Raw genomic sequence first — 53,687 nt, 5'->3', positions numbered from 1 at the left:
GGGCTCGGCCGTTTCGGGGAAGCGGCCGAGCTGGCGCGCATTCCAGCTGTGGAAATATTCATGCGCGAGCAGCCAGGCGAGACCCGAAAGCGGCGCGTCGCGATCGATCCAGGTAGCGAAGGCGTCGCTGCGGCCGGTGCCGCCATAGCTGAGCTGGCCGGGCTTGGACGCCAGCGGAATCGCGGTGATCAGGAAGGGCGTGGCCTTGGTCTCGCGCCAGAAATCGCGTTCGACCGCGACCACCTGGCCGGCGAGCTTGTCGAATGCCTGGATATCGAAGCCGAAGCGGCCGACATGCGCGACCCGCACCGGCGCGCCGTTCAGCATCGTCGTGGAGACGGCGAGATCGCGCCCGCCGATGGCGATGCTCTCGAGGATGTCGCCGACGGTTCGGGGGCGTCCGCGCAATCCGACGGCATGCTCGGTATCCGAAGCGAAGCCGATGCCGGCAGGTCCCTTCCAGACGAAGCGGGCAGGCGCATCATCGCGACCGGCGGGGCGGGCATAGAGCACCTCGCCGACCGAATAGAACCAGCCCGGCCGCACGACCGGCCGCGCCTGCTCGCTGTCATCGACCGTGGGATCGGCGTCATAGGCCGAGACGATCCGATAGCGCATCACCAGCGGCGCGCCGGGCGCCGAGGTGACGATGCGGCCGCCATGCGGGGCCGGTGCGGTGGCGCGTGCGCCGTCGATCCGAATGTCGCGCGCCCATTGGCCAAGCCTGTCCTCGCCGGCCCAGCTGTCGGCCCAGTCGAGCGTGGTCGTGCCCGACTTGTCCGCCCTGAGCCGGATGGTAACTTGCAATGCGGCGATCGTGTCGCCCTGCATCTCGGGCGCGAGCTCATAGGATATCGCGGGATCGGGCGCACCGCGGGCGGCGCCGAGCACCAGCAGAAGCGGCAATGCCGCGAGGCGCATCCGGTGGTGCATGAAATCCCCCTGTTCGAACCCTGCTCCGTTATCGACGCCGAGGCTGACCACCGGATGAACGGAGCGCAAGCGCAACGATTGCGATGGCGGCTATTGCGCGCGCGAAACCGCGCTATGCTGGCGGCAAAGGAGATCGCGATGAACAAGGGTGTGCTGCTGGCGCTGCTGGTGCTTGCGGGCTGTTCGGGCAAGACCGAGAAGCGCAACATCAGCCTGGTGCTCGACGCCGATTTCGCCACCGGCAAGCTGCTGCTCAACTGCCGCGATTCGAGCAGCGGCACCTGCCATGTGCTGGTGGCCGGATCGGGCGAGCCGGTGCGCCTCTCCGCCGCCAAGGGCGCGACCGCCACGGCCGCCAGCGGCGCGGCCGAGGGTGCACGCTTCTGCGCGGGCGAGAGCGAGCCGCAAAATGGCTGCCAACTCACGGTGCTGCGCAACGGCGAGCAGATCTATCGCTCGAGCCAGGTGAAGACCGAGAGCCGCTGACCCTTGGCGCGGCTGCCCGGGTGTATTACATAAGCCACACAGTTGGTTTGCCGTCCGGATGATCCTATGCTGGGGGCCGGACAGTTTGGAGACGTGGGAATGGCGAGCGAGACCGTGGTGGCCGAACAGGATCTGGTGCTCACGCCGCCCGAGCCGGTGAAGGTCGTCGCGCCCGAAAGGGCGGCCGGGCTGGTGCCGGTGGACGACGGCAAGAAGACCGAGCTGGAAGCTCGGGTCGACAGCTTCATCGACGATCTCGTCGCGCAGGACGTCAACTCGCCCGAGTTCGGCAAGCGCGTCGATGCGATCGCGGCGATGGGACAGAAGGAGATCCGCGACGCGGCGGGCCAGTCCAACCGCTTCCTCGACCGGCCGGTCAAGGCGATGGGCAATGACGGAGTCGGCGCCGACCTGCTCGCGCTGCGCAAGAAGGTGGAGGAGCTAGATCCCAGCCAGAACGGCAAGCTGATCGGCGGGAGCCAGGGCTTCCTCTCCAAGCTGTTCGGCGGCGGGATGCAGCAATATTTCCGCAAATATCAGAGCTCGCAGACGCACATCAACGGCATCCTCAAGAGCCTGTCCAACGGCAAGGACGAGCTGCTGATGGACAATGCCGCGATCGACACCGAGCGGACCAACCTGTGGGCGGCGATGGGCCGGCTCGAACAGATGATCTATCTGTCCAAGGCGATGGACGCGAAGATCGAGGACAAGGCCAACGAGCTCGATCACACCGATCCGGCCAAGGCCAAGGCGCTGCGCGAGACCGCGCTCTTCTATGTCCGCCAGCGCACCCAGGACCTGCTCACCCAGATGGCAGTGACGGTGCAGGGCTATCTGGCGCTCGACCTGGTCAAGAAGAACAATGTCGAGCTGGTGAAGGGCGTCGACCGCGCCTCCACCACCACCGTCTCGGCACTGCGCACCGCCGTCACCGTGGCGCAGGCGCTGACCAACCAGAAGCTGGTGCTCGACCAGATCACCGCGCTGAACAGCACCACCGCCGGGCTGATCGATTCGACCGGCGCGCTGCTCAAGAGCCAGTCGGCCGCGATCCACGAACAGGCGGCCAACTCGACGATCCCCGTCGAGACGCTGCAGCGCGCCTTCCAGAACATCTACGACACGATGGACGCGATCGACACGTTCAAGCTCAAGGCGCTCGACAGCATGAAGACCACGGTCAACACGCTTTCGAACGAAGTCGAGAAGTCGAAGGGCTATATTGCGCGGGCCGAGGGCGCCGCGCAGAACCAGGTCTCGGGCGGGGCGGAGACGTTCAAGCTGGAGGCGATGTAGGCCGTGCCCACCGATGTCGATCGCGAGCTGAACCGGATCGGATCCACGCTGGACCGGGTGCGCGCGCGCACCGATCTCGCGGTGTCCGGCCGCAACCGCCAGCACAAGGAAGCCGAAGTCGTCCGCCGGATCGGGCGGATCGCAGTGGCGGACGGCTTGATCCTGGCCGGCGCGATCGTGTTCGGGCTGGCGGTGGCGCCGCTCGGCATGATGGGCGCGATGCTGGTGGTGCTGCTGCTGGTCGCAGCCACGCTGCTGTTCGCGGTGATGCCGGCAAGCGCGCCCGTGAATGTCGAGAAGCTGGCCGAGATCCCGCTCAAGGCCCTGCCGCGCAGCACCGAGCGCTGGCTAGAGACACAGCGCCCCGCCCTGCCCTCGCCGGTGCGCGGGCTGGTCGATTCGATCGGCGTGAAGCTGGAGACGCTGACGCCCCAGCTCGCAGCGCTCGACGAACACAGCCCGGCGGCAGTCGAAGTGCGCAAACTGGTGGGCGAGCAGCTGCCCGAGCTGGTGAAGGGCTATCAACGCGTGCCCGAACCGCTGCGCCGGGTGGAGCGCAACGGCCTGTCGCCGGACCAGCAGCTGGCTCAGGGGCTGCAGCTGATCGACGACGAGATCGCCGAGATGACTTCGCAGCTGGCCCAGGGCGATCTCGACGCGCTGGCGACGCGGGGGCGCTATTTGCAGATTAAGTATCGCGACGAGGACGACCCGGGCGCTTGAACGCGACCCGGCGAGGCGGCATGACCGACATCGGCGGAAACCGGCCATCGCGAGGAGCCCGGCGCGCTGCTGCCATCGGCGCAATCTACCCGGCGGTGGGTGAGCGCGGTCGAATAGCTCGCGTGCAACGCGTGGGAAACCTGGCTGCGTCTTGAGTGGGCTTCGCTCGCGAACTTGCTAGCTGATTAAATCAAATAGACGAAAGCACACGAAAATCGATGAGGAGCCTTCCATGAGACAGACCATCGGTTCGCGCACGCTTGTATTGGCCGCCCTTTCTCTCGCTCTCGCTGCTTGCGACGGTCAAAGCGGTTCATCCGGAAGTTCCCACGCGCGCCCGAATACTCCGCCGACAATTACGTCGGCCGCGACCGTGTCGGTCGTGGAGGACCAGGATCTCAGCTATCGTCTGACGGCAACCGACGCGGAAGGCGATCCGCTGACCTATTCCATCTCCGGCGGCGCGGATGCGTCGAAATTCAGGATCGACGCTTCAGGAAATGTGACTTTTGCCGCCCGGCCGGACTTCGACGCACCCGGGGATGCCGACGGGGACAATGTCTATGTCGTGCGGCTTTCCGTGAGCGATGGACGCGAGACCGCATCAATCGATCTGAAAGTCACCGTCGAAAACAGTCGGGAAGGCATCCGTGTGCGCCGGATCGCGAGCGGGTTCGTATCGCCCGTTGGAGTCATGTACGCGGGCGGCGGGGAAATCCTTGTCGCGCAGCGCGACGGGACCATTATCGGCATCGACCCGCGCACGATGGCGCGCAGGAACGCCGGGCGGCCGCCGATGTCCAAGCTCCAGCCGAACGGCCTTCTGGCTGTGACGGCAAACAGTTCCGTCAATCCTCCCTTCCCTTACAATCTGAACTATCTTTACCTGGATACCGCCCAGCGCCTGATGCTGACCCATTACCCCTCCTTTTCATTGCTGTTTGGTCTTAAGGAATGCACTGACGTGATCGTGCCGTATGTCGATCCGGCATCGCAAATCACCGTCGCGCTGGGCGGGGGCTCTTATGTAGCGGTTGGAGACACGCAGGCCGGGCCTTCAGGCGCGCAAGACCCCGCAAGTCCATTCGGCAAGCTCATTGCGGCGGGATGCGGCAGGGTCGATCTGGCTTCTGGCCTGCATGATGTGCGTGGGATCATCAGCTACACGGATCCTGTATCCGCTCGGGTCGGGCTCATCATCGCCGATCACGGGACGGGGGTAGCCGAGGAAATAAACTATCACCCACTTTCAGCCACCCCGTTGAATTTCGGTTCTCCCGCTCGCGAAGGATTTCAGAATCTCGGAGGCGCCGTTACCAATGCCGTCGACCCGGCTCTTGCCTATTCGCAGGGATCCAACCCAAGTTTCGGTGCCCAGATCGTCGGCGGGCAAGCCTATCCGGAAGGAGGTCGGATCGCATCTCTGAGGGGACAATATGTCTTCGCGGATCGCGCTGGAGCGATCTTGACGGCTCCGCTCAGCCGTCTTCGGTCGGGGCAGCCCCTGTCGGCGTCGGATTTTGTCGTAAGAACGGCGGATTTCGTTCCGGAATCGGGAACGATCGAACACCCGCTTCTCATATCCGCCGACAATGCGAATATTTACATCATGGACAGCGATGGCGAGCTCTACATCGTGGAGTCGCTGTCCTGACCGCAGCATGTCGAGGAAGGCGCAGTAGTTGCCGAGGTGCGCCCAGAGCGGGCGCACGATCCCGCCGGTTTCCCCCATCGTGCCTGCCGCAGTAGCAAAACGCCGAGTTCTAGCGGCTTCCCACCGCGGCCTCTGCGCGGTCGCGCAGGCGCTCGACCGCAGCGGCGTGGATGCTGGGGGAGGTGGCGAGCACGCCAAAGGCCTGTGCACTGGGCGTGTTGAACGCCAGTGGGCCGCCCAGGGCATCCGTCACCGCCGCCCCTGCCTCGCGCGCGATCAGCACCGCGGCGGCGACGTCCCATTCATTGCCCCAGCGGATCGTGGCGAGCAGGTCCGCCTCGCCCGCTGCGACCATCGCGATGCGCAGCGCGATCGAATTGGGCTTGGCGACCATCACCAGGTCGCTGTCGACCTTGGGTAGCTGATCGGCGGGCACCCGCGATCCCGCGAGCGTCTCGCGAGGCGTCACGGCGAGCCGGGTGCCGTTACGGAACGCGCCCTGCCCCGCCTCGGCATTCCAGACCTCGTCACGAGCGGGCGCGTCGAGCACGCCGATCACCGGCTGGCCGTCCTCGACCAGCGCGATCGACACTGCCCAGCCCGGTCGTCCGCGCAGATAGTCGCGGGTGCCGTCGATCGGATCGACCACCCAGATGCGCCGGCGGGACAGGCGGTCGCTATTGTCGGCGGTCTCCTCGGAGAGCCAGCCGGCATCGGGCAGAAGTGCAGCGAGCCGGATGCGAAGCAGCGAATCGACCTCGAGATCGACGTCGCAGACCGGACTTCCCGGCACCTTCTCCCAGCGTTTGAAATCCGTATCCCAGCGCGCCATGGCGAGGCGGCCTGCCTCCGCGGCGATCGCCGCAACTTCGGAGGCGAGGCCGGCCTCAGGCACCGGCGATCGTCATCCCATCGATGCGGATGGTCGGTGCGTTGATCCCGTAGCGGAACTCGAGATCGTTCGCCGGCGTCATCGCCAGGAACATGTCCTTCAAATTGCTCGCGATGGTGATCTCGGAGACCGGGCGGGTGATCTCGCCCTTCTCGATCAGGAAGCCCGCCGCCCCTCGGCTGTAATCCCCGGTGACGCCGTTGACGCCCTGGCCGATCAGTTCGGTGACGAGAACGCCATATTCGATCTCGCCGACCAGCGTCGCGGCGGGGATGTGGCCAGCCTCCATGTAGAGATTGGAGGGCGCCACGCCAGGCGCGCCGCCAATGCCGCGCGCGGCATGGCCGGTCGGCTCCAGGCCGAGCTGGCGAGCCGAGGCACTGTCGAGCAGCCAGGTCTCGAGCATGCCGGCATCGACCAGCTTGACCGGCTGGACGGGCAGGCCCTCGCCGTCGAACGGGCGCGAGCGCAGGCCGCGCGGTCGGTGGGGATCGTCGCGGATCGTCACGCCCTTGGCGAAGACCTGCTGGCCGAGCCGATCGAGCAGGAAGCTGGTCTTGCGCGTGATCGCGGCGCCGCCGATCGCGCCGAGGAAATGCCCGATCAGCCCCGCCGAGACCCGGCGATCGAACACCACCGGCATCGTCCCGCTGGGGATCCTGGCCGGATCGAGCCGGGCGACCGCGCGCTCGCCGGCCAGCCGGCCGATCGCCTCGGGCGCCTCGAGCAGGGCGGCATGCCGGGCGGAATGATGCGCATAGTCGCGCTCCATGCCGCCGCCCGCGCCGGCAAGCACGCTGGCCGAGATGCCGTGGCTGGTCTGGGCATAGCCGCCGGCAAAGCCGTGGCTGGTGGCCAGCGTCATCACCGAGCGCGAAGCGCCGGCGCTGGCGCCCTCGCTGTTGGTCACGCCCGGCACGGCGCGCGCCGCTTCCTCGGCCTGGCGGGCACGCTCCCTCAGGCTGGGCGGATCGACCCGGGCGCCGTCATCGAGATCGAGCATCGGCGGGCTGCCGTGGAGCAGGCGATCCTCGGGCGCGAGGCCCGCCCATTTGTCCTCGGGCGCCTCGCGCGCCATCGCGACGACGCGCTCGACGAGCATGTCGATCGCGGCGGCGCTGAGATCGGAAGTGGAGACGCTGGCCGAACGATTCCCGACGAACACGCGCAGGCCGAGCTCCTCGCTCTCCGAGCGCTCGACATCCTCGAGCGCGCCCATGCGCACCGAGACCGATTGCGAACTGTCGGCGGCAAACACGGCATCGGCGGCGTCGGCGCCCGCGGCGCGCGCCCGTGCAACGGCATCGGCGGCGCGTTCACAGGCTTCGGAGATGGTCAGCATCGCGCCGACTTAGGTATGCGCGGGCGCAACGTCAAAGCGTCTGACCCACGACCAGGCAGGCGGCGAACATCAGCAGCCCCGCATTGCGGTTCGCGCGGAAGCGGGCGAGTGCGCTGGCGCCGTCCTGCGGATCGAGCGTCGCGACCTGCCAGAGCAGGTGGAGCGCCATCGGAAGCAGCGCCGCCAATGCCAGCGGATCCGGGCGGAGCTGCCAGAAGGCCGCGCCCCAGCAGCCGAGCGCGGCGAGATAGAAGAGCGTCACCCCGCCCCGGACATGGCCGCCCATCGCGCGGGCCGAGGAGCGGACGCCGACCAGCGCATCGTCCTCGATGTCCTGCACCGCATAGATCGTGTCATAGCCGATCACCCAGGCGATGCAGCCGGCATAGAGCCATGCGAGCGGGAGCAGCGGCTGGCTGCCGATCTCGACCCAGCCGACCAGCGCAGCCCAGGAAAAGACCAGGCCGAGCCAGGCCTGGGGCCACCAGGTGATCCGTTTCATGAAGGGATAGGCGGCGACCGGCGCGATGCTGGCAAGCGCCACCAGCCGGGCAGGCCAGTGGAGCTGGAACCAGACGAGCAGGCCGATCAGGCAGAGCGCGGCGAGCCATGCCGTGGCCGCCTGCACCGATACCGCGCCGCTTGCCACCGGGCGGCTGCGGGTCCGCGCCACTTGCCGGTCCAGGTCGCGATCGACGATGTCGTTATAGACGCAGCCCGCACCGCGCATCGCGATGCTGCCGAGCAGCAGCCAGAGGATCAGTCCCCATTGCCGGACCGCACCGCCCGAGAGCGCGACGGCCCAGGCGCCCGGCCAGAAGAGCAGCCACCAGCCGATCGGCCGGTCGAAGCGGGCGAGCAGCGCATAGGGCCGCCAGCCGGCGGGAAGCAGGCCCACCAGCCCGCGATGCTCGGTGTCGGGAACGATCTGCTGCGCTTCGGCCATGGCCCGTCCTCCGCGCAGCCGCCGCAAAGATCAAGCCCGCAACAATCTGGCACATTTCTGCGACAATCGGAGTACAGGGGGATGTCGTCGTCATTTCACGCTGGAAACATTCGATGCGCCTCCTCCTTCTCGCCGGCCTGACGCTCGCCTCCATCGCCATGCCCGCCCTGGCCGACGATACGCCCAGTTTCTTCATCAGCCCGATGGGGGAGCCGTTCCGCGGGCACGACGCGCCCAATATCTGGTTCGACCAGGCCGACACCAACCATGACGGCGTGCTCACGCTGGACGAGATGGAGGCCGATGCGGCGCGCTTCTTCGCGACGCTCGACAGGAACAAGGACGGCGAGATCGATCCGGACGAGATCGAGATATACGAGACGCAGATCGCGCCGATGATCAGCGTCGGCAATGCCCCGCCCGAAGCGTCGTCGAGCTCCGACGACTCGGACGCCCCGGCGAAGAAGCCCGTCTATGTGCCGCAGGGTGCGGCGCGCTTCGGCTATTTCAACTATCCCGAGCCGGTGATCGTCGCCGACACCAATTTCGATCGCGGCGTGGACGCGCGCGAATTCCGCATCGCTGCCGACAAGCGCTTCGCGATGCTCGACAAGAATGGCGACGGCAAGCTGGAGAAGTCCGAGCTGCCCAAGCTCTCGCCGCCCGGCTTCGGACAGGGCAAGCGCGGCGGCGGCCGGGGCGGCATGGGCAGGCATGGCGGCGGCCGGCGTGGCGGCGGCGGCATGGGCGGTATGAGCCCGGGCGGCATGGGCTCGGGCGGCATGGGCTCGGGCGGCATGGGCCCAGGCGGCATGGGCCCAGGCGGCATGGGCCCAGGCGGCATGGGGGAGTGACGGGAGCCCGACGCGGGCGCTAGAGCGGTGCCATGCCCGCTACGCCCGCCTGGCCGCCCCAATCCGCCCCGCGCCTGTTCGTCGACGCCGAACTGTCCCCCGGCGAGATCCGGATCGACGGTGCGCAGGCCCATTATCTGATCTCGGTGATGCGGATCAAACTCGGCGAGGCGATCAAGCTGTTCGACGATCGCACCGGCGAATGGGCCGGCGTGGCGCGGCAGATCGGCAAGCGCGACCTGATCCTGGAAATCACCGACCTGCTGCGCGCCCGCGAGGCGGTGCCCGACCTGTGGCTGTGCGCCGCGCCGATCAAGAAGGGGCGGATCGACTGGATCGCCGAAAAGGCCTGCGAACTGGGGGTCGACCGGCTGGTGCCGGTGCTGACGCGGCGCAGCGTGGTCGACAAGCTCAATCTCGAGCGGCTCCGCACGCACATGATCGAAGCGGCCGAGCAATGCGGGCGCACTGCGCTGCCCCGGCTCGATGAAATGGTGAAGCTGTCCGCGCTGCTGCGCGACTGGCCCGCGGCGCGGACGCTGTTCTTCGCCGACGAGGCGGGCGGCGTGAACGCGATCGAGGCGATGCGCGACCATCCGGGGCCGGCCGCGATCCTGATCGGGCCCGAGGGCGGGTTCGACGATGCCGAACGCGAAGCGATCAGGGCGCATCCCCGGGCGATCGGGATCGCGCTAGGACCGCGCATCCTGCGCGCCGAGACCGCGGCCGCGGCGGCCGTCACGCTATGGATGGGCGCGGCGGGGGACTGGTGAGCTAGGCCGGGCGGACCAGCCGGCCCGCCCAGGCGAAGAAGCGCGGCACCGGGGCGTTGCGCTGCATCCAGGCGCTATATTCCCGATAGTCCGGATCGGCGCCCAGATGCTCTTCCTCGGTGCGCGCGCGCCAATAATAGATGCCGCTCACCACTGCCATGATCGCGGCGTTGCGCAGCCCCTCGATCCAGCCGGTGGTGGCGAGGAAGGGCAGGCCCGAGAGCCACCAGAACAGGTTCTTCGAAAGATAGGCCGGATGGCGGCTCCACGCATAGGGCCCGTGCGTGAGGATGCCGCGATGCGTCAGGTTCGAGAAGCGCAGGCCGAAGGCGATCGTCGCCCAGGCATAGATGCCGGTCAGCACCACCAGCACCGCGCCGAGCCCGCCCAGGATCCAGGGATGGCCGCCGAACCACCAGGTCCAGTCGGCGCTGCCGGTATGATAGTCGAGCACGCCGCCCTCATTCATCAGCACGAACGGCGGATAGCAGATCAGCGCCGCGGTCCAGCCCGCTGCGTGGGGATTGGCCGTCCGGATGTGCGAATCGAGCGGCCGCATCGTCAGGATGTAGCCGGCGGTGGCGAAGGCCACGTCGATCACGAACATGAACGCGATGCAGTAATTGGCGATCACCGCTGGGCTCTCGAACATCCGGTCGAAGTTCCAGCCGACGAAATCGGCGAAATTGGGCGGCACGATCGAGAGCATGAAGGCCAGGAAGAAACCCTTCACCGCCCAGCTGCGCAGATGGTTCTGGATCGCGCCATGGTCGATCGGCTCGTTCAGTCCCATCAGCCAGGCGCCGAGATGCCAGGCGCCGTCCCTGGGCTGCACCAGCTTGCGATCGAGCCACAGCACATAGGGAATGGAAAGCAGGAACAGCGCCGGCGCCGCCATTTCGATGCACCAGATCGAGAAGGCGAAATTGGCGTGGCGACCCGTCCACCAGAAGCGGAAGACGGCATAGATCAGCGCGATCCCGCCCCAGGTGAGCCACAGGCCGGTGAGCTTGGTGACCGAGACGTCGAGCGTGTCGCGCAGCGTCCGCTGCGACGACCAGTCGATGCCGGTCGAGGGGTTCAGATGCACCTTGTCGACCAGCACCGACCAGAGGATCATCGGAATGGCGCAGGCCAGGACGTTGACCAGCGAGGAATAGGGCCCGTCGAGCCGATAGATCGTCGCAAGGGCCGTCCACGCCGCCATGCCGGCCAGCCCCGCCAGGCCGACGCCGGTGCTCACCGCCGAGCGCGGGCGTGGATCGGCCTTGGCCTCGGCCGCCAGCTTGGGATCGTGATACATGGCCGAAACAGCTAGCGTGCAATGGTTAGCGTCCCGTTAGCATCTTCTCCCACTCCCACCGCCCGCCCCGGAGCGAAGAGGGAGAATTGCATTGTCCGCATCGACGGTCCTATGACCCGTTACGTCCAGAAGAGAGGTCGCTCCTGAAAATGATCCGCGCGCTCGCCGCAGTCGCCCTGCTCGCTTCCGTCTCCGCTCCCGCGCTCGCCCAAAGTTCTGCCGTGCAGAATTCGGCTCCGCAGCCGGTGGCGCACGTCAACACCATCCCCGATGCGCGCGACATCGCCTATCCGGGCACGCTGACGCTCGACATCGACGCGACCGACGTGGCGCGCGGCATCTTCAACGTGAAGGAGACCATCCCGGTCGCGAAGAGCGGGCACATGGTGCTGCTCTATCCGAAATGGATCCCCGGCAAGCACGGCCCGCGCGGCGAGATCGAGAAGCTGGGCGGCCTGGTGATCCGCGGCAACGGCAAGGTGATCCCGTGGAAGCGCGATCCGGTGGACGTGTTCGCCTTTCACATCGACGTGCCGGCGGGGGTGAAGAAGCTCGAGTTGAGCTTCAACTTCGTCTCGGCCACGGTGTCGGACCAGGGCCGCATCGTGATGACGCCCAATCTGATGAGCCTGCAATTCTTCTCGCTCAGCCTCTATCCGGCCGGCTATTTCGTCCGCCGCATCCCGATCGAGGCCAAGGTGACCTATCCCGAAGGCTGGACCGCCAGCTCGGCGGTGGACGCCAAGGTGGCGGGTCCGGTCTACACCTATGACAAGACCAATTATGACGTGCTGATGGATTCGCCGGTGCTCGCCGGCCGCTATTACCGCCAGCTCAAGCTCAGCGACCGCGTCTCGGTCGAGACCTATGCCGACACGCCCGAGGAACTGGCGGCCAAGCCCGAGCAGGTCGATGCGCTCAAGCGCCTGGTCGACCAGGCCGTGAAGACCTTCGGCGTCGAGCATTACGACCATTACCGCTTCCTGTTCTCGATCAGCGACGAACTGGGCGGGATCGGCGTGGAGCATCACCGCAGCTCGGAGAACGGCACCGGGCTGGGCTTCTTCACCAAATGGGACGAAAAGGCGACCAGCCGCAACCTGCTGCCGCACGAATACACCCATAGCTGGGACGGCAAGTTCCGCCGCGGCGCCGATCTGTGGACTCCGGACTATCGCGCGCCGATGCGCGGCTCGCTGCTCTGGGTCTATGAAGGCCAGACGCAGTTCTGGGGCTATGTCTTCCAGGCGCGCTCGGGTCTGGTGAGCAAGGCGGACACGCTGGAGGCCTATGCCGGCATCGCCGCCAACCTCGACAACCGGCAGGGCCGCACCTGGCGCCCGCTGGTCGACACCACCAACGACCCCGTCATCAGCCCGCGCGCGCCCAAGGGCTGGGTGAGCTGGCAGCGCAGCGAGGATTATTACAACGAGGGCCTGCTGATCTGGATGGAGGTCGATTCGATCCTCCGCGAGAAATCCGGCGGCACCAAATCGATCGACGATTTCGCGCGCATCTTCTTCGGCGGGCGCGACGGCGATTATGGCGAGCTGACCTACACGTTCGACGACGTGGCCGCGACGCTCAACCAGGTCCTGCCCTGGGACTGGAAGAAATTCCTCGACGAGCGGGTGAACCAGGTTTCCGAGCGGGCGCCGCTGAAGGGCTTCGAGCGCAACGGCTACAAGCTGGTCTATACCGAGCATCCCAACAAGGCGACGCCGAAGACGGCCACCGATCTTTCCTATTCGCTGGGCCTGTCGATCGGCCCGAAGGGCATTTCCGGCGTGATGTGGGGCAGCCCGGCCTTCGACGCGGGCATCACCCTCGCCGATGAGATCGTTGCGGTGAACGGCCAGGCCTTTACCGGCGACAAGCTGAAGGATGCAGTGAAGGCCGCCAAGGGCACGAAGGACCCGATCCGGCTCACCCTGAAGCGCGGTTCGCGCTATCGCGACGTGGCCATCGACTATCATGACGGCCTGCGCTATCCGCACCTCGAGAAAACAACCGAAGGAGAGGCTGGCCTGGATAAGCTCCTCCAGCCGAAATAAGGACTGGGGGGCGCAACCGCCCAGCTTAAGGAAAGCATAGCGTGCGTATCGATTTGATTCCGGTGGGTGACGATCCGCCGAACAGCCTCAACGTGATCATCGAGGTTCCCGTCGGCGGCGAGCCGGTGAAGTATGAGTTCGACAAGGCCAGCGGCGCCCTGTTCGTCGACCGCATCCTGCACACGCCGATGCGCTACCCGGCGAATTACGGCTTCGTGCCGCACACGCTCTCGCCCGACGGCGACCCGCTCGACGCGCTGGTCATCGCGCGCTCGCCCTTCGTGCCGGGCTGCGTGGTGCGTGCCCGCCCGATCGGCGTGCTCAAGCTCGAGGACGAGGCCGGCGGCGACGAGAAGCTGATCTGCGTGCCGGTGGACAGCACCTTCCCCTATTATTCGGACATCGGCGAGCGGCAGGACCTGCCGTCGATCGTGCTCCAGCAGATCGAGCACTTCTTCAAGCACTACAAGGACCTGGAGTCCGAGAAGTGGGTGCGCATCGGCCAGTGGGGCGATGCCGAGGAAGCGCGCAGGATCGTGATCGAGGCGATCGAAGCCGCGAAGAAGGCCAAGGAGGCCCAGGCCGCCTGACCCGCACGCTGGCCTGGCGACTGTGCGCAGTGGCCGGGCTGGCGACGCTGGCCGCGTCGATGGGGTTCGGGCGCATCCCGGGCCTCGTCGCCTGCGGGCCCACGCACGGGGCCGGGCCGATCATCGCGCTCGAACTGGTGCGCAGCCCCGCCGCGCTCGCCGAACTCTTCGGCGCCCCGCCCTGCTCCGCCATTTTCCAGGCCGCGCAGATCCGCGCGAGCTGGTGGGACGCGCTGGCCTTCATCCCCGCCTATGCCGCCTTTCTGGCGCTCGGCGCCCATGCGCTGCGGAACGGCGCGCGCCGCCTTTCGCTGGCGGCCATCGCCGCGCTGCTGATCGCGGCGCTCCTCGACCAGGTCGAAGGGCTGATCCTCTTCCAGCTCGTGCCGCACTGGCAGAGCCCGCCCGACCTGTTCGGCGCGCTGTTCCTCGCCGTGCGCAGCAAATTCGCGCTGCTGGGACTGGGCGAGCTGCTGCTCGCCGCGCTTGCCTGGCGCGGGCCGATCCCGGGCAAGATCGCCGCAATCCCCCTGGCGGGCGGCGGCCTCGCATCGCTCTGGCTCCTCTTCACCGCACCGCATGACCCTGCCATGATGCAGGCGCACAGCTATGCATGGATGGCGCTTCTGGCCCTTGCCGCAATCGGATCGCTGAACGCCCGCTGGGCGAGCCGGGCATGAGCCGGCGGCACTCCCGCCGCGGCCTGGGCAACGTCGTCGCCCCACCGCGCTTCCTGCTGTTCCTCGTGGTCACCTTGGTCGCCGGCTGGCTCGCCATCCCCCTGCTCGGCCTGCGCTTCGGGCTGATGATCGGGTTCGACATCGGCGCAGTCACCTTCCTCACCGCGATCGCCCCGCTCTTCCGGCAGGAGGCCGAAGGGATGCGGCAATCCGCCAAGCGGAACGACGCGAACCGTTTCCTGCTGCTGGTGATCACCGGGCTGGTGAGCCTCGTGATCCTGGCCGCGGTCGCCAGCGAGCTGATGGAGAAGGAGCGCACGCAGGACTGGGCGCTGTTTCTGATCGTCGGCACGCTGGCGCTCTGCTGGACCTTCAGCAACACGATCTATGCGCTGCACTATGCGCATCTCTTCTATTCGGAGAAGGCGGGCGGCGGCGACAGCGGCGGCGTGACCTTTCCCGAGACGCCCGATCCCGATTACTGGGACTTCGTCTATTTCTCCTTCTGCCTGGGCATGACCTTCCAGACCAGCGACATGAACATCACCAGCCGCCGCATCCGACGTGTGGTGACCGCGCATTGCCTGGCCGCGTTCGTGTTCAACCTGGGCATCATCGCGTTCAGCATCAACGTGCTGGGTGGAGGCTAACGGGCTGCCCGCAGCACCGTCGATCCGCAAGTATCCGAATTGGTCCCTTATCCGACTTCGCAAGACAGTTGCGAATCGAAATAATATACCCCCATCGGGCGCGAGTCGGTTTTCCATCTTCCCTTGAAGGAGGCAGATGATGCTGCAACTCCACGCCAATATTCGTGCGATACTTATCGGATCCGTCGGCAGTATATTACTGGGCGGATGCCAGAATACGGTGATCCTGCATTATCGCCAGCCGGCCAACTGCTACCTGTTCGACAGCAACCCGACGGGTTCTCCGCACACGACGACGTCGGCCGGTTCGGGCATGTTCCTGTTCTACGACATCGTCTCGATCGAGAACAAAGCGTCGGGCGCGAAGGACTTCAACTTCAATCCGGCGAAGTTGTTCGCCAATGGCGATTCCAAGGGGAACACGGTGCCGGGGACGCCCGGCGCCTCGTTCACGTATCTGCTGACGGGAAATGCCGCGTCCAAGCTGGTTCCCAAGGGCACGACCTCGGGGCCGCTGGGCCGGGTAGTGATCAACTTGCCGAGCGACGATCCCGCCGCGCTCAAAACGGCCCAGATGAACCTGCTCTACAAGAGCGCCTCGGGCGAGAGCGTGCTGCCGGTACGCGATGCCGGACCGGCGCCCAAGTTCCTCGACCCCTGCACTCCGGCCAATGTGAACGCGTTGCCCTAGCCTGCCAGCCCGTCATCCCCGCCCGCGCGGGGATGACGGAAACCGAGTCAAGAACCTGCCCGGGTTCTCCGCCGGGCCCGCTTCCGGGCCCCGAGCTTTTTCGGCGGCGCGCGCCTGGCGGCCTCGATCGCCAGCAATCCCCAGCGGCGCAGCGCGTCAGCATCGTCATAGGTCTCGTCGGGTGCCCGGCGATAGTTGAGCGACTGGACCTTGCCATTCTCGCGCGTGACCGAGAACCGCTCGGCATCGCCCCAATCCGCCGCGCTTTCCGCGTCCGCCTTGAGCCATAGCGCATCGAAGGCGAGGATCGCGAAGGCCAGCCCGTCCAGATAGAGCGCGGCGCCGCCAAACAGCCGCTTGGACGTGACGGTGCCGACCGGCGCCATCGCCTCCTTGACCCATTCGACCAGGCCCTGGTCCACCGCCATCAATGCCCCGCCAGCTCGAGCACGGGCACGCGGGCGACGGCATCGGGGATCGGCAGCACCCAGGCCATCGGAGTATCCCGTGATCGCATTGCCTCACGAATAGCCGCTTCCCATCTTCTCGCGCAATGCTCAGCGCCCGGCCAGCGCGACGAGCGCATCGCCGGTGACGCGCTGGACGGTCCATTCGTCCATCGCCTGCGCCCCCATCGCCCGGTAGAAATCGATCGCGGGCGTGTTCCAGTCGAGCACCGCCCATTCGAAGCGTCCGCAATCCCGATCGAGCGCGATGCCGGCCAGATGGCGGAGCAACGCCTTGCCCGCGCCCGAACCGCGCGCGCCGGGCGTCACGTACAGGTCTTCGAGATAGATGCCGGGCTTGCCCGTCCAGGTCGAGAAATTGTGAAAGAACAGCGCGAAGCCGACAGGCTTGCCGTCGAGTTCCGCGATCAGGCTCTCGGCGACGCGGCGCCCGAACAGCGCATCGTGCAGCATCGCCTCGGTCGCCACCACGGCATCGGGCTCACGCTCATAGACGGCGAGCTCCCGGACGAGATCGAGGATCAGCGCGACATCGTCGGGCGTGGCGGTACGGATGGCGATCATGAAAGGGCGGGCTCCACTTCGGGCTCGGCGATACCGGGCCGGCTGCGTGCTGCCATCCAGCATCCCGCGACGATCAGCAAGGTGCCGGCGACAGTGACGAGCGTGAGCGGCTCGCGGAAGAACAGCCAGCCCATGATCGCCGCCCAGATGAAGGCCGTATATTCGACCGTGAGCAGCACCTGTGCCTCCGCGCGCGCATAGGCCCAGGAGAGAAGCAGCAGCGACGCGACCGCCAGCGCGGCGGCGAGCGCGACCAGCGGCCATTGCCCCGGCGCCGGCGCCACCAGCAGCCAGGGCGCGGGCAGCGCGAACAGGGCGAGGATGAACCAGTTCTGGAAGAAGGCGATCTCGATCGGCCCGGCCTGCTGCGCCTGGTGGCGCGCGATGACGAGATTGACCGCATAGAACAGCGCGGAGACGAGCACCGCCGCCATGCCGATCCCCGAATCGGGCCGGTGCGGCGCGCCCAGCTGGCCGGCGAGGATGATGCCTACCCCCGCCAGCCCGAGCAGCGAGCCCAGGACCGAACGCGCCCCGATCCTCTCCTTCAGGAAGATCGCCGCGAGGCCGAGCGCGATCAGCGGTGCGATGAAGGTGAGCGCGATCGCCTCTGCCAGCGGCACGCGGACGATCCCCCAGAAGAAGGCGATCGCCATCACCGCGATCACTGCGCTGCGGATCGCATGGATTGCCAATATGCGCCGCGCGGGCAGGCGCGGCCGGCCAAGGGCGAAGAGCGGCGTCATGATCGTCACGCCGACGACGAGCCGCCAGAACAGCGCGGCATAGGCGCCGATGGCAAGGCTGAGGCCCTTCATCACCGCATCCATGATCGAATAGAGCGCGATGCCCGCCCCGGCGGCGAGCAGGGCCGCGAGGATCGGAGTGGCACGCGACATGGTCAGCGGATCATGCGGATGTCGAGGCCGATATCGGCGGATGCCATCCGGGCGTCTGCGGTGAGGATCGGCAATGCACTGAATCTGCCTTGCGCCAGGCAGCTCCGATCACCGAGCGACAGGCCAAGATGCCTGGTGAGCGGGCGCAATCTCGCCACCTCTATCGCATGTGCCTCCCGAAAGGCTTGAACGCGAACCCCGTAGGAAATCGCGATTCCATATACCAGGTCCGGATCAGCGCCGCCCTCCGACAATTTGGTGACCACCTCACACAGATTGACGATCGACATCTCGGCCCCGCGAACCACCGCCGCCACTTGCTGGGCGCCCGATTCCCCGAGCAGCAGGGCGAGGAGCACGGAGGCATCGAGGACGAACATTATTCGCGTTCGGCCTCCGCACGCTTGTCGGCAATGAAGTCGTCCACCGTGACGGGATGCGTGATCATCGCGCGGATCTTCTGCTGCCCGTCCCGGATGACCTGCATATGCGTCTTGACCGCGAGCGAGCCATCGGCGGCGCGATCGAGCACCAGCACATCCCCGTCCTTGATCCCAAGCTCGCGGCGCAGCTCCGCGGGGATGACGATCTTGCCGCCGGCGATCACCTTGGCGTGATAGGTCATGTCAGGCCCTCCAGGACCTGATATATAGCATGAGACCTATTCTGCCGCCACTGCGGCGGCACCATTTGCCGCCTCGATCTCCGCTGCCTTGGCCTCGACCAGCTTGACGATGTGATCGAGCATGTCTGCATCGTTCACCGTGTGATCGGTTACGCCGGACAGATAGACCATGTGCTTGCCGTTGCCGCCGCCGGTAAGGCCGATATCGGTCTCGCGCGCCTCGCCCGGGCCGTTGACCACACAGCCCAGCACCGAGAGCGAGAGCGGCGTGCGGATGTGCTGGAGCCGGTCCTCCAGCGCCTGGACGGTACGGATCACATCGAAGCCCTGGCGCGCGCAGCTCGGACAGGAGACGACGCGGACACCGCGGTTGCGGATGCCGAGCGCCTTGAGGATCTCGAAGCCGACGCGCACTTCCTCCTCGGGCTCGGCCGAGAGGCTGACGCGAATCGTGTCGCCGATGCCGAACCAGAGCAGCGAGCCGATGCCGATCGCGCTCTTCACCGTGCCGCCGACAAAGCCGCCCGCCTCGGTGATGCCCAGGTGCAGCGGGCAATCCACCGCATCGGCGAGCTGCTGATAGGCGGCGACGGCGAGGAACACGTCCGACGCCTTCACCGCGACCTTGAATTCGTGGAAGTCGCGGTCCTGGAGCAGCTTGATGTGGTCGAGCGCGGATTCGACGAGCGCCTCGGGACAGGGCTCGCCATATTTCTCGAGCAGGTCCTTCTCGAGACTGCCGGCGTTGACGCCGATCCGGATCGCGCAGCCATTGGCCTTGGCGGCGTTGACCACTTCGTTCACTCGGTCGGCGCTGCCGATATTGCCCGGGTTGATGCGCAGGCACGCAGCGCCGGCATCGGCAGCCTCGAGCGCGCGCTTGTAGTGGAAATGGATGTCCGCGACGATCGGCACGCGCGCGGCGCGGACGATCTGCTTGAGCGCCGCGGTCGATTCGACATCGGGGCAGGAGACGCGGATGATGTCGACCCCGGCATCTTCGCAGCGGCGGATCTGGTCGATGGTCGCGCGGGCATCGGAAGTGGCGGTGTTGGTCATGGTCTGCACCGTCACCGGCGCATCGCCGCCTACGGGGACGTTGCCCACCATGATCTGACGGCTGGGCCGCCGGACGATATCGCGCCAGGGACGTACGGACATGGGCGCCATATACGCTCGCCCCGCGCCCGCGCCAACCCGGTGCGGTTTACGCGATGCTAACAGGCGCGGTGCTAATTCTCCGGCTCGTTTCCAGGATCAAGGCCTCGCGCGTTGCAGCACGACCCACAATTTGCTGCCGCCCCGCGCCCCGGCCAGCGCCACTACGGCATGGACTGGCTGCGCATCGCCGCCTTCGCACTGCTGATCCTCTACCATATCGCCATGGCCTTCTCGCCCTGGGACTGGGTGATCAAGACCAACTACGCCTTTGGCTGGCTGATCCCGCCCATGGCGCTGCTGACGCCCTGGCGCCTGCCCCTGCTCTTCGCGGTCTCCGGCTATGCCTCGCGCAAGCTGTTCGACCGATCGGCCGGTGCGCGCGACTTCGCCCGCTCGCGCGCGCTGCGGCTGCTGGTGCCGCTCGCCTTCGGCATGGTCGCACTGGTGCCGCTCGAGATGTGGGTGCGAGTGATGGAGAATGGCTATCCCCATGGCTATCTTCATTTCTGGGCGCTCGACTATTGGCGCTCCGGCGATTTCTGGGGCCGGGAGTTTCCCAGCTGGGAGCATCTGTGGTTCGTCGCCTATCTCGCCGCCTATTCGCTGCTGCTCGCCGGCGTACTGGCGCCGGGCGGCGGCCGGGCGATGCGCGCGATCGGCACTGCGGCGGACTGGCTGGCCAAGGGCCACAGGCTGCTCTGGGTGCCGGTTCTGGTGCTTGCCGCGGCGCGGCTGGCATTGCTGTTCGTCGCGCCCGAGCGGCAAGGGCTGCTGCGCGACTGGGGCGGGCACTCCCAATATGTTCCGATCTTCCTGTTCGGCTTCGCGCTGGCCGGCGCGCCGCGGCTGTGGCCGGCGGTGGCGCGCTGCTGGAAGCCGGCGGCGGCGATGGCGGCACTGGCCGGCGCGATCATCGTCACCGTCGAGCTCCTGTGGCCGGGCACGCGCGTGCCGCCGCACGAAGTGATGGCGCTCGACCGCGCCGCACGCACCGCCATGGCCTGGGGCATGATCCTCGCGCTGTTCCACATCGCCGAGACGCGCTGGAACCATGACCACCCGCTACGCAAGCCGCTCGCCGAGGCGGTGTTCCCCTTCTACATCGTCCACCATCCCGCGATCGTCCTGATCGCCTGGTATTCGCTCCCGTTCGGCCTCGGCGCGCCGGCCGAGTTCGCGCTGCTGCTCGGCGGCACCGGCGCCGTGTGCGCGGCGACCTATCTGATCGGCCGGCGCATCGCCTGGCTGCGGCCGCTGATCGGACTCAACCGGCTGGCGCGGCGCGGCCACTCTGCTAGGGAGACGGCGCCTGCCAATGGAGTAGTCTGATGCGCCTTCTTCTGATCCTCGCGGCCCTGTTCGGGTTCGCCGCGCCTGCCAATGCCTATTGGGAATATGGCCATCAGACCGTCGCCGCGATCGCATGGCGCAACGTGACTCCCGCCGCGCGCGCGAAGATCGCCGAGCTGCTCCGCCATACCGACCTGCTCAAGACCGAAAGCTGCCCTGCGACCAATATCGAAGAGGCGTCGGTCTGGGCCGATTGCATCAAGAAGCTGGGCGCCGACTGGCGCTATGCGTCGGTATGGCACTATCAGGACGCGGACGTCTGCAAGCCCTTTGACGTGACCGCCGAGTGCAAGGACGGCAATTGCGTCTCCGCCCAGATCGAACGCGACGTGAAGATCCTCAAGGACCGCAAGGCTCCGCAGGTCGAGCGCGTGAAGGCGCTGCTCTTCCTCGTGCATTTCGTCGGCGATATCGGCCAGCCGCTCCACGGCGCCGAGCACGACCATGACGCCGGCGGCAACAAGGCGATGGTGAGCTATGGCATCTACACCACCGACCGGCTCAACCTCCATTCGGTATGGGACGGGCTGCTCGCCGAACGCGCCATCACCTCGGGCCCGAACATCGTGCGCACCTATGGCCGCAAGGACCGCGCCGCGCTGGGCGGCGGCTCCGTGCAGGACTGGGGCAAGGACAGCTGGGAGCTGGCCAGAACCGTCTATGCCGATCTGAACGGCGGCGATGCCTGCAAGCCGATCACCGGCCGCGTCGCGATCAGCGAGGCGATGATCGAGAAATGGGTGCCCGAGGCCCGCACTCAGGTGATCAAGGGCGGCCTGCGCCTCGCCCGGCTGCTCGACGAGGCGCTGGCCTAGTCCTCTCCGCCCCAGCGGAAGCGCCAGCCGCCGTCGGTCTTGACCGCGACGAGCCACAGAAAGGCAGCAACCAGCGGCACGAGCAGCACCAGCCACAGCCGGTCGCGCTGCGCGGCCTGGTGCGCGATCAGGCCCGCAATGCCGCCAAAGCCCAGGGTCGCCATCCAGCCCTGCCAGGTCGCCGGCACCGCACCGAAACCGAAACGCTTGGGCCGGAACCAATAGCCGGGACGGACGCCGCCCAGGCGCGTGTCGAAATGCCGCGAGAACCTCATGCGTCCGCTCCCTCCGAACCGTTCGGGGCCGGCGAGCCGTGCAAGGCACCCTGGACGAACGATGCCGTCACGGCGATCCCGCCCGGCGCGCCGCACGGCGGCTCTCGATGCAGCTTCACGATCATTCGCCTTCCTCCTTCGCCTTGGGCGGGCGCCCGCGCCTGGGCCGCACCGGCTCCGCCAGTTTCACGCCGCGCCGCGCCAGTGCCTCGCGCAGCAGGCATTCGACCTGGGCATTGATGCTTCTCAGGTCGCTCGCCGCCGAGCGCTCGATCGCCGCATGCAGGGCAGGATCGAGGCGCAACGGAAAGGCTTTCTTCTGCGGCGACTGGGACACGGGTTACGCCTTGCGCATCACTGATAGAGCGAGCCCGTGTTGACCACCGGCTGGGTATCGCGCTCGCCACACAGCACCACCATCAGGTTCGAGACCATCGCGGCGCGGCGCTCGTCGTCGAGATCGACCACTTGCTTGGCGGAGAGCTGGGCGAGCGCCATCTCCACCATGCCCACCGCGCCCTCGACCAGCGTCTGGCGGGCGGCGACCACTGCCTGGGCCTGCTGGCGGCGGAGCATCGCGCCGGCGATCTCCTGCGCATAGGCCAGATGCGTGAAGCCGCATTCGTCGACGGTGATGCCGGCCACGCGCAGGCGGGCGATCAGCTCCTCGCGCAGTTCCGAGCCGACCTGGTCGTGATTGCCGCGCAGCGTGACTTCCTGGTGCTCAAAATCGTCATAGGGATAGCGCGAGCCGATCGTGCGCACCGCCGCCTCGATCTGGACGTTCACGAACGCCTTGTAATCGTCGACGTCGAACAGCGCCTGTGCGGTGTCGGTCACGCGCCACACCACCTGTGCCGCCATCTCGATCGGATTGCCGCGCAGATCGTTCACCTTGATGCGCTCGGAAATGATGTTGTTGGCGCGCACCGAGACTTTCTTCTTGCTCATCCACGGCCAGGTCCAGCGCAGGCCGGTGGTGCGATCCGTGCCCCGATAGTCGCCGAACAGCGTGACCACCGCCGCCTGGTTGGGCTGGAGCAGGTAGAAGCCGCAGAGGACGAACAGCTCGATCAGGATCGAGACCAGCAGCCAGGAAATCACGATCCAGTCCGCCATCCGGTCGATCTGGGTGAACGCCCCCGCCGTAGCGGCCAGCGCGACCAGCAGCACGATGAGCATGCCATAGCCGCTCATCGTGATCGCGGACTTCTCGCTGCTCTGGCGCAGTGCCGGAGCGGCGCTACGAAGGTCGGTCATCACTATCTCCCGAAATTATGATATCGTATTTATATCGAATCCCTTCGCTCCGCAAGGTGGAATCGGGCGATGTTCAGCTGAGGCTCATTCAGGCCTCGCGAGGATCGCGCGATCTCGATCGGGGGAAATCGATGCGACCGCTTCTGCCTGCTCTCTATGCGGCCCTGCTGCTGCCTGCCCTGCCCGCTTCGGCCCAATCCGCTCCGACCAGGTCCACGCCGGCCAAATCCGCGAACGCAGCGATCCCGCGCGACGCGGATGCGGCACTGGCCGCCACCGTCGATGCCGGCGGCTCAGGCGCCACCGTGCTGATCGCGCGGGGCGACACGATCCTCTATCGGCGCGCGCGCGGCATGGCCGAAACCGAGCTCGGCGTACCGATGGCGCCGGACCAGATCTTCCGGATCGCCTCGATCACCAAGAGCTTCACTGCCGCACTGATCGTGCAGATGGCCGAGCGCGGCGAGGTCGCGCTCGATGCGTCGGCGGTGCGCTACCTTCCGGAGCTGCCGCTCGATCCGCGCATCACGCTGCGCCAGCTGCTAAGCCACACCGCCGGAATCGCGGAAAATGACGCCACGCCCCAGCCGCCCTTCGGCCCGGGCGAAGTGCCGTTGGCGCAACAAGTCGCGCGGATCGCGGCGCGGCCGCTACGCTCGGCCCCGGGCACCGAGCAGCGCTATTCCAACTCGGGCTATATGCTGCTCGGCGCCGTGATCGAGAAAGTGACGGGCCAGTCCTGGGACGAAGCGATGCGCACGCGCCTGTTCGTGCCGCTCGGGCTCGCCGACACCGCCTATGACCGCCGGGACGCGATCGTGACGCGGCGCGTCGCGGGATATACGCTGGCCGAGGGGCAGCTCCGCAACGCCGCCGCCTTCAACATGTCGCTCCCCAAGACCGCGGGATCGCTGCGATCCTCAGCAGCGGACCTGATGCGCTGGATGCGGGCGCTGGCGCATGGCCGGGTGGTGAGCGCGGCCGGCTTCGCCCAGATGGCGCAGCCCGCGCTCGCCGGCGTGCCGCTGCAACAGCGCTACGGGCTGGGCCTCTATATCTGGCAGATCCGCGACCAGACGGCGATCGGGCATACCGGCCAGATCGACGGCTTCGCATCGGCGCTGCTCTATCTGCCCGTGTCGGACACGGTGATCGTGGTGCTCGCAAACAATGATACGTTCGATGCGCAGACGCTTGCCCGGCGCATGGCGGCGGCGGCCCTGAGCAAGCCCTATCCGCTGCCCGGCGCCGAGCGGGCCCTGCCGCCGGAAGCGGTCGCCCTCGCCGGGACCTATGGCAGCGATCCAGCAACGTCGCGTACCCTGGCGTTCGCGGAGGGCCGTCTCACCCTCGTACGCGAGGGACGCCCGGCGATCCCCCTCATGCTCGACGCCCGGGGCGACATCCGCTTCATCCCGGACGAGATCAGCTATTTCACCCCGGTCCGCGACGCGGCCGGCAAGGTGATCCGGCTCGACTATTTCGCCAAGGGCGAAGGCCCGGCATTGGCGCTGGAACGGGTGAACTAGCCGCCGGGTACGAAAAGGCCGTCGGAGTTCCCCCCGACGGCCCTTTCCGGACAAGCTGCGCCTCAGCTGATGACGATCGTCACTGCGCGGCGGTTCTGCGCCCAGCTGGCATCGTCCGAGCCGAGCGCGATCGGGCGCTCCTTGCCATAGCTGATCGTGGTGATCCGCGCAGGCGAAATGCCGCGCGAAGCCAGGTAATTCTTGGCCGCATTGGCACGGCGGTCGCCCAGCGCGAGGTTGTACTCGCGGGTGCCGCGTTCGTCGCAATGCCCCTCGATCGTGATCCGGGTGTTCGGGTGGCTGTTCAGCCACTGCGCCTGGCTGTCCAAGATCGCCCGCGCCTGGGGATCGATGTCGTACTGGTCGAAGGCGAAATGCACCGTGTCGCTCGCCACTTCACGGCGGAACTGCTCGTTGATGGGCGCCGCGACCGTGTCGCTGTCGCCTTCGCCCGTATTGACCGGGCCGGTTTCCGACGGCGCGGGCGGAATCGTGCTGGCGTCGCGCTTCTTGGCGCAGCCCGCGGTGGCGATCAGCGCGATGCCGAGCACCAGGCCGGTCGTGATCTTGGACATGGTCTTTTCTCCTTCTCTCATCGCACCCGGGCCGCTTGCCAGGGCCTTAGCACGGATGACGTGACGTTTCAGGGACGAATCGGTCCCCAACTGGGATCCGATCCGTCGAGCGGCGTCGGAATGCGCCGCGCATTGGTGCCGGTGAGGTCCACCGACCACAGGTCCGGCCGGCCCGAACCCTGAGCCGAGCGGAAGAACATCAGCACGCGGCCGTTGGGCGACCAGCTCGGCGCCTCGTCGCCCCAGCTGTTGGTCAGCAGCTTCTCGCCGCCGCCGCTCGGGTTCATCACGCCGATACGGAACGCCCCACCGCCGGTGCGCGTGAAGGCGATCAGATCGCCGCGCGGGCTCCATACCGGCGTGGCATAGCGCCCGCCGCCGAAGCTGATCCGGTGCTGGTTCGAACCGTCGGCGTTCATCACGTAGATTTGCTGGGTGCCGCTGCGATCACTCTCGAACACGATCTTCGAGCCGTCCGGCGAATAGCTGCCGCCGGTGTCGATGCCCGGCGAGTTGGTGAGCCGCTGCGGCTCGCCGCCCGCCGACGCGATGCGATAGATGTCGGTATTGCCGGCCTGTGCCATCGAGAAGAGTACATGGCGTCCGTCGGGCGAGAAGCGCGGTGCGAAGCTGAGGCTGACATTCGAGACGAGCAGCCGGTTCTCCCGCGTTCCCATGTCGTAGACATAGATGGCCGGCTTGCGCTGCGTATAGCTCATATAGACGATCGCGTTCTGCTTCGGGCTCATGCGCGGCGTGAGCACGATCGACTGGCCGTTGGTCAGGAAGCGGTGGTTGGCGCCGTCCTGGTCCATGATCGCCAGCTGCTTGCGGCGCTTGTTCTTCGGCCCGGTCTCCGCGACATAGACGACCTGGCTGTCGAAATAGGGCCCTTCGCCGGTGAGGCGGGTATAGACGGCGTCGGCGCATTTGTGCGCGGCGCGGCGCCAATCGGCCGGCGAGACGACGAAGCCCTGGCGGACCAGTTCGGTACGTGCCGCCATGTCATAGACATAGCAGCCGATCGTCAGCGAGCCATTGCCGTTGGCGCGGACATAGCCCTGGACCAGCGCCTGACCGGTCACCCCGCCCCAGGCCGAATAATTCGGCGCCGCGACTTCGGCATAGGCGATGCTGCGCGTCGCGTTCGGGCCCATCGTCTTGAACAAGCCGGTGTTGCGCAGATCGTCGTCAATCACCTGGGCAAGCTTCTGGCCGAGCTGATCGGTTGGGCCTGCCGGCGTCTGCGCCACTTCCGAAGTGGGAAGGGCCGGGATGATGATCGGCAGCGGCGCGGTCATGCCACCCTCGACATCGACCACCAGGCCGCCATCCTGGCCCGGCGTGGGCGTCGGCGCGGGCGCGGTCTGCTGCGGCACGGTCTGCGCCTGCGCGGGGCCCGTCGCCGCGGTCGCGATAAGGGCAATGGCCATCGCCGTCATGGTGCGCATCATCATGGGTTCCTCAGGACTTGATTCGATAGCGAAGGGTAAAGCTCTTCCAGCCATTGGGCACGTCGTAGAGCTCCAGGGGCAGCCCGCGCAGCGGCGAGCAGCCGGCGAAGATCGCGCGCACCGCATCGTCAACGCGCGTCACATAACGTTGGTTCTCGTCGTCCACGCCGTCGTGGCGGACGATACGCGGCGGACTGGAAAGCGATCCGTCACGGTTGATCTGAAGGTTCACCACCGCCCAGATGCGGTCGGCGCCCGGGCCGGGGCTCACCTGGCGATCGGCGCAAGGCTGGACCTGGCGCTGGATGGCCGAGCCGATATTCGCCGCGGCTTCCCTCGACATCACAGCGCCCGGCGGATTGGGGTTCGTCGCCGTGTTCGGCTTGGGCCCGCCGCCGATATTCTTGATCATGTTGTCGAGATCGAGGCTCGGCTTGCGATTGGGCTCGGGCCGCGTGCTCGGGCTGGTCGGCGCCTTGACCGGCTTGGCCGGCGGCTGCGGTTTCGCGTTCGGCACCGGCGCCGGGGCCGGCTTGGGCGGCGCGGGATTGGGCTTGGCGACCTCCGGCTCGGGTTCCGGCCGGGCCGGCGCGGGCTGGGGCGCGCCGGGGGCCGGCTCGGGCGCATAGTCGATCTTCTGGTCTTCGGTGCTGACCGCCGGCGTCGTACTTTCGAGCGCGACCTTGTCGGCCAGCGTCACTTCGATCGGCTGCGGCTTGAGCTCGGCCGGATTGGGCGTGGCGAGGAAGCCGACCGACAGCACGCCGAAAAGCACCGCGTGCCCGATCAGCGCAACCGTCAGCCCTGCTCCCTCCGCCCGATCCATCACGGCTTGGCGCTCGCATCGGTGATCAGCGAGACGCGGTTGAGCCCGGCATGATTGAGCTCGCCCATCACCTTCATCACCTTGCCATAGCCCAGGCCCTGATCGGCGCGCAGGAACACTGCCGCCGGCTTGCCGTCCGGGCCCGGCGCGCGGCCGGCGATTTCCTCGAGCTTGCCGGGCAGCGCCGCGTCCGAAGTCAGCGCGTCGTCGACAAAGATCTGGCCCTTGTCGTCGATCGAGATCTGGACCGGCTTCTGATCCTGATCGAGCGGCTTGGCGCGGCTCTCGGGCAGGTTCACGGGCACGCCCGCGGTAAGCAGCGGCGCAGTGACCATGAAGATGATCAGCAGTACCAGCATCACGTCGACCAGCGGCGTGACGTTGATCTCCGCCATGGGCTGGCGGCGGCCGCGGCCCTTGTTCGAAGGGAGGTGCATCGCCATCGGCTCAGGCCTCCATCTCCAGGCGGCGGCTCAGCGTCGCGTGGAAACCATCGGCAAAGCGGTTGAGCCGCGCCTCGACACGGTTCACGCCGTGCGAATAGCGGTTGTACGCGATCACGGCGGGGATGGCGGCGAACAGGCCGATCGCAGTGGCGAACAATGCCTCGGCAATGCCCGGCGCCACCACGGCGAGCGACGAGCTCTGCTCCTTGGCGATGCCGGTGAAGCTGCGCATGATGCCCCAGACCGTCCCGAACAGGCCGACGAACGGCGCAACCGAGCCGACCGTGGCGAGGAAGTTGAGGCGATCGGCCAGCTTGTCGATCTCCTGCGCGATCGTCGCGCCCATCGCAGTGGCCAGGCGCTCGCGCGTGCCTTCGCGGTCGATCGCCTTGCCGCTGGTCGAGCGGCGCCATTCGGTGACGCCGGCGGAGAAGACGCGGGCGATCGGCTGATCGCGGCCGGCAGCGCGGCGATGGAATTCGTCGATATCGTCGGCTTCGCGATATTCCGCCTCGAACCGGTCGATCGCCTTCTTCACCGCGCCGACCCTGAAGCCGAACGACAGGATGATCGCCCAGGTCCAGAGCGAAGCGAGCAGCAGGCCGATCATCACGGCGCGAACCACCCAGTCCGCCTGCAGGAACAGGCCGATCGGCGACATGGTGGTGGCGTCGGTGCTGATGAATTCCATGATCGGTTCAGTTCCCCTTGAAGACCAGCGGCGCGAAACGTTCCATCCACGCCGCCGGCTGGCGGCGCGGACGGCCGGACGGGGCGACGAACACCGCCTCGATCTCCGCTTCGGCCACTATGGTAACGTCGCGCATGACTCGTTGATGAATGTCCACTGCGGCAGGGCGCAACCGGACCAGCCGGCTGACCACCACCAGTTCGTCACCCAGGCGCGCCGGCGCCCGGTAGCGAATGTTCGCCTCGCGCAGCGCATAGGCGCCCTCGCCGGCTTCGTGCGCCGCCCGCTGGTCGATGCCGGCAAGGGCCAGCATATCCGAGCGGGCCCGCTCCATGAACCTGAGATAGTTGGCGTGATAGACCACCCCACTAAGGTCGGTGTCCTCGAAATAGACACGCAGGACGAAATGATGCTCGAGGCCCGCGAAGCGGCCAGGGGCGAAGGATACGTCCATGGCCGGCCACCTAACCCAGCGACTCCGCCGGGGGAACCCCTCACCTCAGTCGAACAGCCCTTCCTGCGCGGTGGACGGCGGCGTGAGGCCCAGATGCTTCCATCCCGCCGCGTTGAGGCAGCGCCCCCGGGCCGTGCGCGCGATCATGCCGATCTGGATCAGATAGGGCTCGATCACTTCCTCGATCGTGTCGCGCGGCTCGCTGAGCCCCGCCGCCAGCGTCTCCACTCCCACCGGGCCGCCCTTGTAGATGTCGGCGATCATGGTGAGGTAGCGCCGATCCATCGCGTCGAGACCCAGCGCGTCCACTTCGAGCCGGGTGAGCGACTGGTCCGCCACCCGGGCGTGCACGACCTCCTCGCCCAGCACAGTGGCGAAGTCGCGCACCCGGCGGAGCAGCCGCCCGGCGATGCGCGGCGTACCGCGCGAGCGCCGCGCGATCTCGTGCGCCCCGTCCGGAGCGACATGGAGATCGAGCAGCCGGGCGGCGCGGGCGACGACGCGCTCCAGCTCGTCGACTGCGTAGAAATTCAGGCGGACCGGGATGCCGAACCGATCCCTGAGCGGCTGGGTGAGCAGCCCCTGGCGGGTGGTCGCGCCGACCAGGGTGAAGCGCGGCAGGTCGATCCGCACGCTGCGCGCCGACGGCCCTTCGCCGATCATGAGATCCAGCGCGCGATCCTCCATCGCCGGATAGAGCACTTCCTCGACGGCGGGATTGAGCCGGTGGATCTCGTCGATGAAGAGGACGTCGCCATCCTCGAGATTGGTGAGCAGGGCCGCGAGATCGCCCGATTTGGCGATCACCGGACCCGATGTGGCGCGAAAGCCGACGCCCATCTCGCGCGCGATGATCTGGGCGAGCGTGGTCTTGCCCAGGCCCGGAGGGCCGAAGAACAGGACATGGTCCAGCGCCTCGCCACGCGACCGGGCGGCATCGATGAACACGCGCAGATTCTCGCGCGCCGCCCGCTGGCCGACGAATTCGTCAAGGCTCTTCGGGCGCAGTGCGGCATCGACATCGTCGATGCGGCGGGCGGAGGAGAGGAGGCGATCGCTATCGGTCATGCTGCCGCCCAAAGCGCCTCATATCCCTTGTCGGTCAACACTTCGATCGCCGCGAAACGCCGCTGGAGGTAGCGGAGCACGTCGCCGGGCATCGCCGCCCGCACCTGCGCCAGCGTTGCGTCGACCCCCAGGCCGGGCAAATGGACCGACACGTGCGCATCCCCCAGATAATGGCGTGCGCGCACCGCCGCGGCGGGATCCCCGAAGAGATAGTCGAGGAAATTATAGTCCTGCTCGAGCCGGCCATGATCGAATATCATGTCGCGGCCATGATCGATGCGGAACGGCGCGCCGACATCGCCCGCCTCGAACGTCACGAACTCCGACGGCGGCTCGCCCGGTGCGGTCCAGCTGCGACTGCCCTGCCAGCCGGGCACGAGGGGATGATCCACCTTGCTCATCCCAGCAGCCCGCTCAGCAGCGCCGGATGGAAGCTCCATCCCAGGAAACCGCACAGCCCCATGAACAACCCGAAGCCGCCGAACGCCCAGGCGGCCCAGAGCAGCCAGCCACTCTCCACCAGTGCGGCCACGGCAGCGATCGAGATGGCGGTGGAGACCGATGCGTCGCTCGCGTCGAACTGGTCGTCATGCACGTTCAGCGCATCGTAGAGATCGCGCTGCGCCTTCGCATCGGCGGCGAGGCCCGGCGCCTCCGCCTTGTATTTCGCGATGTCGCGGTCAAGCCCGGCGAGCGCCGGGGCCGCGCGCTTCGGATCGGCCAGCATGGCGATCTGGAGGCGGCTACCCTCGGCGATGTGCAGCTTGGTCTTGGCCGCCTGATACTGATTCCACTTGTCGACCGAATCGGACTGGGCCTGCTGCATCGCCTGGACGATATTGCCGTCCTTGATCCCACACACCCCCATGAACACGGAGAGCACGACCACCGTGATCGCCACCTTCCGGTTGAGCGACTTGTCCTTGGCCTCGGCGCTGACTTCGATTTCCATGGATCTTCCCTAGCCCTCCCACCGGGACAGCGCGAGGCGGGAGGCTGGCGCGACGCCGCGCCGCCGGTCTAGAGCAAGGCCATGGCGCGCCCGGACCTGCTGCTGATATCGTCCATCCCCACCCCGCTGCGCGCGGCGCTGGCCGAACGCTATACCCTGCACGAAGGCGATCCGCCGCCGGGCGTCCGCGCCATGGTGGGCGGCGGCACGGCGCGGATCGACGCGGCGCTGCTCGACCGGCTCCCCGCGCTGGAGATCGTCGCGCTCCACGGCATCGGCCATGACGGCGTGGACCTTGCCGCGCTGCGCGCCCGCGGCGTGCGGCTGACGCTGACGCCCGACGTGCTCACCGAAGACGTCGCCGACCTTGCCATCGCACTGATGCTGGCCGTGCAGCGCCGGGTGGCGGCGAACGATGCCCTGGTGCGCGGCGGCGGCTGGGCCGCGCCGCTCGGCCGGCGGGCGAGCGGACGCCGGATCGGCATCTTCGGGCTGGGCCGGATCGGCCACGCCATCGCGTTGCGCGCCGCGCCCTTCGCCGGCACGCTGCTCTACGGCGCCCGCAGCGAGAAGCCGGTGCCGTGGCGCTTCGTGCCCGACATCGCCGCGCTGGCCGGGGCGAGCGACGTGCTGATCCTCGCCGCGCCGGGCGGGGAGGAAACGCGGGCCATCGTCGATGCCGCGGTGCTGGACCGGCTGGGGCCGCAGGGCGTGCTGGTCAACGTCGCGCGCGGCAGCCTGGTCGATGAGGATGCGCTGATCGCGGCGCTGGCCGAAGGGCGCATCGCCGGTGCCGGGCTCGACGTGTTCGCGAACGAGCCGCAGGTGCCCGCGGCGCTCAGGGCCATGGACCAGGTGGTGCTCGCCCCGCACCAGGGCAGCGCCACCGAGGAGGGGCGCATGCAGATGCGCGCGCTGGTGCTCGCCAATCTCGACGCGCATTTCGCCGGACGGCCGCTGGTGACGCCGCTGCTTTGAACCATGCTCAGTCATGCACGATGTCGTCGCCGGTGATCTCGACCCAGGCGTGCCTGCGATTCTCGAACACCGAGAAGCCGGGCGCCGGGAAATCGGGATCGGCGAAGGCGCCGATGGGAATCGCATAGGTCTCCGGAAAGGCGGCGTTGCGATACCAGACAGCGCCGCCGCAGATCGGGCAGAAATGGAATTCCGCGGCCCGGCCGCTCTCGCCGACATGCTCCCAGCGCGTCGAACTGCCGGTGAACGTCACGCATTCCACCGGAAAGCGTGCCTGTGCCGCAAAGGCCGAGCCGCTGCGCCGCTGGCATTCGAGGCAATGGCAGACCGAGATGCGCACCGGCTCCCCCTCGCACACAGCGCGGAGCTGGCCGCAGCGGCAATGGGCGGTGCGGCGAGTCATTTCGCCGCCTTGCGCAACGCCAGCCGCACCAGCGCGTCGAGCGTTGCACCGGCGCCCAGTTCGTCGGCTGCGGCGTTGACGGCGGCGCTCGCCTCGGCCGGCTTGAAGCCCAGGTTGAGCATCGCCGAGACGGCGTCCTGCGCCGCACCGCCCGCGGCAGGCGCCCCGGCGCCACCGCTCCCCAGGGCCACGCCCCCGGCCTTGTCCTTCAACTCGTTGACGATGCGCTGGGCGAGCTTGGGACCCACGCCGTTGGCCCGCGCGATCATCGCCGAATCGGCGCGCGCCACGGCGGTCTGCACTTCCTCGGGCGACAGGATCGAGAGGATCGCCAGCGCCACCTTGGCGCCGACGCCCTGCACGCTGGTGAGCAGGCGGAACCAGTCGCGCTCGCTCGCGGTGGCGAAGCCCATCAGCCGGATCGAATCCTCGCTCACCAGCATCTCGGTGTGGAGCGTGACCGATCCGCCGGTGGCACCCAGCGCGGCGATCGTCCTGCCCGACGCGCCGGCGAGATAGCCGACGCCGTTCACGTCGATCACGACATGATCGAGCCCCGTCGCTTCCAGCCGGCCCTTGAGGTGCGCGATCATGCCCGGCCCTCCGCGCGGAAGCTTAGGAAGTTCAGGCCAGGCGCGCCCCGATTCCCCCGCAGCGCCCGGCATCCGGCGATCAACGGGCAAGCGGAGCAAGGACGGAGACGCACGCGCATGCCCGGTACATAAGCGGAACAAGCGGGTATAGGAAAGCGAAATCACCGCGGCTTCGCGGGCATCGACGCCGGCCAGGGCCATGCTAGGGTGGCGCCGGGGCACAAGCGGGGGGAAATCGAAATGGCGTTCTGGAACGTGGATCTGACCACGGAGGACGGCGCGCTGGGCGCCGCGCAGCTGGGCGGCTATGCCTGTTTCGTCGCGGCCGCGCTGAGCGCGCTTGCGCTGCTGATGCTGGGCGGCCTCCTGGGAACGCGCGATGCACCGGCGCTCGCGATCGTGCTGGGCGCGGCCGCTGCGGAGATGGTGATCTTCGCAGTCGCGGGCTTCCGCCTGCATGCCGGGCGCGGGCTGGTGTGGGGCGGCGTCGCCGCGCTGCTGCTCGTTCTCGAATTCCTGGGCAAGCTGGCGATGCTCAACATCATGGGCCTCGTCATCAACGCAGTGCTCACGATCGGCGTGATCAACGGCCTGCGCGGCGCGCGGGCGCTGCGGCGCAAGGCGTTCGACGGCGACGAGACGGCGGGGATCTTCGAATAGCCCCTGGCGGAACGATCGCCGCCTTCCCACCTCCGGGACGAGCATGTTGGGGGAAGGCAGATGATCGTCGCGCTTCTGGGATTGTGGTTCGCGCTCCTGCTTGCCGGCGACACGCCGGTCGGGCGCCTGATGCGGCGCGCGCTGGTCGAATGGCCGGCGGCACGGCTGGCGGGAATCCGGCGCGAGGCAGTGATCATCTGGATGATCCTGGGCGCGATCAGCCTGCTGTGCTTCTGGTTCCTCGAGGAGGAAGGGCTTCGCATCTTCTCCATGGCGCTGCCCGAGATCGCCGGCTGGCTCACCCTGTTCGAGATCGGCACGCTTGTCGATACGATCCTGGTGGCAGTGCTGGCGGCATCGACGCTGCGCTTCGGTGCCGTGCGGCACTGGATCGCCGCCCGGCTGCCCGTCGCCCGGCGGGCAAGGCGCACGCGGCGCGCCCGGCCGGCGGCACGCGCTTCCAACGATGACGAGGACGGGCCGGCCCTCGCGCTCGCCGCCTAGGCCGAGAGCGCGAGCAACTATCTGATTTCCCATTGTCATCCCGGCCTTGAGCCGGGGCGCCCCCCAAGACAATGCGTCCTTGGCCTGGTGCCTAGCGCATCCCGAGACGCGCGCTCGCCAGATGGTGGGCGTGGCAGATGGCGACGGCGAGCGCGTCTGCCGCATCGGCTCCGTCGATCTTCACGCCCGGCAGCAGCACCTGCACCATCGCATGGACCTGCTCCTTCGCGGCATTGCCGAGGCCGACCACCGACTTCTTGACCGTGCTGGGCTTGTATTCGCCGACGTCGATGCCGGTCCGCGCCGCGGCGCACAGCACCACGCCGCGTGCCTGGCCGAGCTTGAGCGTGGACTGGGCGTTGGTGTTGACGAACACCTCCTCCACCGCCGCGGCCTGCGGCGCGTGATCGGCGATCAGCGCGGCGAGCATCGCGTCGAGATGCGCGAGCCGCCGGGGCAGCGGCGCCTGGGTGTCGGTCTTCAACCGCCCGTTGGCGAGATGCGACAGGCGGTTGCCCTCGGCACGGACCAGGCCCCAGCCGGTGGTGCCGAGGCCGGGATCGAGGCCGAGGATGATCATCGCCAAATCCGTCCCGAGCTGGCCTCGGGGAGGATTTGGATCAACCCAGCTTCTCCATCACGTCGTCCGAGACTTCGTAATTGCCCCAGACGGTCTGGACGTCGTCGTCGTCGTCGAGCGCGTCGATCAGCTTGAACAGCTTGGCGGCGTCTTCCTCGCCGACATCGACCATGGTCTGGGGGCGCCAGGCGAGCTTGGCGCCTTCGGCCTCGCCCAGCACTGGCTCGAGCGCCTTGGCGACTTCGTGGAGCGCGTCCAGCGCGGTCCAGATCTCATGGCCTTCCTCGGACGACGCCACGTCCTCGGCCCCGGCCTCGAGCGCCGCTTCGAACACCTTCTCGGCGTCGCCGGCCTTGGCGGGATAGTTGATCAGGCCCATCCGGTCGAAGCCGTGGCTCACCGAGCCGGCGGTGCCGAGATTGCCGCCATTCTTGCTGACCGCGGTGCGCACATTGGTGGCGGTGCGGTTGCGATTGTCGGTCAGCGCCTCGATGATCAGCGAGACGCCGCCCGGGCCGAAGCCCTCGTAGCGGATCTCTTCATAGCTCTCGGTATCGCCCTTGGTCGCCTTGTCGATCGAGCGCTGGATATTGTCCTTCGGCATCGACTGCGCCTTGGCCGCGTTGATCGCGGCGCGCAGGCGCGGGTTCATGTCGGGATCGGGCAAGCCCATCTTGGCGGCGACGGTGATTTCGCGGCTGAGCTTGGAGAACATGCTCGAGCGCTTCTTATCCTGCGCGCCCTTGCGGTGCATGATGTTCTTGAACTTGGAATGGCCTGCCATTGCGCTCTCATGTGAAACTGGTGGCGCGTCTCTAGGCCAGGCACGGGGCCATGGGCAATGGCTGCCCGTCCGCCACCCCGGCGAAAGCCGGGATGGCGGGGAGCGCAGCTCAGATGCCCAGCGCCTGCTTGTAGGTCTCGAGCAGCATCTCCGCTTCGTCGCGGTGGTGCTTCTCCATCTTCCGCAGACGGACGATCGAGCGCATCGTCTTCACGTCGAAGCCGGTCGACTTGGCTTCGGCATAGACGTCCTTGATGTCGTCGGCGATGCCCTTCTTCTCTTCCTCGAGCCGCTCGACCCGCTCGATGAAGAGGCGCAGCTGTTCGGCGGAAATCGAATCGGACAAGGCGGAAGCTCCTGGAGAATGAGAGTCGGGAAAGCGGCGCGATTATCGGAGCCCGCCGCCACGCTCAACCCCCAACCGCGCCGAGCATCCCCGCCGATTGCCCCGCGCGGCCGCCCCCGCTATCGCGAAGCCATGCCCCCTCTCCGCCGAATCGCGCTTCTCGCCGCCGCCGCGCTCGTCCTGCTGCCCGCCATCGCTCCGGCCCAGAACCGGCCCGCGGCGCCGGCACCGGCCAAACCCGTCGCGCCGGTGCAGCTGCCGCCCGCCATGCGCCTGCCGACCCGCCCGGCGCCGGCGTCCGCCGACAAGCAGCCCTTCGCCGCCGAGATCGCCGCGTTCGAAGCGCGCGACGCCGCGGCAATGCCGGCCAAGGGCGGCACGCTGTTCCTCGGCAGCTCGAGCATCCGGATGTGGACCGACCTCGCCCGCGATTTTCCCGGGCGCAACGTGATCAATCGCGGCTTCGGCGGCTCCACCATTCCCGACAGCGTCCGCTATGCCGATCGGATCGTCATGCCCTATGCGCCGAAGACGATCGTCTTCTATGCCGGCGACAACGACCTGGAGGCCGGGCACACCCCCGAGGAGGTATTCTCCGATTTCCAGGCCCTGGTGACCAAGGTGCATTTCAGGCTGCCGGCCACGCGCATCCTGTTCATCGCGATCAAGCCCAGCCCGTCGCGCTGGCGGCTGATCGACGGGATCCGCGCGACCAACACGCTGGTGCGCGACTATGTCGCGACCGACCGGCGGCTCGGCTATGTCGACATCTTTCCGGCGATGCTGGGGGCGGACGGCAAGCCGCGCCCCGAACTCTATCGCGAGGACGGGCTGCACATGACGCGCAAGGGCTATGACATCTGGCGCAAGGCGGTGGCCAAGGCGCTGCGCTGAACCTAGCGCCCGCCTCGGCGTCCGACGATCTCAATGGCGATATAGGTTCCGATCCGGTCCTGGAATTCGAGGACCGCGGCACGATATCGCGCCGCCTTCTCGACGTCCCCGGACATCGCGCCGAGCAGAAGCTGCTTCCCCAGATCGACGATCACGCCCGCCAGGGTGACGCCGGTGACGGCATATTCGACACCGCGCAGGACATCTTCGAAACCCGGCGTGAAACTGACGTTCCGCGTCGTCTCCAGGAAGCGCGCATAGACGGGATCGACCTCCCGGATCCAGCGATTGGCAAAATCCAGGACTTCGTTGGCCTTGGCCTTGAAGCCGGGCTCATGGCCGATTTCCGGCTCCAGAATGTCCAGGGCGGCAACGCAGGCGCGGGCGATCGCTTCCGGAGAATCGAACCGCGCCGCGTCGAACAGGCGCCCCTCGCGGATCAATTCGACCATGTGCGCCTGATGTGCCCGCGTTGGGCCCAGCCATGCCTGATGACTCAATCGAGAATTCATTTCGCCCCTCCGAATCGATCGAAGGAACAAGGATAGACCTGATCGAAGCCCGCGTTGTTACAGCCTGGCCGATTTCTATCGCCCCGGCTCGGTCATCGAAGGCGGGTCGCTGGCCGGGAAGCTCTGATCAAGCGCTTCGTCCAGCTTTTCGTCGACAGCCTCGTTCTTCTTCAGGCTCGCTTCCATCCGCGCGATCTGCTCGGGTGTGGCTTCGACCTGGTGGCGCTCCTTCCACTCGGCGAAGGGCATACCGTAAATGATGCGCCGCGCCGAGTCCCGCGTGATCGCCGGATCGGCCTCGGCGATCCAGTCGGCCAGGCAGTTGCGACAGAAGCCCGCCAGGCCCATCAGGTCGATGTTCTGCACATCGGCGCGATGGCGGAGATGGCGGACGAGGCTGCGGAACGCCTGGGCGGCTGTAGCGTCATCCAGCTGGTCGAGTTCGTCCATTTATCACCTCCACGGTTGATCCTCCGGGATATGAGACTAGAGGCACCGAGGCACAAGCCGAGGATATGACAACGATGACAAAGGCAATCAGCCCCCGCACGCGCAAGGTTCGCATCCTCGCCACGCTCGGCCCGTCGAGCAACACGCCCGAGATGATCGGGAAGCTTTTCGAAGCCGGTGCCGATGCGTTCCGGATCAACATGAGCCATGGCGACCAGGCATCGAAGGTACCGCTGTTCGAGGCGATCCGTGGCCTGGAGCAGAAATATGGCCGCCCGACCACGATCCTGGCGGACCTGCAGGGTCCGAAGCTGCGCGTCGGCAAGTTCGCCGACGGCAAGGTCCAGCTGGTCACCGGCCATGAGTTCATCCTCGATCGCGACAAGACGCCGGGCGACGCCACCCGCGTCGAATTGCCCCACCGCGAGATCTTCGAGGCCGCGCACGAGAATGCCCGCCTGCTGCTCGACGACGGCAAGCTCGTGCTGCGCGTCGTCTCGGTCGCGCCGGACCGGCTGACCACCATCGTCGAGGTCGGTGGCCCGCTGTCGAACAACAAGGGCCTGAACGTGCCCGACATGGTGCTGCCGCTCGCCGCGCTCACCGAGAAGGACCGCAGCGACCTCGCCTTCGCGGTCGAGCAGGGCGCCGACTGGATCGCGCTCAGCTTCGTCCAGCGCCCCGAGGACCTGATGGAGGCCCGCCGGCTGATCGGCGGCAAGGCGGCGCTGCTCGCCAAGATCGAGAAGCCCTCGGCCATCGCGCGACTGGACGAGATCGTCGAGCAGTGCGACGGCGTGATGGTCGCACGCGGCGATCTTGGCGTCGAGTTGCCTCCGCAGACCGTGCCGCCCCTCCAGAAGCGCATCGTCGAGACCGCGCGCCGCATGGGCCGCCCGGTGATCGTCGCCACCCAGATGCTCGAATCGATGATCGAGAGCCCATCGCCGACGCGCGCCGAAGTCTCCGACGTCGCCACCGCCGTCTATGACGGGGCCGACGCGATCATGCTCTCGGCCGAAAGCGCCGCCGGCAAATGGCCGGTCGAATCGGTCGCGATGATGAATTCGATCGCCGACGCGGTCGAGCGCGACCCCGCGCATGGCGATCGCGTCCACTTCACCGTGACGCGCCCCGATCCCACCACCGCCGACGCGCTGGCCGAGGCCGCGAAGAACATTGCGCGCACCGTCTCCGCCTCGGGCATCACCTGCTTCACCAGCTCGGGCTCGACCGCGCGGCGAATCGCGCGCGAGCGTCCGTCGGTGCCGATCCTGGTGCTCACGCCCAAGATCGATACGGCGCGCCGGCTCGGCCTGCTCTGGGGCACGCATGCGGTCCACACGCGCGACGTCGATTCGTTCGAGGAGATGGTCGCCAAGTCGAAGCGGATGGCGCTGCGCCACCACATCGCCGCGGCGGGCGACCGGGTGGTGCTGTGCGCCGGCGTGCCGTTCCGGACGCCCGGCTCGACCAACGTGCTGCACGTGGTGACTCTGGTCGGCGACGAGCTGAAGAACCATCCGGGCCGCGAAGGGCCGGACGCGATCTGAGGTCTGTGATTCCCCTCCCTGCAAGGGAGGGATTAGGGGTGGGTGGCTGTACGCGTTACGGCAAGGTGCGGCCCTGGGCTTCAGTATCGCCGGGAACCTGCCCACCCTCTGCCCCTCCCTTGCAGGGAGGGGGCTTCAAAGCAGCCCCAGCGCCTTCAGATCCACCCGCAGCTTGCCGGCGCCGGTGAAGTGCAGGGCGTGGATCCCCGCATCCGCCGCCGCGGCGACATTGGGCAGGCTGTCGTCGATGAACACCGCGTCCGGCCCCTCCAGGCCGAATCGGCGCAGCGCCAGCGCGTAGATTGCGGGATCGGGCTTCACCAGCCTCTCGTCGCCCGAGACGACGATGTCGCGGAAGCGATCGAACAGCGCGGCTTCGCGCGCGCGGAACGGCGGCCAGAACTCGCCGGAGAAATTGGTGATCGCGAAGAGCGGCACGCCGCCGGCATCGAGTTCCCCGACAAGCGCGGTCATACCGGGAATCGCCGGCCCCAGCGTCTCGCCGAAGCGCGACCCCCAGGCGGCGATCAGCGCTTCATGCTCCGGAAAGCGCGCGCGCAGCTCCGCCGAGGTTTCCGCGAACGGACGCCCCGCATCGTGCTGGGAATGCCATTCCCGAGTGACGACGTTCGCCAGAAACGCTTCGAGCGCCCGATCGTCCTCGATCAGGCGCTCGTAGAGGAACCGAGGTTCCCAGTCGAACAGCACCTTGCCGACATCGAAGATGACGGCGCGGGGCTGGACCACGCGAATCAGCCCTGACGGGCCTTGAAACGCTTCTGGGTCTTGTTGATGACGTAGATGCGCCCACGACGGCGGATCACGCGGTTGTCGCGATGCCGATCCTTGAGCGACTTCAATGAATTCACGATCTTCATGACCGATTCGCTTCTCAAACTATAGGAATGCCGGAAAGAGGGGCTCGCCTAGTGGCCGATGCCCGCCAAGTCAAGGCAGGAGTCGCCCCCTGGCCCTGCGGAACCGACTCGACCTGATCCGTGTTGGAGGGCAAACGGAGACGTTCCGTTCGCGAAACAGGAGTTCGTCCGCGTGAAGAAGCCGCTCAGCATCGCCCTGCTCGCCGCGCTGGGAGCCTGTGCTCCCACCTATCGCCCGCAGCCGATCGACGTCACCCGCTATCATCTGGGTGCGCCGATCGAGCGCACCACCGTCGCGGTCGAGCCGATGGCCAACACCGATTCGTTCGGCCCCGAATATCAGACCTATGCCGATGCGGTGCGCGCCGAGCTGGAGCGGCTGGGCTATGTCCAGTCGGTGAGCAGCACGCCTTCGGGCTATATCGCCGCGGTCGGCTTCCGCCGCACGAGCAAGGGCGCCTTCAAGGAGCGGCCGCCGGTCACCATCGGCCTGGGTGCGGGCGGCGTCAGCGGCGGGCGGCGCGGCGGCGTGGGCGTCGGCGGCGATGTCGGCTTCGGCATCGGCGGCAAGACGCGCGAGCTCTATCAGACCGAGCTGTGGGTCCAGCTGCGCCGCCGCAGCGACAACACCACCGTGTGGGAAGGCCGCGCGCAGAGCAGCAGCGTGAGCGGCACCGATCCGGATCAGCCCGGCGCCGCGGCCGCGCGCATGGCCAAGGCGCTCTTCAAGGACTTCCCCGGCGAGTCCGGCATCACTATCACCGTGAAATGACCATCCAGATCAATTCCGGCTTCGATTCCGGAAACATCCGCGTAATCGGCATCGAGGGCGACCGCGTCGACCTCGAGATCGTCACCGATCACCTGTCCGACTTCTACCAGTGGTTCCACTTCCGCGTGGCCGGGGCGAAGGGGCGCACGCTCACCTTCCGCCTGCTCAACGCCGGAAGCGCGGCCTATGCGTTCGGCTGGCCGGGCTACAAGGCGCGCTGGTCCACCGATCGCGAGGCGTGGCGCACGGCCGAATCGAGCTATGCCGACGGCGTGCTGAGCTTTACCAAGGCGATCGACACGGATCTCGTCTGGTTCGCCTATTTCGCGCCCTATTCGATGGAACGGCACCACGACCTGGTCAGCCGCATGGCACTGATGCCGGGCGTGTCGCACCGCGAGCTGGGCAAGACGCTCGACGGCCAGCCGATGGACCTGCTGACGCTCGGCACCGGGCCGAAGACGGTGTGGCTCTATGCCCGCCAGCATCCGGGCGAGACGATGGCCGAGTGGTGGATGGAAGGCGCGCTCGAGTTCCTGACCGACCCGACCAACGCGATGGCGCGGGACCTGCGCGAGAAGGCCGTGTTCCACATCGTGCCGAACATGAATCCGGACGGCTCGCGCCGCGGCCATCTGCGCACCAACGCGGCGGGCGTGAACCTCAACCGCGAATGGCATGCGCCGACGATGGAGAAGAGCCCGGAGGTGTTCCTCGTCCGCGCGGCGATGGACGAGACCGGCGTCGACTTCGCGATCGACGTGCACGGCGACGAGGCGATCCCCGCCAATTTCCTCGCCGGCTTCGAAGGCATCGCGTCGTGGACCGACGCGCATGGCGAGAAATTCTACGAATATGCCCGCCGCCTCGCCCGGGCGACGCCCGATTTCCAGCTCGATCTGGGCTATGAGAAATCGGCGCCGGGCCAGGCCAATCTCTCGATGTCGACCAACCAGCTCGCCGAGCGCTTCGGCTCCGTATCGATGACGCTGGAAATGCCGTTCAAGGATCACGAAGTGAACGCCGATCCCGAATTCGCCTGGTCGCCCGCGCGCTGCAAGACGCTGGCCCATTCGTGCCTTGAGACTTTGGCAGGATTTATCGACGAAATCTGAGCCGGAGGAAAACAACAAGGGGAGCCGGAAATGGAAATCCGCGAGGGCGGACTCGACGATATGCGAGTCCGCGGGCTGCTGGAGCGGCATTTTGCCGGAATGCTGGCCAATTCGCCGAAGGACAGCACCCATTTCCTCGACTTCTCCGGCCTCGCCGCGCCCGACGTGACCTTCTGGACCGTGTGGGACGGCGAGGACCTGCTGGGCTGCGGCGCGCTGCGCGAGCTCGATCCGGAGCATGGCGAGATCAAGTCGATGCGCACCGCGTCGGAACATCTGCGCCGCGGCACCGGCGCCAAGCTGGTGGGGCACATCCTGAGCACCGCCCGCTCGCGGGGCTATCGGCGCGTGAGCCTGGAGACGGGATCGGGCGATGCCTTCGATGCCGCCCATGCGCTCTATCGCCAGTTCGGCTTCACCGAATGCGGGCCCTTCGGCGACTATCGCGAGGATCCGTTCAGCCGCTTCCTGTCGCGGGTGGTCTGAAGGATCAGTGCAGCACCAGCCGGGCGACCGGCAGGGCCGGCGTGACATAGGCCGTCCGCTCCGCCTCGATCGCCTCGACATGGGCAAGGCGGTTGTGGAGCGCGCCCGGATCGGGGAGCAGCGGCACTTTCGCAGCGCCGCTGCGGCGCGGGCGGGCCGGCGGCATCGCGCGGCGGGCGTCGTCGGCCATCGGGGTGAAGCGCGGCGCTTCGGCAGCGATCTCGGTGAGCAGCCTGGTCGCCTGCGCGCCGATCTGGCGGACGCGTGCCTTGGTCACGCCGGTATCGCCCGAGACCTGGTCGAGCGTGGCGCCGTCGAACAGGCGGCCCTCGACGATCTCGCGGTCGCGGCGCAGCCTGGTCTCGAGCTTCTCCAGCTCGGCGGGGTCGCTGATCCTGAAACGCGGGCCCTCGCCACGGGCCACGAGCTTGACGCGCGGTCTGCGGCGAAGGGCTTCGACGCCGACCTTGCGGAGCTGTTCGACATAGGCGTCGATGAGCTGGGCGACGGCGCCTTCTGCGAGATAGTCGGAAGCGCCGGCCTCGGTGCGGGCGACGGCGTCCTCGTCCTCGATCATCGCCTCGGGGGAGACTTCGTCGCCGTCGGGCGAAGTGGCGAGGGCGGAAAGCGAGACAGTGGTGGCCTCGACCTTCCTGGCGGAGGGGCGCTGGTCGGTCATCAGGCGGAAGCGCAGGCTCTGCAGCTCGCCGCGGATCTGCCAGTTCACGAAAGTGGTGAACTGGGCCTTGGCGGGATCATAGGATTCGATGGCGCGGTGGACGGCGATGGCGCAGCACTGCTCGGCATCCTCCCAATGCGCAGTCAGGCCGTATTGGCGCACGAAGTGGCGGATGCGCGGGGCGATCAGCTTGAGGATCTGGGCGAAGGCGCGATCGACCGCCACCCGCTGCCGGTTCGTCTGGGCCGCGTCCTTCGGCAGGTTCTCGAGAACGGTGGCGACGGCTGCCTCGAGCGCGATCGTGATCTTCGACATTGCTAAATCCCCTGTTTGTCCGGGCCCGCCGGGTCTCGGCTGCCGTTCACAGGGGCAACATGGCTTCTAATCCTTTAACAGAACCCTTAAAATCCTATATGTAGTCCTACCAGTGCCGGATTTTTCCCATGGCGGTGCGATCCATACAACGCATGGAAAATATGTGATATTTATGGATTTCGGCGCCTGAAAGGCTGCCGGTCCCATCATTATAGGATAAAATAATTTAGCTGGCGAATTGTTCCGGGCGGATTCGACGATCGATGAATCCGAGCAGCCATTGGCGGTGCGCCTGGGTCGCGCTGCCTGCCGCGGCGATTCGCTGATCGGCCGCGCCGCCGCCGATCTGGGCGGCCAGCAGCATGCGTGCGCGGCCCGGCTCGATGCCGCCGGCGAGGAACTTCCTGGCGTCACCGAGCCCCAGATGATGGGTGAGATAGGCCGACTTGGCCAGGGTCTCGGCATCGGTGTGGACGCGGATGCCCGATTGCTCGAGCCGCGAGAGATTGACCTTGGCGAGATCGGCCACGCCCAGGATCGATGCCTGGCCGTCATAGCGCATGGCCAGCAGCGCGCTGCGGGCGCCGGGCAGCACCTGGCCGCGTCCGTCGAGCCAGCCGCGCTCGGAGGCGAGTTGGTTGAGCCAGGTGCCCGAGGTTTCGGCGAGATGTTCCCAGGTGCCGCTGAGGAACTGGCCGAGCCCGGCCGCGCTCGAGCGCGGGTTGCGCGACATGACGTTCCAGCTGCCGTCGCGGCCCTTGGCCGCCTCGGCATCGACGATCGCGGCGAGCGCGGTCGCGGGAATGCCGGTGCGCGCCTCGGCCATGGCCAGGGCGGGGGCGAAGCGCGTATTGGCGCCGAGCGCGAGGCCCGAGGCTACCGCGCCCCCGGCTACCGCGACGGTCGCTTCGGTGCCCATCATCGCGGCCATCTTGCGGCTGCTCTGCTCCGCGGCGTCGCCGATCGCGCCCGTCAGATCCTCGACGCAGTCATTGGCGAAATCCTTGCCGGCTGCTTTCCGGTGGCAAGCACAGGCACAGCCGCAATTGCAGCCCTGCACGCCGCCGGCCTGGCCGTTGATCCGGCTGCCGAGCAGGTCGAGCAGCGAATCTCCGCTCAGGCCGTTCTGGCCGATGCTGTTGCCCTTGCGATCGTCGCGCTCGCCGTCGCCCAGCGCGGCGCGCCACAAGCGGCTGGCGAGCTCGGTCTGCGCTTCGGTATAGATCACCTTGGCGCGATTGGCCGGGCTGAGCTGGGAAAGGTCGGCGCGCGGGATCATGCGCTGCGCTCCGCGTTGCGGCGCGCGATGACCAGCTTCGCGGCGGCGATGTCGTCGATCATCGCCTGCTCGGCGCCGGCGGCGGCGCGCTCGGCCTCGTCCTTGAAGCGGTCGGCGGCACCTTCGATGGCACGCATCGTGCCATAGGCTTCCACGGCCTGGGCGCGCAGATGGACAAGCCGCACCTGGGCAAGCTGCGACTGACGATCCAGCCGGGCGCGCTCGGCCCTCATCCGCAGCGTCCAGGCGTCGCTGGCGATCGGCACGGTGGCGGCCAGCGCGCGCTCCTCGCGCATGCGGATCTCGTGCGCGCGGGTCTGGTGGTCGAGCGTGGTGATCGTCTCGATCTCGACGCTGATCGACACCTTCACCGTGTCGACTTCGCGGCGCTTGACCCGGAGGGCGGTGTCGAACGGCGTCATTCGTCCTCCATCTCCATGCTCAGCGCGACGATCTCGCCGAGCGCGGCGAAGGCGGCATCGGCATTGCCCTCGTCGTTCTTGCCCTGGTTCAGCATCGCCTCGATCTGCGGGGCGAGCGCCACTGCGCGATCGACCTCGCCCGAGGAGCCGGCCTTGTACGCGCCCAGCCGCACCATCTCCTCCATGTCGGAATAGGTCGACAACAGCTTGCGTGCGCCGACGCGAATGTCGTTCTGTGCGTCGGTCATGCAATGGGGCAGGGTGCGCGAGACCGATTTGAGGATGTCGATCGCCGGATAGCGGCCGCGCTCGGCGATCGCGCGACGCATCACCACGTGACCGTCGAGGATGCCGCGCACCGCATCGGCGACCGGCTCGTTGTGATCGTCCCCGTCGACGAGCACGGTGAACAGCCCGGTGATCATGCCCTTGCCCGGCGCGCCGGGGCCGGCGCGCTCGAGCAGGCGCGGCAGCTCTGCGAAGACAGTCGGGGTATAGCCCTTGGTCGCCGGCGGCTCGCCGCTGGCCAGGCCGATCTCGCGCTGCGCCATGGCGAAGCGGGTGACCGAATCCATCAGGCACAGCACGTTGAGCCCCTGGTCGCGGAAATGCTCGGCGACGGCGAGGGTGGTCCAGGCGGCCTGGCGGCGCATCAGCGCCGGCTCGTCCGACGTGGCGACGACGACGACCGAGCGGGCCATGCCCTCGGGCCCCAGATCGTCCTCGATGAATTCCTGCACTTCGCGGCCGCGCTCGCCGATCAGGCCAATGACCGCGACATCGCACTGGGTCCAGCGCGCCAGCATCGAGAGCAGCACCGACTTGCCGACGCCGGAGCCGGCGAACAGGCCGAGCCGCTGGCCGCGGCAGAGCGGCACGAACAGGTCGAGCGTGCGCACCCCGGTCTCGATCCGCTCGGCAACGCGGGCACGGTTGGCAGCGGCGGGGGGCGGGGCCTTGATCGGCTGCGGATCGGCGCCGTTGGGAAGAAGGCCGAGCCCGTCGACCGGGCGGCCGAGCCCGTCGACCATCCGGCCGAGCCAGGCCTGGGAGGGGCGGACGCTGAACTGGCCGGCGCCAAGCTCGGCGCGCGCGCCCAGGCCCACGCCCTGCGGATCGACAAAGGGCAGGCAAAGCGCGACTTCGCGGTCGAGTGCGGTCACTTCGGCCTGGACGACGCCGCCGGGCGAAGTGATCTCGATGCGGCTGCCGATCTGCGCGGCGCCGGCAAGCCCTTCCACTTCGATCAGCGCGCCGCGCACGGCGACGACGCGACCGAAGCGGCGATCGGGCGTCATGTCGCGGATCGCACGGGCTGCGCTGGCGAGAGTCTGCACCCTGGGATCCTCAGGCCGCCTGCGGGGCGGCGACGGCATCCTCGAACGCGATCACCTCGCGCGCGGTGGCCAGGGCCTTGTAATATTCGCCCTGGGCGATCTCGCCGGCGAAGCGGATGCAGGCCGATTTGGCTTCCGGCGCGTCGAGCGCGACGATCACCGCGCCGACCAGCCCGACCACGATATCGTGGTGGTCGTCGCGATTGGCCGGATCGATATAGGCGAGCATCGCCGCGAAATAGAGCTGGCGCGCGGGCGTGGTTGCTTCCTCGGGGCGCATGATCTCGCGCCCGCGCAGGATCGACACCTGGTTCTCCACGGCAAGCTGGGTGCGGCCCACCGCGCGGATCACCGCGCCGTTGACGATCGCCTTCTCACCGTCGCGAAGCGTGATGCGGAGCATTGGGGAACAGCCTTTCGTTCGTTTGGCTGCATTATAGGATGCCTTTCGCATCGCCGGCGCCGCACCCGGCAAATTTTGCCCAGCGCATATCTTTGCGCCCCGTTTTGGGTCCTTGCTTCGCTCATCCTACAATTGAGGCGTGGCCCGCGCGCGTTCCGTGGGTATCGACGGGAGTTAACGTCTTGAGCCTCTATTCCGCTCTCTACGCCGGCGTCTCCGGCCTCAACGCGCAGTCCAGCGCGATGGCGGCGGTTGCCGACAACATCACCAACATCAACACCATCGGCTACAAGGGCGTCGAAGCCCAGTTCAAGACGATGGTGACGGATGGTCGCGCCCGTTCGAGCTATTCGGCCGGCGGCGTCGTCGCCGCGCCGATCGCGATGATCTCGAAGCAGGGCATGATGCAGGCTTCGAGCAACAGCACCGACATCGCCATCGACGGCAAGGGCTTCTTCGTCACCCGCACCGCCGCCGGCGGCCAGGGCGAAGTCGCCTTCACGCGCGCCGGTTCGTTCCGCGCCGACGAGGAAGGCTATCTCAAGAACCCGGCGACCGGCCTGTACCTCTATGGCTATCGCCTCGATGCCGAGGGCAAGTACACCAACACCGGCAATCTTGACGATCTGGAAGCGATCCGCGTCAGCGACCTGACCGGCACCGCGGCGGCGACCTCGCGCATCCAGGCTCGCATCAACCTCAACACCGCGACCGACGTCTCGCCGGCAGCGGCCGGCTATACCAAGGGCGACCTGGCGAAATATGCCGCGGACTCGACCTTCACGCCGAAGACCGAGAACCAGTTCCAGCGCTCGTTCACTGTCTATGACCAGCAGGGCGGCTCGCACACGCTGAACATGGCCTTCATCAAGACCGGCCCGAACGCGTGGAAGGCGGAGGTCTATTCCAACCCCCCCGGCGACGTCATGGACACCAGCGTGACTCCGCCAGTGAAGAGCACCAGCGGCTTCATCGCGGGCGGCGACGTCAACTTCAAGCCGGACGGCAGCCTCGATCTCCCGGCCGGCAGCTGGCTGAACAGCGCGCTGAACATCACCTATTCCAACCAGGCGGCATCGGTGCCGATCAAGCTCGAGATGGGCAGCGACGGCAAGATCGACGGCCTCACCCAGTTCGGCCAGCCCAGCTCGCTGATCTCGGGCAACACCGACGGCGGCACGCTGGGCAATCTGTCGCAGATCGAAATCACCAAGGAAGGCGTCGTCAACGCGGTGTTCGACGACGGCACCACGCGCGCGGTGTTCCAGCTCCCGCTCGCGACCTTCCAGAACCCGGACGGCCTCACCCGCGTGTCGGGCAACGCCTATACCGCCAGCCGGCTGTCGGGCGGCTTCACGCTGAACGAGCCGGGCGAGCTGGGCGCGGGCGCCATCGCGGCGAACTCGCTCGAAGCCTCGACCGTCGATCTGGCGAGCGAGTTCACCAACATGATCCGCTTCCAGCGCGCCTACAGCGCTTCGTCGAAGATCATCACGACGGTGGACGACATGCTGCGCGAAGTCAGCGACCTCAAGCGCTAACTCTGGTCGAAAAGTAGGGGACGATGGGGCTCAACGACATTCTCGGCACCGCGGTGTCCGGCCTGACAGCTGCTCAGGCCGGGCTCCGTGCGGTTTCCAACAATATCGCGAATGTCGGCGTGGCCGGCTATGCGCGCGAGCGCGTCAGCCTCACCACGGGCGTGGTCGCCGGGCAGGTCAGCGGCGTGGTGGTGGGCGAGCCCACCCGCGTCGCCGATCGCTTCCTCGAGGCGACCGTCTATAATCGTTCGGGCGATTACGGCCGGGCGGACGTCACCTCCAGCTATCTCGATCGGTTGCAGGCGCTGCTGGGCCAGCCCGGCTCTTCGTCGGGCCTGCCGGCACGGCTCGATGCCGTGTCGGCCTCGGCCGTGGCGATGACCGGCTCGCTCAATTCCGCGCAGACGGTGGCGCAGTTCACCAACGACGTGCAGGATGCGATCAAGTCGATGCAGCAGATGGACGACGACGTGTCCCAGCTGCGCTCCAATGTGGAAGCGGAGGTCGGCTATTCGGTCGACAAGATCAACACGCTGCTCCAGCGCATCCATGATCTGAACGGCGCCGTGGCCCAGGCCACCGGCCTCGGTCGCAGCGCCGGCGGTGCGGCCGATCAGCGGATGAGCGCGATCGAGGAGCTCAGCGGGCTGATGCAGATCACCGTCCGCGATCAGCCGGACGGTCGCGTCTCCATCGAGACCGCCAATGGCCAGATGCTGCTGGACAAGCGCCTGCGCCAGCTCTCCTATCCCTCCGCCGGCGCGGCGTCGCAGCCCACCTATCCCCCGATCGAGATCCGCTTCGCCTCGCCCGACGCGGCAACTGGCGACAGGATCGATTCCGCCGCGATCGGCGGCAAGCTCGGCGGGCTGCTCGATCTGCGGGATCGCGCGCTGCCGGCATTCTCCGAACAGCTCGGCACCTTGTTCACCGGCTTGTCGCAGGCGCTCAATTCGGTGTCGAACGCGGGCAGCACGGTGCCGCCGCCGGCGTCGCTCACCGGCCGCAACAGCGGGATGACGGGCAGCGACCGGCTGGGCTTCACCGGCGCGGCGACCTTCGCAGTCACCAAGGCCGATGGCACTCTGGTCGCCAGCACCAAGATCGATTTCGACGCGCTCGGCCCGAATGCGACGATCGACGACATGGTCGCCGCGATCAACACGGGCCTGGGCGGTGCCGGCACCGCCAGCTTCGCCAACGGCAAGTTCAGCATCGCTGCCAACGGCACCGGCAACGGCGTTGCGATCGGGCAGGACGCGACCAAGCCAAGCGCGCGCGCCGGGCAGGGGGTTTCGCAGTTCTTCGGCCTCAACGACCTGGTCCGCAGCGACACCAGCTCGCTGGTCTCCTCGGGGTTCACGGCCGGCGATCCGCACGGCTTCGGCGCGGGCGAGACCGCGCAGATCGTGCTGCGCGACAGTTCGGGGCGGGCGCTGACCAGCTATACGCTGGCCCCCGCCGCCGGCGGCACCTTCGGCGATCTCGTCAGCGATCTCAACGCGAGCCCGCTTTCCAATTTCGGCAGCTTCTCGCTCGACGATGCCGGCCGCCTGCGTTTCCAGCCGGCGGCGAACGTCGCGGGCGCGACGCTGTCGATCCCGGCGGACTCGACCGATCGCTTCGGCACCGGCCGCTCCTTCACCCAGATGATGAACCTTACCGGCGCATCGAGCGGGCTCGGCACCGCGCAGGTGCGGCCCGATATCCTCGCGGATTCGTCGAAGCTCGGCCTCGCGCAGCTGCAGGATGTCGCGCCGGGTGCCAAGGCGCTCGGCTCCGGCGATACGCGCGGCGCGACGGCGTTCGTCAACAAGCTCGCCAGCGCGATCGACCTGGGCAAGGACGGCAAGTCCACCGTCGATGCCTTTGCCAGCAACCTGATGGGCCGTATCGGCCTCGACGCGAACCAGGCCAAGGGCCACCTCACCGACGCGACGGCGCGCCGCGACGACGCGGTCAATCGCCGCGACAGCTTCTCGGGCGTCAACATCGACGAGGAACTCTCGCAGATGGTGGTGCTGCAGAACAGCTATTCGGCCGCCGCGCGCGTGATCTCCACGGCGAACGACATGTACGACACGCTCCTCGGCATGATCCGATAGGGCCGGAAGAAGAAGGGAAGACCCATGACCCGCGTTGCCACCATTCCGCTCCAGCGCACCATGGCGGGGGCGATCTCGCGCGCGCAGGAGCAGCTCGCGATCACCCAGAATCAGCTTTCGACCCGCAAGAAGGCCGCGACCTTCGCCGATCTCGGCACCGAGGCCGTGCGCAATCTCTCTGCGCACTCGCTGCTCGCCCGGCAGGATGCGCAGGCGACCGTGTCGAAGCGCGTCGGTACCACGCTCTCGCTCTATCAGGCGAATTTGGAGGGCATCGACGATGCGATGTCGGGCCTGCGCACCAGCCTGATGAATGCCGTCGGCACCGGCGATTCCGCCGGTCTGCAGGAGGCGATCCAGACTGCCTTCTCTCAGTTCCGCACCTCGCTGAACGCGTCGGAAGGCGGCACGCCGCTGTTCGGCGGAAGCCAGACCGATCAAACGCCCTTTTCGGTGGATACGCTCGCCCAGGCGGCGACGACGCCGGGCGCCAGTGCCTTCCACAATGACACCGTCCGCGCCAATGCGCGCGTCGCCGACGGCGTGGACGTGAGCTACGGCATCGGCGCTAGCGAGATCGGGGCCAATCTCTACGAAGCGTTCCGCACGCTCGGCCAGGGCGGCGACATCGGCGCCAAGCTCACCGACACGCAGGTCGATGCGATCAAGCAGGCGGTGGCGCAGCTCAACACCGGTCTTGGCGACCTGCGGGCGGTCAATGCGGAGAATGGCCGCAAGCAGAACCAGGTCGATACCCTCGCCACGCGCGGCGAACAGCGCAGCCTGGTGCTGCAGGGCGTGATCCAGGACAATGAGGATGCCGATCTCGGCCAGGTCGCGATCGACCTCGCCCAGCAGAAGACCGTGCTGGAGGCGAGCTATTCGGTATTTGCCCAGCTCTCGGGCCTGAACCTCGCTGCCTATCTGAAATAGGGCGGCGCCGGGCCCCGGTGGGGATCCTGCAATGTCGGATGGCTGGAGCGGCCGGGCGTTGGTTCCCGGCCGCTCCTTTCGCATGTTGGAAAGATAGGATCCCATTCGCGTAATAATATTACGTGAGCCATAGGGTCGAGGTCGAGCGCAATGCTCGAATCGCGCAACCTTTGCTGCTTTTCAGCTTCGGCTTGGAGGTGGCCGGTCAGCCGCCGGCGTCGAGCAGGTCGCCGATCATGCCCGCCGGGCTCGCCTCGGGGATGGCGTCGATCGCGGCATCGAGCTTGGCCGGATCGATCCTGTCGATGCTGGCGGTCAGCATGTCGAACGCACCGGCGGTGGGCAGCCCTTTGAACACGGTGGCATAGCGGCCGTGCAGCGCCCGCAGCTTGTCTTCCCGGCCGAGCATCGCCAGCGCGACGGCATAGCGCAGCACCGCTGCCTGTTGCGGCGCGCCCAGGCCCTTGCCCGCCGGCAGGCCCTTCTCGCTCTCGGTCACGAACGAACCCCAGTCCTGGGTACGCCAATGGATCTCGGCACGCACCGCTGCGCCGTCCGGCACGCCGTCCAGCGCCGCCGCGGCGGCATCGTCCTTGCCCAGCCGATGGAGCGCCACGGCTTCCATCCGCTTGCGGTCCCAGCGCATCTGGGCGGTATAGCTGGGCTGTTCGGTGGTCTGCAGCGCCGTGAGCGCCAGGTCGGGCCGGCCGGCGAGGATCTGGAGCATCGCCACGCGCACCGAGAGCGGGCCCTGCGCCACGTCCTGCGCACGCTGGGTCAGCTGATAGGCGAGCAGCTCGGCGGCGCGGGCATAGAGGCCGGCGGCCTGGAGCCGGTCGGCCAGGCGGTTGGCGAGCACGTCGCCATCGCCGCCCGAGGGCGCCAGCTCGCGATAGTCCCAATAGAGGCCGGCGGCCTGGGGGAGCGGCACGCCGCTCTCGGGCGCCAGCACCGCGCTCAGCGATTGCTGGAGCTCGGCGAGCATCGGCCCGGCCTGGGTGCCCAGCTTGAAATAGCGCAGCAGGGTGGCGCCGCTCCGCAGCTCGGCGCGCAGGTCCGGCAGCTCCTTGGCCAGGCCGTATTCGATGGTCAGCGCGCGCTGCTCGACCGGGCCGCCGCGCCAGCCGAAGCGCATGGCGTCGAGCTGCCCGATCGCCTCGGACGGGGAGATCGAATGGCCGGCGATCGAGACCTGGATCGCGCCGAGCCGGGCACTGGCCTTCACTTCGGGCGAGCCGGTGAGTGCCGCGCGCTCGAAGCGCAGCCGGGCGCCGGCCAGGTCGTTCTGCGCCAGCAACGCGCGGCCGCGCAGCAGGTTGGCATCGCCATTCCGGTCGCCGAACAGCTGGAGCCATTGCAGCGCCGGTTGTGGCTGGCCGGCGTCGATCGCCGCGCCGGCGGCGGCGAGCATGAAGGGCGCGCGGTCGCGCGGGACGCGGGCGTTGATCGCGATGCGGGCGCAGGCGATCTGGTTCACGGCATCGGCCGCGGCGCCCGAATGGGCGAGCGCGCGCATCCGCCATGCGCATGCCTCCGCGTTGCCGGCGAGCTCGGCGGTGCTGAGCGATTCCACCGCTTCGGCGTCGCGGCCGAGCAGGGCCAGCGCCACGCCGCGCGCCAGCTGATAGGGAGCGACCAGTGCCAGGTCGGGATCGGCGAGGCGCATCGCTTCGAGCACGCCCAGCGCCTCGGCGCCGCGATCCTCGCCGATCAGGCCCCTGGCAAAGGTCCAGCGCACCGATTGGCGCGTGTCGGGCGTCGCGGTGGCGAGCTGGTGCCATGCCTCGATGCCAGTGATGCCGGTCCAGCCATCCGCGCCGGTGATCATCGGCATTTGCGCCAGCGTGGCGGCGAAGCGGGGCAGGACGATGCTCGGTATGGCGG

The 53,687-nt window shown here is 67.7% G+C and carries 64 protein-coding genes (1 of these 64 running past the window's edge); 25 read left to right on the top strand and 39 right to left on the bottom strand.

Going from position 1 to position 53,687, the window contains the following annotated elements; genetic code table 11:
• Positions 1–933, bottom strand: the 5' portion of a protein-coding gene (locus FFS08_RS18995; protein WP_137864350.1) for a M61 family metallopeptidase. The gene continues 783 nt to the left of window position 1, outside the view; the window shows 933 of its 1,716 coding nt (coding positions 1–933); the start codon lies at positions 931–933; the stop codon falls past the left edge of the window.
• Positions 934–1,071: 138 nt separating this feature from the next.
• Here FFS08_RS18995 and FFS08_RS18990 point away from each other — a divergent pair, with 138 nt between their 5' ends.
• The 4 genes from FFS08_RS18990 (at position 1,072) to FFS08_RS18975 (ending at position 5,095) form a co-directional block, all read left to right on the top strand.
• Positions 1,072–1,419 carry a hypothetical protein gene (locus FFS08_RS18990; protein WP_137864351.1) on the top strand — a complete coding sequence of 116 codons (348 nt, stop codon included), beginning with the start codon at positions 1,072–1,074 and terminating at the stop codon, positions 1,417–1,419.
• 99 nt (positions 1,420–1,518) lie between these two features.
• Positions 1,519–2,718: a toxic anion resistance protein gene (locus tag FFS08_RS18985; RefSeq protein WP_137864352.1), complete on the top strand. Its 1,200-nt coding sequence runs from the start codon at positions 1,519–1,521 to the stop codon at positions 2,716–2,718.
• 3 nt (positions 2,719–2,721) lie between these two features.
• Complete coding sequence (locus FFS08_RS18980) at positions 2,722–3,441, top strand: hypothetical protein (RefSeq protein WP_137864353.1); 720 nt, start codon at positions 2,722–2,724, stop codon at positions 3,439–3,441.
• Between the two features lie 232 nt (positions 3,442–3,673).
• Positions 3,674–5,095: a cadherin repeat domain-containing protein gene (locus tag FFS08_RS18975; protein WP_137864354.1), complete on the top strand. Its 1,422-nt coding sequence runs from the start codon at positions 3,674–3,676 to the stop codon at positions 5,093–5,095.
• A gap of 109 nt (positions 5,096–5,204) precedes the next feature.
• Here the strand turns inward: FFS08_RS18975 and FFS08_RS18970 are convergent, their stop codons facing one another.
• Genes FFS08_RS18970 through ubiA form a run of 3 tightly spaced genes read right to left on the bottom strand, consistent with a single transcriptional unit; the run spans position 5,205 to position 8,275 of the window.
• Positions 5,205–5,990: a 3'(2'),5'-bisphosphate nucleotidase CysQ gene (locus FFS08_RS18970; protein WP_137864355.1), complete on the bottom strand. Its 786-nt coding sequence runs from the start codon at positions 5,988–5,990 to the stop codon at positions 5,205–5,207.
• Positions 5,983–7,329: a TldD/PmbA family protein gene (locus FFS08_RS18965; protein WP_137864356.1), complete on the bottom strand. Its 1,347-nt coding sequence runs from the start codon at positions 7,327–7,329 to the stop codon at positions 5,983–5,985. The genes FFS08_RS18970 and FFS08_RS18965 overlap by 8 nt, the downstream gene beginning before the upstream one ends.
• A 31-nt stretch (positions 7,330–7,360) precedes the next feature.
• Positions 7,361–8,275 (bottom strand): 4-hydroxybenzoate octaprenyltransferase, encoded by a 915-nt coding sequence (gene ubiA, locus FFS08_RS18960; RefSeq protein WP_137864357.1) that lies wholly within the window; start codon positions 8,273–8,275, stop codon positions 7,361–7,363.
• A 113-nt stretch (positions 8,276–8,388) separates the two neighbouring features.
• Here ubiA and FFS08_RS18955 point away from each other — a divergent pair, with 113 nt between their 5' ends.
• On the top strand, positions 8,389–9,129 hold the full coding sequence (locus tag FFS08_RS18955) for an EF-hand domain-containing protein (protein WP_249341242.1): 741 nt from the start codon (positions 8,389–8,391) through the stop codon (positions 9,127–9,129).
• Between the two features lie 32 nt (positions 9,130–9,161).
• Positions 9,162–9,902 carry a 16S rRNA (uracil(1498)-N(3))-methyltransferase gene (locus FFS08_RS18950; protein ID WP_137864358.1) on the top strand — a complete coding sequence of 247 codons (741 nt, stop codon included), beginning with the start codon at positions 9,162–9,164 and terminating at the stop codon, positions 9,900–9,902.
• 1 nt (position 9,903) lies between these two features.
• On the opposite strand, the gene FFS08_RS18945 is transcribed toward FFS08_RS18950, so the two are convergent.
• Complete coding sequence (locus FFS08_RS18945) at positions 9,904–11,205, bottom strand: methyltransferase family protein (protein ID WP_137864359.1); 1,302 nt, start codon at positions 11,203–11,205, stop codon at positions 9,904–9,906.
• Between the two features lie 149 nt (positions 11,206–11,354).
• Between FFS08_RS18945 and FFS08_RS18940 the strand changes: the two genes are divergently transcribed.
• The 5 genes from FFS08_RS18940 (at position 11,355) to FFS08_RS18920 (ending at position 15,870) form a co-directional block, all read left to right on the top strand.
• Positions 11,355–13,259, top strand: a complete 1,905-nt coding sequence (locus FFS08_RS18940; protein WP_137864360.1) for a M61 family metallopeptidase — start codon at positions 11,355–11,357, stop codon at positions 13,257–13,259.
• Between the two features lie 41 nt (positions 13,260–13,300).
• Complete coding sequence (ppa, locus tag FFS08_RS18935) at positions 13,301–13,849, top strand: inorganic diphosphatase (RefSeq protein WP_137864361.1); 549 nt, start codon at positions 13,301–13,303, stop codon at positions 13,847–13,849.
• A 29-nt stretch (positions 13,850–13,878) separates the two neighbouring features.
• A complete protein-coding gene (locus tag FFS08_RS18930; RefSeq protein ID WP_137864362.1) occupies positions 13,879–14,529 on the top strand; it encodes a hypothetical protein in 651 nt (216 codons plus the stop codon).
• Positions 14,526–15,179 carry a DUF1345 domain-containing protein gene (locus tag FFS08_RS18925; RefSeq protein ID WP_171012712.1) on the top strand — a complete coding sequence of 218 codons (654 nt, stop codon included), beginning with the start codon at positions 14,526–14,528 and terminating at the stop codon, positions 15,177–15,179. Before FFS08_RS18930 ends, FFS08_RS18925 begins: the two co-directional genes overlap by 4 nt.
• Before the next feature lie 139 nt (positions 15,180–15,318).
• On the top strand, positions 15,319–15,870 hold the full coding sequence (locus tag FFS08_RS18920; RefSeq protein WP_137864363.1) for a hypothetical protein: 552 nt from the start codon (positions 15,319–15,321) through the stop codon (positions 15,868–15,870).
• A gap of 47 nt (positions 15,871–15,917) precedes the next feature.
• Here FFS08_RS18920 and FFS08_RS18915 read toward each other — a convergent pair whose 3' ends face one another.
• The 6 genes from FFS08_RS18915 to ispG form a co-directional block, all read right to left on the bottom strand.
• Complete coding sequence (locus tag FFS08_RS18915; RefSeq protein WP_137864364.1) at positions 15,918–16,298, bottom strand: TfoX/Sxy family protein; 381 nt, start codon at positions 16,296–16,298, stop codon at positions 15,918–15,920.
• 129 nt (positions 16,299–16,427) lie between these two features.
• On the bottom strand, positions 16,428–16,901 hold the full coding sequence (locus FFS08_RS18910) for a GNAT family N-acetyltransferase (protein ID WP_137864365.1): 474 nt from the start codon (positions 16,899–16,901) through the stop codon (positions 16,428–16,430).
• Positions 16,898–17,800, bottom strand: a complete 903-nt coding sequence (locus tag FFS08_RS18905) for a DMT family transporter (RefSeq protein WP_137864366.1) — start codon at positions 17,798–17,800, stop codon at positions 16,898–16,900. The genes FFS08_RS18910 and FFS08_RS18905 overlap by 4 nt, the downstream gene beginning before the upstream one ends.
• 2 nt (positions 17,801–17,802) lie before the next feature.
• Positions 17,803–18,180 (bottom strand): type II toxin-antitoxin system VapC family toxin, encoded by a 378-nt coding sequence (locus FFS08_RS18900; RefSeq protein WP_212742041.1) that lies wholly within the window; start codon positions 18,178–18,180, stop codon positions 17,803–17,805.
• On the bottom strand, positions 18,180–18,425 hold the full coding sequence (locus FFS08_RS18895; RefSeq protein ID WP_137864368.1) for an AbrB/MazE/SpoVT family DNA-binding domain-containing protein: 246 nt from the start codon (positions 18,423–18,425) through the stop codon (positions 18,180–18,182). Before FFS08_RS18895 ends, FFS08_RS18900 begins: the two co-directional genes overlap by 1 nt.
• 36 nt (positions 18,426–18,461) lie before the next feature.
• Complete coding sequence (gene ispG / locus FFS08_RS18890) at positions 18,462–19,586, bottom strand: flavodoxin-dependent (E)-4-hydroxy-3-methylbut-2-enyl-diphosphate synthase (RefSeq protein WP_137864394.1); 1,125 nt, start codon at positions 19,584–19,586, stop codon at positions 18,462–18,464.
• 111 nt (positions 19,587–19,697) lie between these two features.
• Between ispG and FFS08_RS18885 the strand changes: the two genes are divergently transcribed.
• Positions 19,698–20,915, top strand: a complete 1,218-nt coding sequence (locus FFS08_RS18885; RefSeq protein WP_137864369.1) for an acyltransferase family protein — start codon at positions 19,698–19,700, stop codon at positions 20,913–20,915.
• Complete coding sequence (locus FFS08_RS18880; RefSeq protein ID WP_331483266.1) at positions 20,915–21,751, top strand: S1/P1 nuclease; 837 nt, start codon at positions 20,915–20,917, stop codon at positions 21,749–21,751. Before FFS08_RS18885 ends, FFS08_RS18880 begins: the two co-directional genes overlap by 1 nt.
• Here FFS08_RS18880 and FFS08_RS18875 read toward each other — a convergent pair.
• From FFS08_RS18875 to FFS08_RS18865, 4 genes are read right to left on the bottom strand one after another with little or no spacing between them, the layout of a single operon-like run.
• Positions 21,748–22,026, bottom strand: coding sequence for a hypothetical protein (locus tag FFS08_RS18875; protein ID WP_137864371.1), 279 nt, complete (start codon positions 22,024–22,026; stop codon positions 21,748–21,750). The two genes, FFS08_RS18880 and FFS08_RS18875, sit on opposite strands and share 4 nt — an antisense overlap.
• Complete coding sequence (locus FFS08_RS24255; protein ID WP_283214675.1) at positions 22,023–22,151, bottom strand: hypothetical protein; 129 nt, start codon at positions 22,149–22,151, stop codon at positions 22,023–22,025. Before FFS08_RS24255 ends, FFS08_RS18875 begins: the two co-directional genes overlap by 4 nt.
• Positions 22,148–22,363, bottom strand: coding sequence for a type II toxin-antitoxin system antitoxin (locus tag FFS08_RS18870; protein WP_137864372.1), 216 nt, complete (start codon positions 22,361–22,363; stop codon positions 22,148–22,150). Before FFS08_RS18870 ends, FFS08_RS24255 begins: the two co-directional genes overlap by 4 nt.
• A 17-nt stretch (positions 22,364–22,380) precedes the next feature.
• Positions 22,381–23,286: an SPFH domain-containing protein gene (locus tag FFS08_RS18865; protein ID WP_137864373.1), complete on the bottom strand. Its 906-nt coding sequence runs from the start codon at positions 23,284–23,286 to the stop codon at positions 22,381–22,383.
• 131 nt (positions 23,287–23,417) lie between these two features.
• Between FFS08_RS18865 and FFS08_RS18860 the strand changes: the two genes are divergently transcribed.
• Positions 23,418–24,815 carry a serine hydrolase domain-containing protein gene (locus tag FFS08_RS18860; RefSeq protein ID WP_171012711.1) on the top strand — a complete coding sequence of 466 codons (1,398 nt, stop codon included), beginning with the start codon at positions 23,418–23,420 and terminating at the stop codon, positions 24,813–24,815.
• A gap of 62 nt (positions 24,816–24,877) precedes the next feature.
• Here FFS08_RS18860 and pal read toward each other — a convergent pair whose 3' ends face one another.
• The 9 genes from pal to FFS08_RS18815 all read right to left on the bottom strand — a co-directional run bounded on the left by pal (position 24,878) and on the right by FFS08_RS18815 (position 31,281).
• Positions 24,878–25,390, bottom strand: coding sequence for a peptidoglycan-associated lipoprotein Pal (gene pal, locus FFS08_RS18855; RefSeq protein WP_137864375.1), 513 nt, complete (start codon positions 25,388–25,390; stop codon positions 24,878–24,880).
• Between the two features lie 68 nt (positions 25,391–25,458).
• A complete protein-coding gene (gene tolB / locus FFS08_RS18850; protein ID WP_137864376.1) occupies positions 25,459–26,847 on the bottom strand; it encodes a Tol-Pal system beta propeller repeat protein TolB in 1,389 nt (462 codons plus the stop codon).
• Between the two features lie 7 nt (positions 26,848–26,854).
• On the bottom strand, positions 26,855–27,670 hold the full coding sequence (tolA, locus tag FFS08_RS18845) for a cell envelope integrity protein TolA (protein WP_137864395.1): 816 nt from the start codon (positions 27,668–27,670) through the stop codon (positions 26,855–26,857).
• Positions 27,670–28,113 carry a protein TolR gene (gene tolR / locus FFS08_RS18840; RefSeq protein ID WP_137864377.1) on the bottom strand — a complete coding sequence of 148 codons (444 nt, stop codon included), beginning with the start codon at positions 28,111–28,113 and terminating at the stop codon, positions 27,670–27,672. Before tolR ends, tolA begins: the two co-directional genes overlap by 1 nt.
• A 4-nt stretch (positions 28,114–28,117) precedes the next feature.
• Entirely contained in the window at positions 28,118–28,807 is a 690-nt protein-coding gene (gene tolQ / locus FFS08_RS18835; protein WP_137864378.1) for a protein TolQ, read from the bottom strand.
• A 7-nt stretch (positions 28,808–28,814) separates the two neighbouring features.
• A complete protein-coding gene (locus FFS08_RS18830; RefSeq protein WP_137864379.1) occupies positions 28,815–29,261 on the bottom strand; it encodes a YbgC/FadM family acyl-CoA thioesterase in 447 nt (148 codons plus the stop codon).
• A 45-nt stretch (positions 29,262–29,306) separates the two neighbouring features.
• Positions 29,307–30,329: a Holliday junction branch migration DNA helicase RuvB gene (ruvB, locus tag FFS08_RS18825; protein ID WP_137864380.1), complete on the bottom strand. Its 1,023-nt coding sequence runs from the start codon at positions 30,327–30,329 to the stop codon at positions 29,307–29,309.
• The gene (locus FFS08_RS18820; RefSeq protein WP_137864381.1) at positions 30,326–30,721 is read right to left on the bottom strand and encodes a hypothetical protein; all 396 of its coding nucleotides are present in this window, start codon (positions 30,719–30,721) and stop codon (positions 30,326–30,328) included. Before FFS08_RS18820 ends, ruvB begins: the two co-directional genes overlap by 4 nt.
• A gap of 5 nt (positions 30,722–30,726) precedes the next feature.
• The gene (locus FFS08_RS18815) at positions 30,727–31,281 is read right to left on the bottom strand and encodes a DUF4337 domain-containing protein (protein WP_137864382.1); all 555 of its coding nucleotides are present in this window, start codon (positions 31,279–31,281) and stop codon (positions 30,727–30,729) included.
• Positions 31,282–31,362: 81 nt separating this feature from the next.
• Here FFS08_RS18815 and FFS08_RS18810 point away from each other — a divergent pair, with 81 nt between their 5' ends.
• Positions 31,363–32,259 carry a 2-hydroxyacid dehydrogenase gene (locus FFS08_RS18810; RefSeq protein WP_137864383.1) on the top strand — a complete coding sequence of 299 codons (897 nt, stop codon included), beginning with the start codon at positions 31,363–31,365 and terminating at the stop codon, positions 32,257–32,259.
• A 7-nt stretch (positions 32,260–32,266) separates the two neighbouring features.
• Here the strand turns inward: FFS08_RS18810 and FFS08_RS18805 are convergent, their stop codons facing one another.
• Positions 32,267–32,662 (bottom strand): GFA family protein, encoded by a 396-nt coding sequence (locus FFS08_RS18805; RefSeq protein ID WP_137864384.1) that lies wholly within the window; start codon positions 32,660–32,662, stop codon positions 32,267–32,269.
• The gene (ruvA, locus tag FFS08_RS18800) at positions 32,659–33,255 is read right to left on the bottom strand and encodes a Holliday junction branch migration protein RuvA (protein ID WP_137864385.1); all 597 of its coding nucleotides are present in this window, start codon (positions 33,253–33,255) and stop codon (positions 32,659–32,661) included. The genes FFS08_RS18805 and ruvA overlap by 4 nt, the downstream gene beginning before the upstream one ends.
• 240 nt (positions 33,256–33,495) lie before the next feature.
• Here ruvA and FFS08_RS18795 point away from each other — a divergent pair, with 240 nt between their 5' ends.
• Both FFS08_RS18795 and FFS08_RS18790 read left to right on the top strand, forming a co-directional pair.
• A complete protein-coding gene (locus FFS08_RS18795; RefSeq protein WP_137864386.1) occupies positions 33,496–33,915 on the top strand; it encodes a hypothetical protein in 420 nt (139 codons plus the stop codon).
• Between the two features lie 60 nt (positions 33,916–33,975).
• Positions 33,976–34,419 carry a hypothetical protein gene (locus FFS08_RS18790; RefSeq protein ID WP_137864387.1) on the top strand — a complete coding sequence of 148 codons (444 nt, stop codon included), beginning with the start codon at positions 33,976–33,978 and terminating at the stop codon, positions 34,417–34,419.
• Between the two features lie 91 nt (positions 34,420–34,510).
• Here FFS08_RS18790 and ruvC read toward each other — a convergent pair whose 3' ends face one another.
• The 3 genes from ruvC to FFS08_RS18775 form a co-directional block, all read right to left on the bottom strand.
• Positions 34,511–34,999 carry a crossover junction endodeoxyribonuclease RuvC gene (ruvC, locus tag FFS08_RS18785; RefSeq protein ID WP_137864388.1) on the bottom strand — a complete coding sequence of 163 codons (489 nt, stop codon included), beginning with the start codon at positions 34,997–34,999 and terminating at the stop codon, positions 34,511–34,513.
• A 40-nt stretch (positions 35,000–35,039) separates the two neighbouring features.
• A complete protein-coding gene (locus tag FFS08_RS18780; protein WP_137864389.1) occupies positions 35,040–35,783 on the bottom strand; it encodes a YebC/PmpR family DNA-binding transcriptional regulator in 744 nt (247 codons plus the stop codon).
• A gap of 109 nt (positions 35,784–35,892) precedes the next feature.
• Positions 35,893–36,129 carry a DUF2312 domain-containing protein gene (locus FFS08_RS18775; protein WP_137864390.1) on the bottom strand — a complete coding sequence of 79 codons (237 nt, stop codon included), beginning with the start codon at positions 36,127–36,129 and terminating at the stop codon, positions 35,893–35,895.
• 132 nt (positions 36,130–36,261) lie between these two features.
• On the opposite strand from FFS08_RS18775, the gene FFS08_RS18770 reads away from it, so the two are divergent.
• Positions 36,262–37,023: an SGNH/GDSL hydrolase family protein gene (locus FFS08_RS18770; protein ID WP_137864697.1), complete on the top strand. Its 762-nt coding sequence runs from the start codon at positions 36,262–36,264 to the stop codon at positions 37,021–37,023.
• A 2-nt stretch (positions 37,024–37,025) separates the two neighbouring features.
• Here FFS08_RS18770 and FFS08_RS18765 read toward each other — a convergent pair whose 3' ends face one another.
• Entirely contained in the window at positions 37,026–37,475 is a 450-nt protein-coding gene (locus FFS08_RS18765) for a hypothetical protein (protein ID WP_137864696.1), read from the bottom strand.
• A gap of 135 nt (positions 37,476–37,610) precedes the next feature.
• Positions 37,611–37,985 carry a DUF1244 domain-containing protein gene (locus FFS08_RS18760; RefSeq protein ID WP_137864695.1) on the bottom strand — a complete coding sequence of 125 codons (375 nt, stop codon included), beginning with the start codon at positions 37,983–37,985 and terminating at the stop codon, positions 37,611–37,613.
• 74 nt (positions 37,986–38,059) lie between these two features.
• Between FFS08_RS18760 and pyk the strand changes: the two genes are divergently transcribed.
• A complete protein-coding gene (pyk, locus tag FFS08_RS18755; RefSeq protein WP_137864694.1) occupies positions 38,060–39,538 on the top strand; it encodes a pyruvate kinase in 1,479 nt (492 codons plus the stop codon).
• Between the two features lie 135 nt (positions 39,539–39,673).
• On the opposite strand, the gene FFS08_RS18750 is transcribed toward pyk, so the two are convergent.
• Positions 39,674–40,285 (bottom strand): HAD-IA family hydrolase, encoded by a 612-nt coding sequence (locus tag FFS08_RS18750; protein ID WP_171012709.1) that lies wholly within the window; start codon positions 40,283–40,285, stop codon positions 39,674–39,676.
• 5 nt (positions 40,286–40,290) lie between these two features.
• Positions 40,291–40,416 (bottom strand): type B 50S ribosomal protein L36, encoded by a 126-nt coding sequence (gene ykgO / locus FFS08_RS18745; RefSeq protein WP_086130464.1) that lies wholly within the window; start codon positions 40,414–40,416, stop codon positions 40,291–40,293.
• Positions 40,417–40,588: 172 nt separating this feature from the next.
• Between ykgO and FFS08_RS18740 the strand changes: the two genes are divergently transcribed.
• Genes FFS08_RS18740 through FFS08_RS18730 form a run of 3 tightly spaced genes read left to right on the top strand, consistent with a single transcriptional unit; the run spans position 40,589 to position 42,789 of the window.
• Entirely contained in the window at positions 40,589–41,188 is a 600-nt protein-coding gene (locus FFS08_RS18740; protein ID WP_249341258.1) for a DUF4136 domain-containing protein, read from the top strand.
• Positions 41,185–42,303 carry a M14 family metallopeptidase gene (locus tag FFS08_RS18735; RefSeq protein WP_137864691.1) on the top strand — a complete coding sequence of 373 codons (1,119 nt, stop codon included), beginning with the start codon at positions 41,185–41,187 and terminating at the stop codon, positions 42,301–42,303. Before FFS08_RS18740 ends, FFS08_RS18735 begins: the two co-directional genes overlap by 4 nt.
• A 30-nt stretch (positions 42,304–42,333) precedes the next feature.
• Positions 42,334–42,789 carry a GNAT family N-acetyltransferase gene (locus FFS08_RS18730; protein WP_137864690.1) on the top strand — a complete coding sequence of 152 codons (456 nt, stop codon included), beginning with the start codon at positions 42,334–42,336 and terminating at the stop codon, positions 42,787–42,789.
• A 4-nt stretch (positions 42,790–42,793) separates the two neighbouring features.
• Here the strand turns inward: FFS08_RS18730 and FFS08_RS18725 are convergent, their stop codons facing one another.
• From FFS08_RS18725 to FFS08_RS18705, 5 genes are all read right to left on the bottom strand, one after another.
• The gene (locus FFS08_RS18725) at positions 42,794–43,783 is read right to left on the bottom strand and encodes a sigma-70 family RNA polymerase sigma factor (protein ID WP_137864689.1); all 990 of its coding nucleotides are present in this window, start codon (positions 43,781–43,783) and stop codon (positions 42,794–42,796) included.
• Positions 43,784–44,009: 226 nt separating this feature from the next.
• On the bottom strand, positions 44,010–45,062 hold the full coding sequence (locus FFS08_RS18720; protein ID WP_137865068.1) for a peptidoglycan-binding protein: 1,053 nt from the start codon (positions 45,060–45,062) through the stop codon (positions 44,010–44,012).
• On the bottom strand, positions 45,059–45,484 hold the full coding sequence (locus tag FFS08_RS18715) for a hypothetical protein (RefSeq protein WP_137865069.1): 426 nt from the start codon (positions 45,482–45,484) through the stop codon (positions 45,059–45,061). Before FFS08_RS18715 ends, FFS08_RS18720 begins: the two co-directional genes overlap by 4 nt.
• On the bottom strand, positions 45,481–46,821 hold the full coding sequence (gene fliI, locus FFS08_RS18710; protein WP_137865070.1) for a flagellar protein export ATPase FliI: 1,341 nt from the start codon (positions 46,819–46,821) through the stop codon (positions 45,481–45,483). The genes FFS08_RS18715 and fliI overlap by 4 nt, the downstream gene beginning before the upstream one ends.
• Positions 46,822–46,831: 10 nt before the next feature.
• Entirely contained in the window at positions 46,832–47,224 is a 393-nt protein-coding gene (locus FFS08_RS18705) for a flagellar biosynthesis repressor FlbT (RefSeq protein ID WP_137865071.1), read from the bottom strand.
• 182 nt (positions 47,225–47,406) lie between these two features.
• Between FFS08_RS18705 and FFS08_RS18700 the strand changes: the two genes are divergently transcribed.
• Genes FFS08_RS18700 through FFS08_RS18690 form a run of 3 tightly spaced genes read left to right on the top strand, consistent with a single transcriptional unit; the run spans position 47,407 to position 51,803 of the window.
• The gene (locus FFS08_RS18700) at positions 47,407–48,765 is read left to right on the top strand and encodes a flagellar hook protein FlgE (RefSeq protein ID WP_283214645.1); all 1,359 of its coding nucleotides are present in this window, start codon (positions 47,407–47,409) and stop codon (positions 48,763–48,765) included.
• Positions 48,766–48,788: 23 nt separating this feature from the next.
• On the top strand, positions 48,789–50,870 hold the full coding sequence (flgK, locus tag FFS08_RS18695) for a flagellar hook-associated protein FlgK (RefSeq protein ID WP_137865073.1): 2,082 nt from the start codon (positions 48,789–48,791) through the stop codon (positions 50,868–50,870).
• A gap of 24 nt (positions 50,871–50,894) precedes the next feature.
• Positions 50,895–51,803 carry a flagellin family protein gene (locus FFS08_RS18690; RefSeq protein ID WP_137865074.1) on the top strand — a complete coding sequence of 303 codons (909 nt, stop codon included), beginning with the start codon at positions 50,895–50,897 and terminating at the stop codon, positions 51,801–51,803.
• Positions 51,804–52,008: 205 nt separating this feature from the next.
• Here the strand turns inward: FFS08_RS18690 and FFS08_RS23625 are convergent.
• Positions 52,009–53,687, bottom strand: a 1,679-nt coding sequence (locus FFS08_RS23625) for a hypothetical protein (protein ID WP_171012708.1), incomplete at its 5' end; no start/stop codon positions are given.

The organism is Sphingomonas sp. 1F27F7B (assembly GCF_005503355.1).
Classification (GTDB): domain Bacteria; phylum Pseudomonadota; class Alphaproteobacteria; order Sphingomonadales; family Sphingomonadaceae; genus Sphingomonas.
Note: the sequence above shows the minus strand (reverse complement) of the source record. Positions and strands in the feature narration are given on the sequence as shown.

Bases quoted from the DNA above. Each gene is read 5' to 3' on its own strand.
- FFS08_RS18990 (WP_137864351.1), top strand. From the start codon at position 1,072: ATGAACAAGGGTGTGCTGCTGGCGCTGCTGGTGCTTGCGGGCTGTTCG.
- FFS08_RS18985 (WP_137864352.1), top strand. From the start codon at position 1,519: ATGGCGAGCGAGACCGTGGTGGCCGAACAGGATCTGGTGCTCACGCCG.
- FFS08_RS18975 (WP_137864354.1), top strand. From the start codon at position 3,674: ATGAGACAGACCATCGGTTCGCGCACGCTTGTATTGGCCGCCCTTTCT.
- FFS08_RS18965 (WP_137864356.1), bottom strand. From the start codon at position 7,329: ATGCTGACCATCTCCGAAGCCTGTGAACGCGCCGCCGATGCCGTTGCA.
- ubiA (WP_137864357.1), bottom strand. From the start codon at position 8,275: ATGGCCGAAGCGCAGCAGATCGTTCCCGACACCGAGCATCGCGGGCTG.
- FFS08_RS18955 (WP_249341242.1), top strand. From the start codon at position 8,389: ATGCGCCTCCTCCTTCTCGCCGGCCTGACGCTCGCCTCCATCGCCATG.
- FFS08_RS18950 (WP_137864358.1), top strand. From the start codon at position 9,162: ATGCCCGCTACGCCCGCCTGGCCGCCCCAATCCGCCCCGCGCCTGTTC.
- FFS08_RS18945 (WP_137864359.1), bottom strand. From the start codon at position 11,205: ATGTATCACGATCCCAAGCTGGCGGCCGAGGCCAAGGCCGATCCACGC.
- FFS08_RS18940 (WP_137864360.1), top strand. From the start codon at position 11,355: ATGATCCGCGCGCTCGCCGCAGTCGCCCTGCTCGCTTCCGTCTCCGCT.
- FFS08_RS18925 (WP_171012712.1), top strand. From the start codon at position 14,526: ATGAGCCGGCGGCACTCCCGCCGCGGCCTGGGCAACGTCGTCGCCCCA.
- FFS08_RS18920 (WP_137864363.1), top strand. From the start codon at position 15,319: ATGCTGCAACTCCACGCCAATATTCGTGCGATACTTATCGGATCCGTC.
- FFS08_RS18915 (WP_137864364.1), bottom strand. From the start codon at position 16,298: ATGGCGGTGGACCAGGGCCTGGTCGAATGGGTCAAGGAGGCGATGGCG.
- FFS08_RS18910 (WP_137864365.1), bottom strand. From the start codon at position 16,901: ATGATCGCCATCCGTACCGCCACGCCCGACGATGTCGCGCTGATCCTC.
- FFS08_RS18905 (WP_137864366.1), bottom strand. From the start codon at position 17,800: ATGTCGCGTGCCACTCCGATCCTCGCGGCCCTGCTCGCCGCCGGGGCG.
- FFS08_RS18900 (WP_212742041.1), bottom strand. From the start codon at position 18,180: ATGTTCGTCCTCGATGCCTCCGTGCTCCTCGCCCTGCTGCTCGGGGAA.
- FFS08_RS18895 (WP_137864368.1), bottom strand. From the start codon at position 18,425: ATGACCTATCACGCCAAGGTGATCGCCGGCGGCAAGATCGTCATCCCC.
- ispG (WP_137864394.1), bottom strand. From the start codon at position 19,586: ATGTCCGTACGTCCCTGGCGCGATATCGTCCGGCGGCCCAGCCGTCAG.
- FFS08_RS18880 (WP_331483266.1), top strand. From the start codon at position 20,915: ATGCGCCTTCTTCTGATCCTCGCGGCCCTGTTCGGGTTCGCCGCGCCT.
- FFS08_RS18875 (WP_137864371.1), bottom strand. From the start codon at position 22,026: ATGAGGTTCTCGCGGCATTTCGACACGCGCCTGGGCGGCGTCCGTCCC.
- FFS08_RS24255 (WP_283214675.1), bottom strand. From the start codon at position 22,151: ATGATCGTGAAGCTGCATCGAGAGCCGCCGTGCGGCGCGCCGGGCGGG.
- FFS08_RS18865 (WP_137864373.1), bottom strand. From the start codon at position 23,286: ATGACCGACCTTCGTAGCGCCGCTCCGGCACTGCGCCAGAGCAGCGAG.
- FFS08_RS18860 (WP_171012711.1), top strand. From the start codon at position 23,418: ATGCGACCGCTTCTGCCTGCTCTCTATGCGGCCCTGCTGCTGCCTGCC.
- pal (WP_137864375.1), bottom strand. From the start codon at position 25,390: ATGTCCAAGATCACGACCGGCCTGGTGCTCGGCATCGCGCTGATCGCC.
- tolB (WP_137864376.1), bottom strand. From the start codon at position 26,847: ATGATGATGCGCACCATGACGGCGATGGCCATTGCCCTTATCGCGACC.
- tolA (WP_137864395.1), bottom strand. From the start codon at position 27,670: ATGGATCGGGCGGAGGGAGCAGGGCTGACGGTTGCGCTGATCGGGCAC.
- tolR (WP_137864377.1), bottom strand. From the start codon at position 28,113: ATGGCGATGCACCTCCCTTCGAACAAGGGCCGCGGCCGCCGCCAGCCC.
- tolQ (WP_137864378.1), bottom strand. From the start codon at position 28,807: ATGGAATTCATCAGCACCGACGCCACCACCATGTCGCCGATCGGCCTG.
- FFS08_RS18830 (WP_137864379.1), bottom strand. From the start codon at position 29,261: ATGGACGTATCCTTCGCCCCTGGCCGCTTCGCGGGCCTCGAGCATCAT.
- ruvB (WP_137864380.1), bottom strand. From the start codon at position 30,329: ATGACCGATAGCGATCGCCTCCTCTCCTCCGCCCGCCGCATCGACGAT.
- FFS08_RS18815 (WP_137864382.1), bottom strand. From the start codon at position 31,281: ATGGAAATCGAAGTCAGCGCCGAGGCCAAGGACAAGTCGCTCAACCGG.
- FFS08_RS18810 (WP_137864383.1), top strand. From the start codon at position 31,363: ATGGCGCGCCCGGACCTGCTGCTGATATCGTCCATCCCCACCCCGCTG.
- FFS08_RS18805 (WP_137864384.1), bottom strand. From the start codon at position 32,662: ATGACTCGCCGCACCGCCCATTGCCGCTGCGGCCAGCTCCGCGCTGTG.
- ruvA (WP_137864385.1), bottom strand. From the start codon at position 33,255: ATGATCGCGCACCTCAAGGGCCGGCTGGAAGCGACGGGGCTCGATCAT.
- FFS08_RS18795 (WP_137864386.1), top strand. From the start codon at position 33,496: ATGGCGTTCTGGAACGTGGATCTGACCACGGAGGACGGCGCGCTGGGC.
- FFS08_RS18790 (WP_137864387.1), top strand. From the start codon at position 33,976: ATGATCGTCGCGCTTCTGGGATTGTGGTTCGCGCTCCTGCTTGCCGGC.
- ruvC (WP_137864388.1), bottom strand. From the start codon at position 34,999: ATGATCATCCTCGGCCTCGATCCCGGCCTCGGCACCACCGGCTGGGGC.
- FFS08_RS18780 (WP_137864389.1), bottom strand. From the start codon at position 35,783: ATGGCAGGCCATTCCAAGTTCAAGAACATCATGCACCGCAAGGGCGCG.
- FFS08_RS18770 (WP_137864697.1), top strand. From the start codon at position 36,262: ATGCCCCCTCTCCGCCGAATCGCGCTTCTCGCCGCCGCCGCGCTCGTC.
- FFS08_RS18765 (WP_137864696.1), bottom strand. From the start codon at position 37,475: ATGGTCGAATTGATCCGCGAGGGGCGCCTGTTCGACGCGGCGCGGTTC.
- FFS08_RS18760 (WP_137864695.1), bottom strand. From the start codon at position 37,985: ATGGACGAACTCGACCAGCTGGATGACGCTACAGCCGCCCAGGCGTTC.
- pyk (WP_137864694.1), top strand. From the start codon at position 38,060: ATGACAAAGGCAATCAGCCCCCGCACGCGCAAGGTTCGCATCCTCGCC.
- ykgO (WP_086130464.1), bottom strand. From the start codon at position 40,416: ATGAAGATCGTGAATTCATTGAAGTCGCTCAAGGATCGGCATCGCGAC.
- FFS08_RS18735 (WP_137864691.1), top strand. From the start codon at position 41,185: ATGACCATCCAGATCAATTCCGGCTTCGATTCCGGAAACATCCGCGTA.
- FFS08_RS18730 (WP_137864690.1), top strand. From the start codon at position 42,334: ATGGAAATCCGCGAGGGCGGACTCGACGATATGCGAGTCCGCGGGCTG.
- FFS08_RS18725 (WP_137864689.1), bottom strand. From the start codon at position 43,783: ATGTCGAAGATCACGATCGCGCTCGAGGCAGCCGTCGCCACCGTTCTC.
- FFS08_RS18720 (WP_137865068.1), bottom strand. From the start codon at position 45,062: ATGATCCCGCGCGCCGACCTTTCCCAGCTCAGCCCGGCCAATCGCGCC.
- FFS08_RS18715 (WP_137865069.1), bottom strand. From the start codon at position 45,484: ATGACGCCGTTCGACACCGCCCTCCGGGTCAAGCGCCGCGAAGTCGAC.
- FFS08_RS18705 (WP_137865071.1), bottom strand. From the start codon at position 47,224: ATGCTCCGCATCACGCTTCGCGACGGTGAGAAGGCGATCGTCAACGGC.
- flgK (WP_137865073.1), top strand. From the start codon at position 48,789: ATGGGGCTCAACGACATTCTCGGCACCGCGGTGTCCGGCCTGACAGCT.
- FFS08_RS18690 (WP_137865074.1), top strand. From the start codon at position 50,895: ATGACCCGCGTTGCCACCATTCCGCTCCAGCGCACCATGGCGGGGGCG.